This is a genomic window from Nisaea sediminum (assembly GCF_014904705.1).
Taxonomy (GTDB): Bacteria; Pseudomonadota; Alphaproteobacteria; order Thalassobaculales; family Thalassobaculaceae; genus Nisaea; species Nisaea sediminum.
Genome location: NZ_JACZCQ010000004.1, coordinates 226,365 through 283,051, shown reverse-complemented (window position 1 = coordinate 283,051; position 56,687 = coordinate 226,365). Strand labels below are relative to the sequence as shown.

Below are 56,687 nucleotides of genomic sequence, written 5' to 3'. Positions count from 1 at the left end.
GAAGCACGTGGCGCAGCACCTGCCACCAGGTGGCGCCGTCGATGATCGCCGCTTCCTCGAAATCTTTCGGGATCGTGCGGAAGGTCTGCCGCATCAGGAAAGTACCGAAGGCCGAGCCCCAGTAGGGCGCCATGACGCCGATCAGCGTGTCGTAAAGCCCGAGATGCACGAGCGTGGTCAGGTTCGGGACGATCAGCACAGGCGGCGCCAGCATGAGCTGCAGCAGGAAGAGGTAGAACAGCGCTTCCTTGCCTGGGAATGAGATGCGCGCGAAGGCGTAGCCGGCGAGGCTGATGGTGACGAGCTGCACGGCCAGGGTACCGGTCACCAGGATCGCGGAGTTCAGGAACCAGAGCGGCCAGTCGCCGTCCTCGATGGCGTAGCGATAGCTCTTCAGGGTCGGTACGAAATCCGGGAAGAGTGAGGCCATGCCGAGGCCGCCGAAACTGTCGGGCCGGAAACTCGCCACCAGCATCCAGAGGAACGGCGTCGACCAGAGGAAGACCACGGCACACATGGTGGCGGCGAGCAACGCTCCGGGCGCTGCCCATTGCTTGAGCTCAGGTCTCATAATGCACCTTCCGCTCCATGGTCCTGAGCGAGAGGAAGGAAAGGGTGAGCAGAGCCGCCAGCGTGACCACTGTTGCCGCGGTCGCCTTGCCGAGATCGTAGAATTCATGTGCCTGCTGGTAGATGTAATAGAGCAGCAGGTTGGTGGCGTTGTTGGGCCCGCCTTCGGTCATAACGATGACATGGTCGACCTGACTGACGGCGCTGATCAGAGCGATGACCACGACGAAGGCGAAGGTCGGCCCGAGCATGGGAACGATCACGAAATAGAGCCGCTGCAGCCAGTTCGCGCCTTCGATCTTCGCCGCTTCCTCGGCATCCTGCGGCACGCCCTGCAGACCGGCGAGGAAGAACAGCATGTAGTAGCCCGCATTCTTCCAGGTGGTCAGAGCCATCAGCGAGACGAGCGCGAGATCCGGGTTGCCGAGCCAGTTGGTGGCGGAGAGGCCGAGCTTGGCGAGGTAATAGTCGAGCAGGCCGATATCCGGCATGAAGACGAAGATGAAGATCGCCGCGGCCCCGACCAGCGGAACCAGGGTCGGGAAGAACAGCGCGGAACGCAGGATCGCGGAGAGATTCGTCGTCTCGCGCAGCGCCAGCGCGAAGAGAAAACCGAGCAATACGCTCGGAATGACCGTACCGGCGGCGTAGAACGCATTGTTCCAGAGGGCGCCGAGGAAATCCGCCTCGGTGAAGATCGTCAGGTAATTCTCCGCGCCAACAAAGCTTCCATCGTCGCCGACCCGCTTCTTGTTGGTCAGCGAGGCGAGGAAGACCTGCAGCATCGGCCAGTAGGTGAAGGTCGTGAGGCACAGGAAAGCCGGCAGCAGAAGCAGGTATGGCTGCAACCGTATCTTGCGGAAGGTTTTCGTTGCTGACGGCGTATCCACTGGTCCCCGGCGCTCCCCGGCGAAGGAAGCGGCACGGATATCAGGAGCATTCGAACGTTCGTGTCACCGGCGTGTGAAGGTTCCGGGAATGATTGATGGCGAAACGAAGATAAGCGTCTGTTTTCGTTCGAACATCGACCTGTTCGAAATCTAGAAGCGGCGCGGTACGAGCCCGGACTGGAACCAGGTGACGAAGCTCAGCATGGAATAGACCGGCAGGCCGGTCGCCTCGCGGATATCGGCGGCATAGGGCAGCATGTTGGTGCATTCCAGCACGATCGCGCCGAGGTCCGGGTGCTTGCCCTGCAACGCCAGCGCGGCCTCGACATTGTCCAGCCGGGCGGCCTCGACATCGAGTTCCAGCTCGTTGTCCAGCAGGACGCGGGTGAATTCGCGCCCGCCCTCGGTGGTGCCGACCGGCGTGCCTTCGGGCACCCGTGCCTTCCGCAGATGCTCCGCCGTCAGGCTGGAGGCGTTGACGGTGAGGATGCCGGCGCGCTTTCCGGCCGGGAGCAGGCGGTTGACCATGTCGACCTGCATCAGCGATGAGGTCGCGACCGGCACGCCGACCGCGCTCGCCAGCTCTTCCTGGAAGAGCGAGAGAAAGCCGCAGTTGGTGGTGATCCCGTCGACCCCGTCGGCGACCAGGCCCTTCGCCGCCTCGATGAAATTTTCCAGCAGTCCCTCGGCGCCGCGGCGCACGACACGGTCCGGTGAGGCATCGCGGACGACGCGGTAATGTACAGGGAAGGGCCAGGTCAGGGCATTGCCCATGTCGCCCGGAATACGCGGGAAGCGCGCTTCCAGCATGAGGATCCCGACCGAGGCGCCGTAGATCGCCTTGCCGCCCTTTGCTTTCATTGCCGTCACTCCTGTGGGTCGCACTGCCGCTCGAAGAGCTCCTCCGGGCCGGCCATGTAGATGCTGGAGAAGCCTTCCTTCACGGAGGCCACGATCTGGTCCATGCGGCGCCGGATATGGTTGCCCATGACCTCGGCCGCGAGATCCGCGTTGCGTGCGAGCAGGGCGTCCATGACGGCCTTGTGCTCGCCTTTCGTGTTTTTCACCCGGTTCGACATATCGAGCCAGCGGATGAAGCGGATGCGTTCGTTGATCTGGCGGAGATGCCGCGCCAGTTCCTGGTTGCCGGAAAGCTCCGCGATGGCGATGTGGAAGGCCTCGTCCCGCTCCGTCACCTCGCGCACGGTCTTCCCGATATAGGCAAGGCCGGTCGCATACAGCTCGTCGCTCAGCGCCTTCAGCGCGTCGTCGCTCGCCTCCGTGCAGGCTTTTCGCACCGCCGTGAGCTCGAGTATCTCGCGCAGCTCGTAGAGTTCGTAGATCGAGCGCGGGTCGAGATTGCGACAGAAGAAGCCCTGTCCCGGCCGGAAATCGATCAGCTGCTCCGTCACCAGCCGGTTGAGCGCCTCGCGCAGCGGGGTTCGGCTGACCGACAGTTCCTTTGAGAGGCCGATCTCGTTCAGCCGTTCGCCGGGCCGGAACTGGAAATTCACCGCACGCTCCTTCAGGCGCGCATAGGTTTCCTCGACCCGTCCCTCGCTCATTTTCCGCTGCCGACCTGTTTCTGAAGCCGCTTGACACGCATGTCGTGAGTTCTCAACATGCAGCCTTGTATACAATATTGTGTTCCATTCGGCATGCCTAGCGCAATCCGCGCGAGAAGTAGAGAAATATGAGCTGGCCGATCGGCAACCGCATGACCGGCGCGAAAACCTCGGACCGGATTCCCGCGGACCGCGCTATCGACCGCATGTGCGGGCTCGGTTGCGATGCCGAACGCCGCCGTGCTGAATCCATTCCAGAGAGGACAGCCTGAGCCATGTTCGACCCGACGGAGAAGATCGTCTCCCTCGACCTCTGGCAGCTCGCGCTGCCGGTGGTTTCGCGCCGCGACCACGGTATCGGCTCCGTCGAGAATACGATCGAGATCGTCGTTCTCCGCCTGACCTCGGAGAGCGGCGCGGTCGGTTACGGCGAGGCTTCGCCCTGGTCGGTCTTTACCGGATCTCCCGAGGCGAGCTATGCCGCACTCGACCGCTACATCCGGCCGCATGTCGTCGGCAAGCGGGTCGGCGATCTTGCCGCGATCATGGAAGTCGCCGCCAAGTCGGTCGCCCATTGCACCGAGGCCAAGGCGGCGCTTGAAAGCGCGTTGCTCGATCTGCAGGGACGGATCGCCGGCGTGCCGGTCTGGGCATTGCTCGGCGGCAAGGCGCGGGACACGATTCCGCTTTCCGTTTCCATCGCCGATCCGGATTTCGACGCGGATCTGGCCCTGCTCGAGCGGCTGGCCGATGACGGCGTCGGAATCATCAAGCTGAAGACCGGCTTCAAGACCCATGCGTTCGACATCATGCGGCTGGAGCAGATCCGTGCCCGCTGGCCGGAGCTCGACGTCCGCGTGGATTTCAATCAGGGGCTGCCGGTCGAGGGCGCCATCGCCAGGGTGCAGGACATCGCAGCCTTCGAGCCGACCTTCATCGAGCAGCCGGTCGCCTATCATCATTTCGACCTGATGGCCGATATCCGGTCCTCCATCGACGTGCCTCTGCTTGCGGACGAGAGCGTTTTCGGTCCGGAGGACATGAAGCGGGCCATCGAGGAGGGGATCTGCGACGGGGTTTCCGTCAAGATCATGAAGTCCGGTGGACTGCGCCGTGGGCAGACGGTCGCCCGCATGGCCGCCGCCGCCGGTCTCTCGGCCTATGGCGGCGACATGTTCGAGAGCGGTCTCGCCCATCTCGCCGGTGCGCACATGATCGCGGCGACGCCGGAGATCCGGCTCGGCTGCGAGTTCTACCAGGCGCAATACTACCTGAAGGAGGATATCCTCGCCGAGACCTTCCCCAGCGGTGGCGGCGTCGTGACGGTTCCGGACGGACCCGGTCTCGGCATCCTTCCCGATCCCGAAAAGCTGGCGCACTATGCGGTCCGGTCGATCGGCCGGGGGCAGGGGAAATGAGCGTACAGAAGAAGCATGTCATAATCGTGGGGGCCGGGATCGTCGGCGTCTCCACGGCCATCTGGCTGCAGCGCGACGGGCATGACGTGACGCTCGTCGACAAGGTGGGCCCCGCTGGCGGGACGAGCTACGGCAATGCGGGTCTGCTTGCTTCCGCCTCGATCGTGCCAGTGACCGCGCCGGGCCTTCTGAAGAAGGTCCCGAAGATGCTCTTCAATCCGGACCAGCCGCTTTTCCTGCGCTGGTCCTATCTGCCGAAGCTGATGCCCTTCCTTTTCAAGTATCTCGCTCATGCCAACGCCGAGGACGCGAAGCGGATCTCCGACGCGCTCTATGACATCGTCGGGGACAGCGTCGCCGACCACCAGGCGCTGGCGGCGGGTACCGGGGCCGAGCGCTGGATCGTGCCGCAGGAATATGTCTTCGCCTACAGCGACAAGGCGGCCTACGACGGCGACGCCTTCGGCTGGTCGATCCGGCGCGATCGCGGCTTTGTCTGCGAGGAGCTGGATGAAGCGGCGCTCCGGGCGCAGGAGCCGGCCCTGAGCGGCGATTTCCGATACGGTGTGCGCATTCCGAACCACGGCCGGATCACCGATCCCGGCGCCTATGTAAAGGCACTCGCGGCGCATGTGGTCGCCGAGGGCGGCCGGATCGTCGAAGCCGAGGTGAACGACATCGTGCGCGAGAACGGCCGGGCGACGGGCGTGCGCGCCGGCGGCGAGACGATAAGCGGCGATGCCGTGGTGGTGGCGCTCGGCGCCTGGTCGGGCAAGCTCTGCAAGCAGCTCGGTCTCGAGGTTCCGCTGGAGAGCGAGCGCGGCTACCATCTCGAATTCTGGGAACCGTCGGTCATGCCGAAGACGCCGGTCATGATCACGACGGGAAAATTCCTTCTGACGCCGATGGAGGGTCGTCTCCGCGCCGCGGGTGTGGTGGAATTCGGCGGCCTCGAGGCTCCGCCCTCCGAAGCGCCCTTCGCCCTGCTGCGGAAGGCGGTCAGGAAGGCGGTTCCGGGTCTGACCTTCAAGGAGGAAACCACCTGGATGGGCCATCGGCCGGCGACGACGGATTCGATCCCCGTCATCGGCGAGGCGCCGGGTGTGCCGGGAGCCTTCCTCGGCTTCGGGCACCAGCATGTCGGTCTCACGGGGGGGCCGAAAACAGGGCGGATTCTCGCCCAACTGATCGGCGGCAAAACGCCGAACATGGATCTGACGCGTTACTCTCCCTCACGCTTCGGCGCCTGAGGGGAGGTAAGAGTGGCCTAACAGGGTCGCATAACAGGGAGACTGACCATGAACAAACTGATGACTGTCATCGCCGCCGCCGCTTTCGCGGTCACCGGCGTGGCCGCCGCGAAGGCGGAAAAGTGGGATATGCCGATGGCCTATTCCGGCTCCAACTTCCATTCCGTGACCGGAGCCGAATTCGCCAAGTGCGTGACCACCGGGACCGGTGGCGCGATCGAGATCGTGACCCATCCGTCCGGCTCGCTCTTCAAGGGCAATGACATCAAGCGCGCGGTGCAGACCGGCCAGGCGCCGATCGGCGAACGCCTGATGTCCGCGCACCAGAACGAGAACGCGGTGTTCGGTTTCGACTCGATCCCGTTCCTCGCCACCTCCTTCGACGATGCGGCGAAGCTCTGGAAGGCCGCGAAGCCGACCCTGACCAAGATCCTCGAAGACCAGAACCTGGTGCTGCTCTATGCCGTTCCGTGGCCGCCGCAGGGCTTCTATTTCAAGAAGGAAGTGAACTCGGTCGCCGACATGAAGGGCATCAAGTTCCGCGCCTATAATGCCGCGACCGCCCGGATCGCCGAGCTGACCGGCATGCTGCCGGTGCAGATCGAGGCCGCCGAGATCAGCCAGGCCTTCGCCACCGGCGTCGCCGAGTCCATGATCTCCTCGGGCGCGACCGGTTACGACCGCAAGGTCTGGGAAAGCCTGACCCACTTCTACGAGGTCGACGCCTGGCTGCCGCGCAACTACGTGATGGTGAACGGCGATGTCTGGAAAGGCCTGGACGATGCCAAGAAGAACGTCCTGACGGGCTGCGCCGAACTGGCCGAATACGCCGGCACCTGGCGCGCGGTGGAATACACCCAGTTCACGCTGAACGGCCTGAAGTCCAACGGCATGAAGGTCGGTCCGGCCGGCGACACGCTGAAGGAAGAGCTGCGCCAGATCGGTGAGACCATGACCAAGGAATGGCTGGACTCCGCCGGTGCCGAGGGCAAGGCCATCATCGATGCCTACAAGGCGATGAAATAATTCCTGACCGAACGGCCGGGGGCGGACGCAGGTCCGCCCCCGGTCTTTCTTTTTTCCGACGCTCCGCCCGTGCGTTGCGGGAGCGGAAACGCGTCCTTCTCCCGAGGAGTCCTCATGGTCATTCTGGGAAAAATCAGGGTCGGCCTCGACCGGCTGTATCTCTTTTCGGGCGCGGTTGCAGCCCTCTTCCTGATCGCCATCCTGGGCCTGATCGTACTGCAGATGCTGGCCCGCTGGACCGGCGAGGTGTTCCCCGGGGCCGCAGAATATGTCGGCTATTGCATGGCCGCCGCTTCTTTCCTGGCCTTCGCGCACGCGCTGCAGCGCGGCGCCCATATCCGGGTCGGGATGCTGTTCAACGTAGTGCCACCGCTGGTGCGCCGCCTGCTGGAGGTCTGGTGCCTGATCGTCGGCAGCGCGCTCGCCTGGTACTTCGTCTGGTATGCGGGGAAGTTCGTTTACTGGTCCTGGAAGTTCAAGGACGTGAGCCAGGGGCAGGATATGACCCTGCTCTGGATGCCGCAGAGCATCATGGTGGTCGGTGCCGTCATTCTGGCGATCTCCCTGACCGATTTTCTTGTGCATATGGCCTTCGCGGGCCGTGACCGGATCGTCCACGAGACGGTCGAATCCCACGCGGAGTGACGGGCATGGAAGACATCTCTATCATCGCCCTGTTCCTCTTCGTTCTCTTCCTGCTGCTCGGTACCGGCGTCTGGATCGGTCTGGCGCTGCTCGGCGTCGCCTTCGTCGGCATGGAGCTTTTCACCACCCGGCCGGTCGGCGACACCATGATCACGACGGTCTGGACGGCCTCCTCCTCCTGGACGCTGGCGGCCCTGCCGCTCTTCATCTGGATGGGCGAGATCCTCTACCGGACGCGCCTCTCGGAGGACATGTTCAAGGGGCTTGCGCCCTGGATGGCGCGGCTGCCCGGCGGCCTTGTCCACACCAACATCGTCGGCTGCACGGTCTTCGCGGCGGTCTCCGGCTCCTCCGCTGCGACGCTGACAACGGTCGGCAAGATGTCGATCCCGGAGCTGCGCAAGCGGAACTACCCGGAGAAGGTCGTCATCGGCACGCTGGCCGGCGCGGCGACGCTTGGCCTGATGATCCCCCCTTCGCTGACGCTGATCGTCTATGGCGTGACCATCAACGAGTCGATCACCCGCCTCTTCATCGCGGGCATCCTGCCCGGCATCGTGCTGGCGGGAATGTTCATGGCTTATGTCGCGATCTATTCGAAGGTCTCGAAGAACTACAAACCGGACCCCGAGCCGGAGATGAGTTTCCTCGCGAAGGTCAAGAACTCGCGCTTCCTGATCCCGGTGCTCTGCCTGATCGCGGTGGTCATCGGCTCGATGTATCTCGGCCTCGCGACGGCGACCGAGGCGGCCGCCTTCGGCGTGATCGGCTCTCTGACCCTCGCGGCAGGCCAGCGCTCGCTCAACTGGAGGACTTTCCGCGAGAGCCTGATGGGGGCGACCCGGACCTCGGCGATGATCGCGCTGATCCTTGCCGGCGCGGCGTTCCTCTCCCTCGCGATGGGATTCACCGGCCTGCCGCGCGGCCTCGCCAACCTGATCGCGGAGATGAATCTCAGCCGCTTCGAGCTGCTGATGGCGCTGCTGGTCTTCTACATCATTCTCGGCTGCTTCCTCGACGGCATCTCCTCGGTGGTGCTGACCATGGCGGTTGTCGAGCCGATGATCCGGCAGGCCGGGATCGATGTGCTCTGGTTCGGCATCTTCATCGTCGTGGTGGTTGAGATGGCGCAGATCACCCCGCCGATCGGCTTCAACCTCTTCGTGCTGCAGGGCATGACACATCACGAGATGGGCTACATCGCCCGCTGCGCGATCCCGATGTTCCTGATCATGGTGGTGATGGTCTTCGTGCTGATCGCCTTCCCGGATCTCGCCACCTGGCTGCCGGACAACATGCGGCAGGGGCCGGCTTGATCGGGCGGACATAGCTTCGAAGGGGCGGCTCTCGGGCCGCCCTTTCCGTTTCGGCGCCCTGCGGCGATCCTGCCGCTGGACGCGAGGCGTCGAGCGGCTATTCTCGTGCCTCCGGCGGCCCGCGAAGGTCTCCGGCAGGGGAGGAATGGAAATGGAATTCTCGACGCCGCCGCATGTCGCGGACCTCGCGGAAAAGACCCGGAGCTTCATCCGGGAGAAGGTGATCCCGTTCGAGAAGGATCCGCGCTGGACCGAGCACGGGCCGACGGAGGATCTCAGGCGCGAGCTGACCGATCTCGGCCGCGCCTCGGGCGTATTCGCACCGCATGCGCCGAAGGAATTCGGCGGTCTCGGTCTCGGCCACCTGGAGCGGGCCTTCGTTTTCGAGGAGGCGGGCTATTCGCTGCTCGGCCCGACAGCGCTCCATTGCGGCGCGCCGGACGAGGGCAATACGCATCTCCTGGAGGTTGCCGCCAACCCGTCCCAGCGCGAGCAGTTCCTGGCGCCGCTGGCGAAGGGTGCGCGCTCCTGCTTCGCGATGACCGAGCCGGACGGCGCCGGCGCCGATCCCTCGCTGCTGGCGACGACGGCGAAGGTGGATGGCAACGGCTATGTCATCAACGGCCGGAAATGGTTCATCACCGGGGCCGAGGGGGCCGAGTTCGTCATCATCATGGCGAAGATCGAGGGCGGCCCGGAGGACGGCAAGGCCACCATGTTCATCGTCCCGAGCGACCGCGCGGGCATCAAGCTGGTGCGCCAGATGGACACACTCGACACTGCCTTCGCCGGCGGGCACTGGGAGATGGAATTCGAGGACCTGAAGGTCGACCAGTCGGACATTCTCGGCGAGGCCGGCGGCGGCTTCCGCCAGGCCCAGGTCCGGCTCGCCCCGGCGCGGCTGACCCACTGCATGCGCTGGCTCGGCGCCGCCCGCCGGGCGCACGACACCGCGCTCGCCTATGCCAACAGACGCGTCGTCTTCGGCCAGCCGCTCGGCAAGCACGAGGGCGTCGGCTTCATGCTGGCGGACAACGAGATGGACATCCGCACGGCCCGGCTTTCCCTGATGCAGGCCGCCTGGCTGCTGGACCAGGGAGAGACCGCGGCCGAGGAAAGCTCCATGGCCAAGGTCCAGTGCTCGGAAGCGATCTGGCGCATCGTCGACAATGCGGTGCAGATCCTCGGCGGCTCCGGCACCAGCGCCGATTATCCCGTCGAACGGATCTTCCGAGAGGTCCGCGGCTTCCGGATCTATGACGGCCCGTCGGAAGTCCACCGCTGGTCGCTCGCCCGCAAGGCTCTCAAGCGGGTGGCAACCGGCGGCCACTGAGATCTAGCCCTTCAGCTTCGGCGGCGTCAGGCCGCCGAGCTTGCACTGGGCGTGCAGCAGACCGGAGAAGTCCTTCTCGCCCATGCCGAGGCCGGTGGTGGCGATGGTGAGGGCTTCCTTCGCCGCCGCGCCCATCATCATCGGCAGCTTCTTGCTCTTCGCAGCCTCCATGATGAGGGAGAGATCCTTCAGCGCGAGGTCGATCTTGAAGCCCGGCTCGATATCGCCCTTCAGCACCTTGTTCGGCCAGCCGAGGGTAAGGGAGCCGTTGGTGGCGGTGGTGCCGTTCACCACGGTCAGGGTCTGTTCCAGCTCGAGCCCGAGCGCGGTCGCCAGCGCGATCGCCTCGGCGCTGAGCTGGTTCTGCGAGATGGCGAGGAAGTTGTTCACCAGCTTGGTGCGGATCCCGGTGCCTGGGCCGCCGCAATGGTGGATGACCGAGCCCATGCCCTCGAGCGACGGCTTCACCCGGCCGAAATCGTTGCTGCTTGCTCCGACCATGAAAAGCGACTCGCCGCGCTCGGCGAACTCGACGGTGCGGCCGATCGGGGAGTCGACGAAGGCGAGCCCGGCCTCGACCAGTTTCCTCGAAAGCTCGTCCGTGGTCTCGGGGTCGATCGTGCTCATATCCATCACCAGCGTGCCTGGCTTGGCGTTCTCGAGCACGCCGCCCGGACCGAGCACCACTTCGCGGACATGCTGCGAGGCCGGCAGCACGGTGATGACGATATCCGCCGCTTTCGCCACCTCTGCTACGGAGCCGGCGGCGTCTGCGCCCTTGGCCTTCAGCGTCGCGACTGCTTTCGGATTGATGTCATAGACGATCATGTCCGCGCCGGAGGCCTTCAGATTGCGGGCGAGCGGCCCGCCCATGTCGCCGAGGCCGATGAATCCGATCTTTTCCATGTCTGTGAGCGTCCTTCCCTGAATGAAGTGTTCTTGTTGCTGCAAGCCTAACGGCAATCCCCGCCCGGCGGGAAGGTGACCGGGCGGGGATGCAGTATGGCGCGGCGGGCACGGATGCCCGCCACGGATCAGATGGCGAGCCGGTCCGATCCGAAGGAATATGCGGACATGCTGATGGAGCTGTGGCTGAAGCTCCGGTGCAGACGTGCGCCGCAATCCGCCTTGCCGGCACCTGCCGCGACGAAGAAGGGCAGGAAATGCTCCGGTGTCGGATGGGACCGTCTTGCGCTCTCGGGCGCGTCCGGGAAGCGCATGAGGGACTTCCAGTCGCCGACTTCGACGGCCATGGAGACGAAATCGTCGAACCCGGTGGCCCAGTCCGGCGGCGGCGCGCCTTCCGGACCGAGGGCGCGCAGATTGTGCGTCACCGAGCCGGAGCCGACGATCAGAATGCCCTCGTCGCGGAGCGGGGCGAGGGCTTCGCCGATCTCGAAATGCTGCCGGGCAGTGCCGCCCTTCAGCAGCGAGAGCTGGATCACCGGGATGTCGGCCCCGGGGAAGGCGAGCAGCAGCGGCACCCAGGCCCCGTGGTCGAACCCGCGGCCGGCATCCGCCTCGACGGCGTAGCCGAGATCGGCCAGCAGTTCGATGGTCCGGCGGCTGACCGCCGCGTCGGTCTTCGCCGGGTAGCGGAAGTCGTAGAGCTCCCGCGGGAAGCCATAGAAGTCGTGCACGGTCTCGGGCGCGGCGGCCGAGGTCAGCGCGAGTCGCGGGCTTTCCCAGTGCGCCGAGACGACGAGGATCGCCTCCGGGCGGCCGACCCGGCCGCCGAGCTCCGCGAGAAAGCGTTTCGCGGGATGCTCGGTCAGCAGCAGGTCGGGCGCGCCGTGCGGCAGGAAGAGGCTGGGCTGCTTTGCCATTTGCCGACCTTACTCGCTCTGGGTAGCGGGCTGAAGGGCGAGCAGGCGCGGGGTCTTCAGTGCATAGGCGCCGTCGCCGAGCAGGGCCTGCACGACCAGGGTGGCCGCCCAGAAAGCCGGGAATTCCCAGCCGCCGTTCGGATTGGTGTAGAGCCAGCCGTTGGCGCCGTGGACCATGAAGACCGCGCCCAGCAGGATCGGCAGGGTGGCAATGGAGACCAGACGGGTGGCGAAACCGGCGATCAGGGCCGCGCCGCCGCCGAGTTCGGCGAGGATCGTCAGGTAGGCGAAGATCGCGGGCAGGCCGAGGCTCTCGAAGAAGCCGACGGTGCCGGCCGGGGTAAAGACGAAGAGCTTGAGCGCGCCGTGGGCGATGAAGAGTACGCCGAGAGAGACGCGAAGAAGGAGCGCGGCATAATCCGCATTGGATGTGTTGGTCATCGGGTCGTCCTTTCATATCGGTGACGGGCGGAGTGCGCCGTCGATGACCCGAGACTTAATTGCGGCGATATTAGGTTGTAAGTATCACTTTCATTGAATGATTATAAACAATATGTTGTCAGTATGGATTCGATCGGACAGATGCGCTTCTTCGCCGCGGTCGCGGCGACAATGTCCTTTTCCAAGGCCGCGGAGCGCCTCGGGACGAGCGCGCAGAATGTGAGCAAGAACATCCGGGCGCTGGAAGATGAGCTCGGCGTTCTCCTGCTGAACCGGACCACGCGGGTCGTGACCCTGACCGAGAGCGGGCGCGCGTTCCTGCCGCGCTGCAACCGCCTGGTGGAGGATTACGACGAGCTTCGCGCCGTCATGCGGGACGAGGGCGGCAGCCCGGCCGGCAACCTGGTGGTGACCGCGCCCCTGACCTTCGGCGAGACCCATCTCCTCGGCGCGGTGGAAAAATACCTCGCCGCCAATCCGAGGGTGACACTCGACCTGCGCCTCACGGACCAGCATCTTTCCCTGATCGACGAGGGCATCGATCTCTCCATCCGCATCGGAAGGCTGCAGGATTCGACCCTGATCGCGCGGCGGCTGGGGGAAACCCGTTTGATCGCCTGCGCGACACCGTCCTATTTGCAGGCGCGCGGCGTTCCGGAGCATCCGCGCGATCTTGCAGGCCACCGCTGCATCTTCGACACCAACCGTCGCACCCCCGGGCAGTGGATCTTCCGCGATGGGGCCGAGACCCTCACCGTGACCGTCAATCACCGGGTGCGCGTTAACGGTGCGTCGGCCGTCCGTCAGTTGATCCTCTCCGGGGAGGGGATCGGCATCGTCCCGAGCTACATCGTCGACGAGGATATCCGACGCGGCGACCTGAAGCCCGTTCTCGAATCCTATGAGGGAGAGCGCCTGCCGATCTCGGCGCTTTATCTAGCCAACCGCCATCTTTCGCGGAAGGTGCGCGCCTTTATCGAGATCGCCGAGGCCGAGATCAAGGCCTGCCCCGACTGGAATGCGGTCTGACGCCGAATCGGGACGCGGCTGCAACTTAACCGTCATCAAACGGTCAATCTCATCCTGTATGGTGCGAGCCCTCGACAAGGGAACTGGCGCTTCGAAAGCATGCTGGTTCCGAACGGATTGGACAGGGCGATGCGACAGGCATTCAAGCGTGCGATGTCGGCGGCTGCGGCACTCGGTGCGGTTGCCGGACTGATGCTCTCCGGACCGGCGCCGGCCGCCGAAGGTCTGAAGATCGGCATTCTGGGCGGGATGTCCGTGGAAAACGGCTTCAGCGCGCAGAAATGCCTGATGCAGGAGCTCGCCAACGGACTGGGCGTGCCGGTTACCGTCAATGCATTCGCCTCTGGAAAGCAGTTGCAGGATGCGCTGGCCGCTGGAGAAGTCGATCTCGCCTCGCTCTCCCCGCGCGCTTACAGCGCGGTCTGGCGCAGCAGTGCCGCGGCGGTCCAGCCCGTGCTGGCCCCGCTCGGACGCGGCGGGGCGAAAGGCTACCGCGCCGTCATGCTGGCGCGCTCGGGGTCGGATCTGTCCTCGCTCGACGCCGTCAAAGGCAAGGAAATCGGTTTCGCCGGTCAGATCTCGCTGCCCGGATACTTCGTTCCGTCCGTCGCGCTCGCGCGGGACGGCTTCAAGACCGAGAGCGATGTAGCGACAATTCAGTTCAGCGGCGGTCACCAGGCCAATCTGACGGCTCTCGAAAGCGGCGCGATCGACGCCGCGGTGACATGGGTGTCCGACGGCGGTGAGGCCGAAGCAGGACCGCTTGCCCGGTTCGAGCGGCAGGCGGGCGGATCGCTCTCCGAAATATGGCGCTCGAACCTGGTGCCGAACGGACCCCTGGTGTTGCGCAAGGCGCTGTCCGAAGCGGTCAAGCAGAGCATCACCGTCCGGCTTCTCGATCTCGGCAAGCGTGCGCCGGATTGCCTCGCCGCGGCCTTCGGGCGCCCGATCACGGGGCTTTTCCCGGTCGCGCACGCCGATTACGAGACCTTTATCGAGGCCGACCACAAGCGCCTCTCGCTTTCCGTCGCGAGCAACTGAGCGTCGCCGCCGGCTCTGCGGGCTTCACGAAAGTGAAGCAAAAGAGTCACGTGATCGACCCGCTCCATTGATACCAACGCCCGGTCGGTTCTCCCGCGGTGCGGGCTCTTGCGAGCCCCGTTCGGCGCGAGATTCAGGAGTGGGGCATGATCGAATTCAAGAACGTCACCAAGGCTTTCGGAAACATGGTCGCGGTTAATTCCGTGACCTTCAATGTCGACAAGCCGCAGATGATCGGCGTGATCGGACGCTCCGGCGCAGGTAAATCCACCTTCCTCAGGCTGTTCAATCGCCTGACGCCCGCGACGTCGGGACAGATCTTCGTCGAGGGTACCGACGTGCTCGGTCTGAAAGGCAACGCGAAGCGGCGTTGGCAGAAGGACTGCGCGATGATCTTCCAGCAGTTCAACCTGGTGCCGCGCCTCGATGTCGTGACCAACGTCATGCTCGGCCGGCTGAACCAGCACGGCACGCTGCGCTCAATGTTCAAGATTTTCTCCCAGCAGGATATCGACGACGCTCTCGCGGCCCTGGACCGGCTCGGCCTCGCGGAGCGCGCGCTGCAGCGGGTCGAGACCCTTTCGGGCGGCCAGCAGCAGCGTGTCGCTATTGCCCGCGGCCTGATGCAGCAACCGAAGATCATCCTCGCCGACGAGCCGATCGCCTCGCTCGACCCGCTGAGCGCCGAGGTGGTGATGAGCTCGCTGCGCGAAATCCACGATCGTGACGGCATCACCGTGATGTGCAACCTGCACACGCTCGACACCGCGCGCAGCTATTGCGACCGGGTGATCGGCATGGCCGAGGGTCGCGTCGTGTTCGACGGCCCGGCGGATGCGCTGACGCCGGAGGCCGCGCGCGAGATCTACGGTGCCGAGGAAGGCCTCAACGAGGCCGTGACCTCGACCAGCATTTCCACCAGCGGCGCGTCCCGGCGCGCCCGATCCAATCCCTCAGCGGCGGGCCAGGGGGCCCAGGTTGCTGAGGCGAATGCCGCCACGGCGTGAGCCCGGCCCGTCGCCGAGGGCCGTGGGGCAATTGCAACCTAGGGAGTAGTTAGGGATGAAGTTCGTTCGCAATTTCGCGATGGCCGCGGCCGTCGCCATGACCGCGTTCGGCGCCGCCGACGTGCACGCCGAAGACAAGATCTCCGAATTCCGCATCGGTATCCTCGGCGGTGAAAACCAGTCCGACCGCCTGCGCTCGAACGAGTGCGTGCGCTCCAAGGTCGAGGCGCTGCTCGGCGTCCCGACGAAGATCTTCGCGCCGGCCGACTATAACGGCGTGATCGAGGGCCTGATCGGCCGCAACCTGGACATGGCCTGGCTCGGCGCCTCCGGTTACGCGAAGACCTACCTGACCGACCCGGACGCGGTCGAGCCGGTCCTGGTCAAGGTGAACGTGGACGGCTCCATCGGCTATCACTCGATCGGCTTCGCCCGGGTCGACAGCGGCATCAAGTCGCTTGACGACATGAAGGGCAAGAAATTCGGCTTCGGCGATCCGAATTCGACCTCCGGCTACCTGATCCCGTCGATCGAGATCCCGGCCGCCGGCTTCCCGATGAAGAGCGGCGAGTATTTCGGTGAAGTCGTCTTCACCGGCGGTCACGAGCAGACCATTGTCGCGGTCGCCAACGGCGACATCGATGCCGGCGTGACCTGGGCCGACGGTCTCGGCAACTGGGAAGAGGGCTACAACAGCGGTGCGCTGCGCAAGGCCGCCGATGCCGGCCTCGTCGACATGACCCAGCTGGTGCAGATCTGGAAGTCCAAGGTGATCCCGGAAGGCCCGGTCGTGCTGCGCAAGGACCTGCCGTCCGACGTCAAGGTGAAGGTCACCGGCCTGATCGCAGGCCTCGCCTCGCTCGATCCGGAATGCGCCTATAGCTTCATGGCCGGCGAGATCAAAGGCATGATGCCGGTCACGCACGAGACCTACGAAGTCATCATCGCGGCGCGTAAGTCGAAGATGTAAGGCAGGCGTCTCGCCTTCCTGACAGATCAAGGCCGGGACCGCGCTTCGGCGCGGTCCCGGTCCGGTTTCGGGCCCGAGGGGCCTCTCGCATGACAGGGCATTTCCCATGGTCGACGTGATGCGCAACCAGCTTGGGGCGCTCGAGAGCCGGCGCAGGCTCTATACCGGGCTCTCCCTCGCGCTTTTGCTTGCCGTCGTGGTCTCCGGCTACCACGAGGCCTCGCAGCTCAATTCGGGCGGGTTCCTCCAGGGCCTGCTGAAGTTCTTCGACTACCCGGCGCAGATCGTCTCCCAGGCCTGGGATGACGGCTGGGAATTCTGGGCCCTGTTCCCGAGATTTCTGCCGGCGCTGATCGAGACCCTCAATATCGCCGCGGTCGCCACCATCATCGGCGCCGTCTTCGCCACGATCCTGTCGCTCGCCTCGAGCCGCAATCTCGAGGTTCCGCCCGCGCTCATTCCGGTCGTGCGCCGCATCATGGACATCATGCGCGCCTTCCCGGAGCTGATCATCGCTCTCTTTCTGATCTTCGTGCTCGGCGCCAGCCCGGTCCCGGCGGCAATCGCCGTCGCCTTCCACACCTCGGGCGCGCTCGGCAAGCTGTTCTCCGAGGTGAACGAGAATATCGACGTGAAACCGCTGGAAGGCCTGAAGGCGACCGGGAGCAACTGGCTCCAGCGCGTGCGCTTCGGCGTCATCCCGCAGGTCCTGCCGAACTACAGCAGCTATTTCCTGCTGCGCTTCGAGATCAATGTGCGGGCCTCCGCGATCCTCGGCTTCGTCGGCGCCGGCGGCATCGGCACAGAGCTCAGCCGCGCGATCGGCTGGGGTGCCGGCGCCGAGACCGCCGCGCTCTTCCTGATGCTGTTCCTCTCGATCGTCGCGATCGACCAACTGTCCTCGTATCTGCGCCGCCATTTCGTCGGCGCCGAGAACTTCAAATAGGGGAGGGGACCGATGGCCGTCGCCGAACAGAGTTCCGCCTTGCTTGCCGAGACCGTCAGGGTTTCGGTGAAGAAGGCCTCCGCCGTGCCGATGCTGCTGCTGGCCGGCATGGTGCTCTACCTGATCTATGCCTGGAACGCCTTCGACATCACGACCCTGCTCGAGCGCGCGCAGCTCTCCAAGGGCGCGCTCCTGGTGTCCGACTCGATTGCCTACAAGACGCATGTGACCAAATCCTTCCGCGGCAACGAGCTGGAGGTCGCGATCGAGGGCGAGCGCACGGCGACCTACAAGCAGTTCCCGGACTGGGTCCAGGGCACGGTCGACAGTTTCAGCGTCGATCTCGGCGAGGGCTATCTTGTTCGCGTCGAGGGGCAGGGGCTCGAGTTCGATGTGCCGGGTTACGGCACGATCCGCTCGAAACTGGTGGACAAGAAGATCGTGACCGAGCTGCCGGAAGGCCCTGTCCCGTCCTGGCTGAATGCCCGCGACGTGAAGCTCGAGGTGCGGCCGACCTTCTCGCGCCGCGTGCAGTTCACGCGCGCCAAGATCGAGATCCACAAGTTCGACTATGGCTGGGAAAATTTCTGGTTCCCGTTCAACTCGGTGCTTCACGGCAAGAGCTTCGGCGACCTGGCCGGTATCGCCGCTTCGTCCGACCGCATCAAGGCCGACACGCCGAACTGGCTCTTCATCCTGAAGAGCTTCTGGGGCAATCCGGACTGGCAGCACGGCATCGTCGCGGTGGCGCTGTTCGAGACCATCATGATGGCCGTGCTCGGCACGGTGACCGCCGCCGTCTGCGCCCTGCCGCTCGCCTTCGTCGCGGCCTCGAACTTCAATCCGAACGGCGCGATCCGCTTCGTTGTCCGACGTATCTTCGACTTCGTACGCGGCATCGACATGCTGATCTGGTCGCTGATCTTCATCCGCGCCTTCGGTCTCGGCCCGCTGACCGGCTCGCTCGCCATCGCCTTCACCGACACGGGCTCGCTCGGCAAGCTCTTCTCCGAGGCGCTGGAGAATATCGACCGCAAGCAGGTCGAGGGTGTCGAGTCCACCGGCGCCAACCGCTGGCAGCGCTACCGCTTCGGCGTGATCCCGCAGATCCTGCCGGTGTTCACCTCGCAGTTCCTCTATTATGTCGAGTCCAACACCCGCTCGGCGACAGTCATCGGCGCGCTTGGCGCGGGCGGCATCGGCCTCGTGCTGGTGGAGACGATGCGGACCCAGCGGGACTGGGAAAACACCTTCTACATCATCGGCCTGATCATCGTGATGGTGTTCATCATGGACGGCGCCTCGAGCTGGCTTCGGCGCAAGTTGATTGCCGGCGGGGAGAGCCGCTGACCCGGACAGGACAGCGAGAGGGCCACGACAGGCAATTATGCCTTACGCCGTTCGCCGATCCAGGTTTTCAATTCGTCGAGTGGCAGCGGTCGGGATATTTCGAATCCCTGGGCCTCGTCGCATCCGAGCACCCGCAACTCGGACATGGTGGCTGCATCCTCGATGCCTTCCGCGATCACGGTCATGTCCAGCTTGTGGCCAAGGGCGATGGAAACTTCTGCCACGGAGCGGTATTCGCGGCTCTCGAGCAGACTCCGGACAAATTTCTGGTCCACTTTCAATTCGGAAAAAGGAATCCGTACCAATTGCTCCATTGATGAATACCCGATCCCGAAATCGTCGATGGAAAGATGAAAACCTTTCATCCGGAGCCGGGTCAAAACATCGATCGAGGCCGCGACATCTTTCATGACCGCCGTTTCCGTGATTTCGAGCACGACGTGACCGGGGTCGATGCCCGAATCGTCAAATTGGCGGGCCAGTTTCTCCGGAAGCGAGAGATCGTAGATTGAATTCGCGGACAGGTTGATCGAGATCCGGAACAGCAGACGATCTTTCTCCAATTCCGACAAGTCCCGGCAGGCGCGCGAGACAACATAATCGGTCATCGGCCCGATCAGATCGGAACTCTCCACTTGAGGCACGAAGGCTTCCGGCGCCACGACACCCATATCCGGGTGATTCCAGCGGATTAATGCCTCGGCCCCGGTGACAGAGCCGTCTTTCAAGGAGATCTGAGGCTGGTAGAAAAGGCTAAACTCGCCATTCTTCAGACCCTGGCGGATATCGTCTATGTCGATCCTGGACGAGGAACGTTTTGTTACGCTTGGTGCCGGCTCATAGGCGCTCAGAGTTTCAGCAATCGACGCCAGCGTGATCGGCTTTCTCAGAACGCCGAGCACGGTGATGCCGCGCTCATGGGCGATCTCGCGGGCGGCATTGAGGAGAGCGTCGTTGCTGCCGCTCATCAGAACGACTGACGCAGTCGATCGGTTGTCTGAGAGGAACCGCAATATCTCGATGCCGTCCAGGTCCGGCAAGAACAGGTCCAGGAAGATGACCTCGATGTGGGTCGAATATGCCGATGCAAAGGCGCTCGAATTGGTCGCGATACGCGGAATATGTCCGAGTTCGTCGACGGCATCGGCGACGAACTCCGCAAAGTCCGGTTCGTCGTCGACAATGAGGACATTCAGCATCAGGCAGTCCTCTCTTCGTCGAGCTTCGCCCGAACCGCCCGCGCCAGACCGTCATTGCTGTATGGTTTGGCGACGAGAGATTTCGCCCAGTGCTCGGCTTCCTCCGATTTGAGGTGATGGCCGGTGAACCCCGAGGTCAGTAGCGACTTCAATCGGGGGCGCATCAGCTGGGCCGATTCGATCAGCTGGATGCCATTTACACCCCCTGGCATGATGAGATCGGTGAAAAGCAGGTCTACCGTGCGGCCCTCGCTCAGGATCTGTAGTGCCGCCTCGGCTGATTGGGCGGTCACGACCTTATATCCGAGGTCTTCGAGGACGCGCTCCGCCACGTCGAGCAAACCGGGCTCGTCGTCAACCACGAGAATGGTCTCGGAACCGCCACGCACCGGCTCATCATCGGCCGTCCGCGATCGCGAACGGTCGATTTCGGCATCGTCGCTGACAGACGGCAGATAGAGCTTGAAAATGGTCCCGGTGCCTTCTTCGGAATAGACGATGACATGTCCCCCCGAGCGTTTGACAAAGCCGTAGACCATCGGCAGTCCGAGCCCGGTGCCCTTGGTCACGGGCTTGGTGGTGAAGAACGGGTCGAAGATCTTGTCGACGATCTCCTTCGACATCCCCGATCCGTTGTCGCTTACTTCGATCTGCGCATAGGTTCCCGGCGCCAACCCGAGTTGCACGAGGACATCCGCCGAGCCGACGGTGTAGGGCGACACGGCGACCTCGATGCGGCCGCCACCGGGCATTGCATCTCGCGCATTCACGATCAGATTGATGATTGAGTCTTCGAAGTCGGACTTGTCGCATTTCACGCGCGGGATATCGCCTTCGAAGCGTGTCACGAACGATATGCTTGCTGTGAGAGACCGCTCAATCAAGTCTGACAACCCCGAAACGACCTCAATCGTATCGACGATATCCGCCCGCTGCGCGTCGGGACTCTGACGCGAGAAATCGAGCAGCTTGCGGGTGAGACCGGCGCCGCGTTGCGCGGCGGCGATCGCTTTGCCCACCTGGCGGTAAAGTTTGCTCTCCGGCTCCAACTTTCTCTGCATCAGCTCAAGGTTGCCGAGAATGATCCCAAGCAGATTGTTGAAGTCGTGTGCGATCCCTCCGGAGAGCTGACCTATCGCGTCGAGCTTGTTCGAGCGGCGCAGCATCGTCTCGAGGCTTTTCTGTTTTCGCAGGTCGGTAATTGCCGCGATGAAGTGGCGTTCTCGGCCGAGCCTGGTCTCGGCAACGCCCAAATGTATGGGCACTTCCTTGCCGTTTTTCGTCAGTCCGTTCAGTTCCCGGCCAATACCTATGATCTGATGTTCTCCGGTCTTGAGGAAGCGCTCGAGATAGCGATCATGTTCCCGCGCAATCGATTTCGGCATCAGCATCGATACGTTTCGACCCACAACTTCATCGGCCCGATAGCCAAAGATTTCTTCCGCTTTTGGATTGAAGGTCTCGATGACACCTGTGCTGGTAATCTCGACGATCCCCACGGTCATGTTTTGGAAGGCGATGTGAGCGCGTTCCCGGGTTTCCGATAATAGTTGCTCGCGATGCAGGTGTTCGGTGACGTCGCTTGCCGAGCCGCGATAGCCGCGGAAACGCCCGCTGTTGTCGAAGTAAGGAACGCCGCTTGCCGATAGAATGATATGTTTTCCCTCTTCGGAAATGGCCTTGTAGACGAAGTCCTTGAACGGCTCGCGGTTCTGCAGGATTCCGTTCAGGCGCGTCCATTTCTCGGTGGATGTATCCTCGTCGGCGGAATCCTCCCGCCGCTTTCCGAGGACTTGCGAGGCATCTATTTCAGGGTGCGGGCGTTTGCTCTCGCCGACACTGGTATATCGAAGATTTTCGTCCTGAACCCAGAACCAGTCAGAGGCGGAGGATGCAAAATCCTGAAATTTTTGCCGTTCCTCCTGGAGGGCGGCAACGATGGACTCGGCTTCTCTGTGAGCGAAGATTACGCCGACCGTGCCTATTGCCGAGGCGATCATCACGGCGATTGCTATGGCATTTAAAAACGGTGCTTCAAATTCCGATTTCCGGACTTCGGCGAGGACAAGCAGGTCGGTGCCCCGAACCGGCTCATAGGCGATCAAAAAGTCGACGCCGGAAGCATCTGTGAAGTTGGCGCTTCCGTGTGTTCCGTCGAAGCCTTCCGCGATCGCCGTTCCGTAGGCTGTGTACCGTTCGATATCGTTTCGGTCGTGAGGGTTTGGATTCTGGTCGCCCCTGTGAATCAGAACTTCGAAGCGGCCCTCATCCGTCTCCCGGAAGATGATGAGCCCTCCTGCTGTACCGAAGCTGTGTGCTGTATCGAACGCAATGCGAATCTGTTCCAGCGTCGCCCCTAGGGCGCCATCCGGATGATCGTCTGCACTGTTCTCTTGATCGAACGCGGCGACGGATGCGATGAGGCTCGACGCGACATCGACCAATTCTTCCAGATCCACGCGTTGCCGTTCGAGATGCGAGCGGTACAGCAGGTAGATGCTCGAACCGCTGGAAAAGCAGGCGACGGCGATGAGCGTCAGGACAATTTTCCCGACAATCCCGATCTTTGATCCCATTCAGGACGACCCTTTCCTCTCCAGGTCCGGCGACCGGGCGATCTGACCAAAACAGTCTTAAAATTGATTTAAAAACACCAATGTCGTGCAGTTTTTAGTACACTCTGGCCCGCTGACATCGCGCGCAGGTTCGATGTTCTGCCGGAGCAAATGCACCGGAAGACGCGCGCCGCACGGATTTTGCTCGGGCGGGCAGCCGTCTGTTGACAGCCCCGGCAAGCTCGCCTATATGCGTGCTTCCGCGCGGGCAAGAGCCTTTGCGGGCCTCTCTTGGGGCGGAGTAGCTCAGCTGGTTAGAGCAGCGGAATCATAATCCGCGTGTCGGGGGTTCAAGTCCCTCCTCCGCTACCAACCTTCTTCAAGATCCCTCAAGCGTCCTTCCTGAATCACGAGACCGTGAGCGCCGGTTACCGCGTGCTATGATGCTCTTAAATCTTAAGGCGACATTCATTGCGGTAGTTTAGCGACCGACCGGTCCGCGCTCCGAAGCGGAGCCCGGAAGAATGCCGCGTCCGACGGGAGAGTTCCGAATGACCGCCGATCTTTTCACACGTCGTACCCTGCTCGCAGCTGGCGGCGCCGTTGCAGCGAGCTGTATCTCGGGTCTGCTCGTGCCTGCCCGTGCCCAAGGACTCGCACCGACGCGCTCGATGCGGGGCGGGTCGAACAATTACATTCCGAACGCGCCCATCGTCGAGCGGATCGGCGGCGGCGGGTTCTGGATGTCGGGAACCGTGCGCCGCGCGGGCGACGGGGCGCCGCTCGCGGGCCAGCGGATCCAGATCTGGGCCCACACGACGGAAGGTTATGAAAGCGATCCGCACAGCCACGGCGCCACGCTGACCGACGAGAACGGGGTTTTCCGGCTCGAAATGCCGCAGATCGTGCCGGCCTTCGGCCAGCCGCACGGGCATCTCGCCTATGACAGCGGCGATTTCGGGACCGTCTTCCTGCGCCCCGTGATGCGCAGCTCGAGCGACAAGAGCCTGGAGGCGCATTTCGTCCTCACGCCAGCCTGAACCGGGTGACATCCACAACAATGGGACCGGCCCGCAAGATCCTGATCTGGGGCGCGCTCGCGCTTGCCATTGCCGTGCCGGTCGCACTGGCGGCGGCGAGCCCGCTGCTCGCCTGGCGCGGTCCGGTCTATATCGCGGCCGGATTTGCAGGCATCGCCGCGATGGTCTTGCTGCTTCTCCAGCCTCTGCTGGTCGGCGGGTACCTGCCCGGGCTCGCGGGGCTCAACGGACGGCGGGTGCATCGGGCGATCGGAGCCGTCCTCGTCGCGGCGGTCGTGCTGCATGTCGCGGGGCTCTGGATCACCAGTCCTCCGGACATGGTCGACGCTCTCTTCTTCAGGGCGCCGACACCCTTCTCCGCCTGGGGCGTGATCGGCATGTGGACCATCCTCACGGCTGCGCTGCTGGCAGTGTTCCGGGATCGTCTGAAGCTCCGCTCGCGAACCTGGCGTCGCATGCATTCGGGCCTTGCCGTCGTGACGGTTCTTTGCTCCGTCATTCACGCCCTGCTCATCGTGGGCACGATGGAGACCCTGACCAAGGCGATGCTCTGCATCCTTGTCTCCCTCGCCACGGCGAAGGCCTTGGCCGATCTGAAGGTCTGGACGAACCGCCCGCGCCGTCGGGGGTGACGGCCCTCAGCCGGCGGCGGCGATGGCCTCGGCCATGATGTCGAGGCCGAGATCGATTTCCTCGTCCGTCGCCGTCAGAGGCGGGGCTATGCGGAAGACCGCGCCCATGGCCGGGATCTTCACGATGTTCATGCTGAGGCCGCGGTTCATCGCCTCGCCAGCGATCCGGTCGCCACGTTCGAGGTCGGGCACCTTGCTCGCCCGGTCGGTGACGATCTCGAGCCCGAGCAGCAGGCCGCGCCCGCGCACGTCGCCGACGCAGTCGAACCGCTGCTTCAGGGCCTCGAGCCCGCTCCGCAGCCGCGCTCCCGCCTCGCGCGCGCGGCCGATCAGCCCGTCACGCTCCAGCACGTCGAGCACGGTGAGGCCGATGGCGGCCGGCAGTGGGTCCGAGACATGGGTGGTGAGGAAGATGAAGCCCTTGGAATGCGCCGTTTCCTCGATCTCGCGGCTGGTCAGCACGGCCGAGAGCGGCAGGCCGGCGCCGAGCGTCTTCGAAAGAGTGAGGATGTCCGGCGTCACGCCGTCGCGCTGAAAGGCGAACATGTGACCGGTCCTGCCGACCCCGGTCTGCGCTTCGTCCAGGATCAGCAGCATGCCGCGTTCCTCGCATTTGCGCTTGAGGGCGGCGAGGTAGCCCTCGGGCAGCTCGATGATGCCGCCGGAGGAGAGGATCGGTTCCGCGATGAAGGCGGCGAGGCTGCCGGTGGACTGACTGTCGATCAGGGCGAAGGCATCGTCCAGCTCGGTCTGCCAGTCGAGACTGCCGTCGGCATGGGTGAATCGCGGCCGGAAGGCATGGGGCGCCGGGATGGCGAAATTGCCGACCCCGGCCGGGCCGTAGCCCTTGCGGGCCGAGCTGTAGGTCGCCGCCGCCGCGCCGCCGGTCATCCCGTGCCAGCTCTTGGTGAAAGCGACGATCTCGTGCTTTCCGGTCACGCACTTTGCGAGCCGGATCGCCGCCTCGTTGGACTCGCCGCCGGTGGAGAGCAGCATGACCTTCTCGAGTCCGGGCACCAAACTGCCGAGGCGGGTGCAGAGATCGACCACGGGGCGCGAGAGCATGCCGCTGAAGAGGTGGTCGAGCCGGCCGATCTGTCCCTGGACAGTGCGCACGATCTCCGGATGGGAGTGGCCCAGCAGGGCGCTCATCTGTCCGGACGTGAAATCGAGGATGCGGTGCCCGTCCTCGTCATAGACGAAGCTGCCCTCGGCCCGGTCGATCACCCGCCGCTCGAAGACCGGTCCATAGCGCATCACGTGGTTATCCACGTCGGTCCAGAACCCGCTATCCGCCGTGCTCGTGCTCATCTGCGCCTCGTCTGCCTCGTGTTTCGACATCGATGGAGCCTAGCGGTTGCCGGTAGATTGGAAAAATTCATAATCTCAATTTCCGAATCAAGAATTGTTCATATGGCATGACCAATCTCGACATCACCCTGCTGCGCAGTTTCATCGCCGTCGCGCGCGCCGGGTCGATCCGGGCCGCGGCGGACCGTGTCGGGCGCACGCAATCGGCGGTCAGCCTGCAGATGAAACGGCTGGAGGAGATCGCGGGCGAGCGGCTGTTTCACCGCACCGGCTCAGGCGTGACCCTGACGGTTTCGGGCGAGCGTCTGATGGCCGGGGCCGAGCGTGTTCTCTCCGCCCATGACGACACGCTGGCCTCGATCCGTACCGGCGGCCTCCAGGGGGCGATCTCCTTCGGCTGCCCCGACGATTACCTGACCGCCTTCTTCCCCGACCTGCTGCGCCGCTATGGCCGCGACAATCCGGATGTCGAGATCGAGATCGTCTGTGCCCCGACAGTAGAGCTTCGCCCGCTACTGCAGCGTCGGCATATCGATCTCGCCCTCGTCTCGCTCCCGGTCTCGGCTCCGCGCGAGGAGATATTTCGCCGCGAGCCATTCGTCTGGATCGCAAGCACGCCCGACCCTGAACTGCTGGAGGCGCCGTACCTGCCGCTTGCTCTCTCCGGACCGGAAACGCTGGATCATCGCCTGGCGAAGAGCGTGCTCGAGGCGGCGGGGCGGCCCTATCGCATTACCCATGCAAGCAACGGGCTTGCCGGCCTGCTCGCGATCGCGCGCTCGGGCCTTGCGGTCAGCGTCGTGACGAAGGCAGCGGTTCCGCCGGACCTCTTCATTGTCGAGGAAGGGCTTCCGGCCCTGCCCGAAATCGGCATGTCGATCGCCTATGCCTCGACGCGGCCGGCGCCGGTGGTCCGGGCATTCGGCGAGTTCATCTCCACAAGCCTGCAGGGGCCGGATATGTGATCTCGGGGAAAGTCCGACCCTTTACCGAACATTCGATTTGACAGAACGCGCTTGAAGACCGCTAGCTCCACCTGAGCGTGCCTGTCCCAAGCTGCCCGAAAGGGGCCCGAAAGTGTCCGTCGAGAACCTGAACCGCCTGCTGGAGGAAAATCCGGAAATCGAGTCCGTTTTCGCCTGTGTGTGCGACCTGAACGGAACCATGCGGGGCAAGCGTCTGCCGATCGAGCAGGCGTCGAAAATTCTCGAGGCCGGCCTCCGCATGCCGCTCTCGATCCTCAGCCTGGATGTCTGGGGCGAGGATATCGAGGGCAACGAACTGGTCTTCGAGACCGGCGACAGCGACGGCATCTGCGAGTTCACCGGACGTCCGATCGTGCTGATCAACTGGACCAACCGGCCCTCGGCGCTGGCCATGCTGTGGATGCGCGAGGAGGACGGAAGGCCGTTCGCGGGCGACCCCCGCCGCGCCCTTGCAAATGTGGTCGAGCGCTATGCCGAGCGCGGCCTGACGCCGGTGGTCGCCACCGAGCTCGAATTCTATCTCTACGATCCGAGCGGTACGCAGCCGCAGCCACCCCGCTCACCGATCACCGAGAAGCGGCTCGGCTCCGACGGGGCGCTCTCGCTGGACGAATTGCAGCATTTCGACGAGTTTCTGGACGATGTCTACGATGCCTGCGCGGAGCAGGGCATTCCGGCCGACGCCGCGATTTCCGAGAATGGCGCCGGCCAGTTCGAAATCAACATGATGCATGTCGGCGACGCGCTGAAGGCGGCGGACGATGCGGTGTTGTTCAAGCGCCTGGTCCGCGGCATCGCGCGCAAGCACGGCTTCGCCGCGACCTTCATGGCGAAGCCCTATGGCGAGCGGGCTGGCAGCGGCTTCCACGTGCATTTCTCGCTCGAGAACGAGGCCGGAGAGAACCTGTTCGACAATGGCGGGGACGAGGGTTCGCAACTGATGCTGAACGCGGTCGCGGGCCAGCTGGCGACGATGCAGGAAAACACCCTGGTCTTCGCGCCGCACGAGAACTCCTACCGCCGCCTGCTGCCCGGCGCGCACGCGCCGATCAATGTCGCCTGGGGCTACGAGAATCGCACCGCCGCGATCCGCATTCCGGGTGGCAGCCACAAGGCGCGCCGGATCGAGCACCGGGTCGCCGGCGCGGACACCAATCCTTATCTCGTTCTAGCGAGCGTTCTTGGCGGCGCGCTCATCGGCATCGAGAACGGCATGGAACCGGCGGCTCCGATCACCGGCGATGCCTACAGCATGAAACTCGAACACCTGCCGCTCGACTGGGCGACCTCGATCGAGGCCTTCCGCCGTGGGTCTCTGGTCCAGCGCATCTATTCGAAACGGCTCCAGACCATGATGGTCGAAAGCAAGATGCAGGAGTTGAAGCGGTTCGCACGTCAGGTGACCGACTACGAATATGACACCTATCTGGAAGTCGTCTGATGATCCCCTGGGCAAAAGCCGGCCACGGCGCCGTCGCTCACACCACAAGCTATTATGCTGCCAGTGCCAACCCGTCGCCGGAGCGTCCGCCGCTCAAGGGCGATATCGAGATCGATATCCTGATTGTCGGCGCCGGATATAGTGGGCTTTCGACCGCGCTGCACCTGGTCGAGAAGGGCTACAAGGTTGCGATCATCGAGGCCGCCCGGGTCGGCTGGGGTGCCTCCGGGCGGAACGGCGGGCAGATCGTGAACGGGCTGAATGCCAGCCTGCAGACGATCAGGAAGCGCTACGGCGTGGATACCGCCAATTTTGTCGCCGGCCTGGTGCAGGAAGGCGGCGAGATCATCCGCGAGCGGGTCAAGACCTACGACATCCAGTGCGACCTGAAGCACGGCAACGTCTTCACCGCCTATACCAGCGCGCATATGCGCGAGCTGGAAGAGCGGCTGAAGCTCTGGGCCGGCTACGGCATCAGGAACCAGGAGATGCTCGACAAGGCCGCGCTCCGCGAGCACATCAATTCGGACGCCTATGCCGGCGGCATGATCGACCGGTCGGGCGGTCACATGCACCCGCTGAACCTGGCGCTCGGCGAGGCGGCGGCGTTCGAGAAGCTCGGCGGCAAGATCTACGAGCAGACGCCCGCCGTGGATGTCGACACCAACGCGGCGAAACCGGTTGTGAAGACCGAGGGCGGCTCGATCACCTGCAAGACTTTGGTGCTCTGCGGCAACGCCTATCTGGGGCACGTGGTCCCGACGCTGTCGCCGCGGGTCATGCCGGTCTCGACCCAGGTCATGGCGACGGAACCGCTCGGCGAGGAGCGGGCCAACGACCTCATCCCGACCGACGTCTGCGTCGAGGACGTGCGCTACATCCTCGACTATTTCCGGCTCTCGGCCGACAAGCGGATGCTGTTCGGCGGCGGCACGGTCTATGGCGGCACCGATCCGAGCGATATCCGCGCCAAGCTGCAGCCCAACATGGACAAGGTCTTCCCGCAGCTTAAGGGCGTGAAGATCGAATACGCCTGGAGCGGCAATTTCGCGCTCTCGTTCAGCCGCGTGCCGCAAATGGGTAGGATCGGCAACAATACCTATTTCGCGCACGGCTACAGCGGCCACGGCGTCACCGGCTCGCACACCTTCGGCCGCATACTCGCCGAGGCGATCGGCGGCGACCGGTCCCGCTTCGACGTGTTCGAGAACGTGCCCTGGTACCCGTTCCCGGGCGGCCGGCTGTTCCGGGTGCCGTACTCGGTCGCCGGCTCCTGGTGGTACACGCTCAGGGACAAGCTCGGGGTCTGAGCGGGAGTCTTTCGGTCGACGGAGCTCCCGCCCGTTGCCGCCCGATGCTGTTGTTGGCAGCGCCGATCGCGACGTTTCGTCAAAGAGGTTTGACCGATTTATGATCCAATTTCTGGAGAAATGACCGATATATGGGTCGTTTCAGTTGATTTTTCTATTCGAGTCACATAATGGCTTACTTATCGGTCATTTCAGCTCAATTTGACTGATAAAAAGGTCAATTAGATTGGAGGGGGCTATGCCCAGGGTCGCACGCACCTATTCCTCCCCGACCAGCCAGATTCTGAAGCTGGTCGGCAAGCGGATCAAACTCTCGCGCAAGACCGCCGGAATGTCCGAGGCGAATCTGGCGGAGCGCGTGGGGATTGCACGCAGCACGCTTCAGCGCATCGAAGCCGGCGATCCGTCCGTCGAAATCGGGATCGTGCTGGAGGCGGCCCTGATTTCCGGAACCAGGTTGTTTGACCCGGATGTAACCCGGCTTCTGACCGAAACCGAAATGCTCGAGCGCCGCCTCGCGCCGGCGCCGCGCGTCTATTCTTCGCACAAGCGGCAGATAGACGATGACTTCTGACCCCCATGACCGGGGCACCGCCGGCAATCGCCGGCGACGCGGCAACCCGCCGGAAGAAAGGGGGGCGTACGTCTGGGCCTGGCTGCCACGGCAACCCAGCCCGGTCGTTGCCGGGCGCGTCGTCCTGCAAGGCGGCCGCTACAGCTTCGCCTATGGCCGGAGCTATCGCGAGCGTCCCAACGCGATCCCCCTCTATCTGCCGGAACTTCCGATAGCCGAGTTCCTGATCGACCCGCCGGACGGCATGGATATGGCGGGTTGCCTCAGGGATGCTCTGCCGGACGCATGGGGACGGCGGGTCATCCTGAACAGGATCGCCGTCCGGGAGGCGAGGGATACGGGGCAGCTAGACGAAGTCACCTATATGCTCGAATCCGGTTCCGACCGGATCGGCGCGCTCGATTTCCAGCGTTCCGCGACGGACTTCGTTGGCAGAGATCCGGAGAATGCAAGCCTCGAGGAATTGCTCACCGCTGCGGATCGGATCGAACGGGACATCCCGCTGACTCCGGGTCTCGAGCGTGCGCTGCTCCACGGGAGTTCGATCGGCGGTGCCCGGCCGAAAGCCGGTATCGAGGACACACAGAACAAGTACGTCGCCAAATTCTCCGCAAGCAACGACACCTATGCCGTGGTCAAGGCCGAGTTCATCGCAATGCGACTTGCCAGGCTGGCGGGCCTCGGTGTCGCCGATGTCAGACTCGAAACCGCGTTGGGAAAGGACGTTCTCCTCGTCCGGCGCTTCGACCGGGAGCGGCTCGAGGAGGAAGGGGGCGCGCGCTGGGCGCGCCGAATGATGGTCTCGGGCCTGACGATACTCGGACTGGACGAAATGATGGCGCGGTATGCGTCCTACCAGCAACTGACCGACATCGTGCGCCTGCGGTTCGCCGAGCCCAAACGAACGCTCAGGGAGCTATTCGGCCGCCTGGTCTTCAATGTGCTGGTCGGCAATACCGACGATCATGCGCGCAACCATGCGGCGTTCTGGGACGGGCGAATGCTCAATCTGACGCCGGCCTACGACATCTGCCCTCAGCCGCGCACAGGGCGAGAGGCGAGCCAGGCCATGACAATACTCGATATCCGCCGGGAAAGCCGGTTGGAGCTCTGTCTGGAGGCGGCCCCGAAATTCCTGCTGGATCGGGAGCAGGCGATCGCCATCGTCCGGGATCAGATCGCGGCAATCGTGGAGAACTGGCGCGAGATCTGCTCTGCGGCCGGACTTGAGGAAGCCGGCAGACGGTTTTTCTGGCGCCGGCAATTCCTCAACCCGAGCATTTTCTACGGGACAGAGGATCTGTTTGCGCCGGAACTGGACGTCCTCGAACGAGCGTGACCCGTCACGCCCGTTCCGGCTGTTGTCCCGCGCAGCCGGCCGGCCGGCTCACTCCGCCACGCAGTCGGCGAAGTAATGCACCAATCCGTCCTCGCCGACTTCCTGCACGAGGCCGTGGATATCGGTCTCGAAACCCGGGCATTCGCGGGCGAATTCGCGGTTGAACTTCAGATAGTCGACGATCTTCGCGTTGAACACCTCGCCCGGGATCAGCAACGGAATACCCGGCGGGTAGGGCGTGACGAGACTGGTCGTGATACGGCCCTCCAGCTCGTCGATCGGCACGCGCTGGGTGGTGCGGCGGGCGATGTGGGCGAAGGCCTCGGACGGGTTCATCGCCGGCGTCAGGTCGCTCAGATACATGTCGGTCGAAAGGATCGCAACGCCGTACTTGGCATAGAGCGCGTGCACGTGCTGGCAGAGATCGCGCAGCCCCATCTGCTCGTAGCGCGGCTGCGTGGCGCAGAATTCCGGCATGGTGCGCCACATCGGCTGGTTCTTCGCGAAGTCGTCCTTGAACTGCTGCAGCGCGGTCAGCAGCGTGTTCCAGCGGCCCTTGGTGATGCCGATGGTGAACATGATGAAGAAGCTGTAGAGCCCGGTCTTCTCGACCACCACACCGTGTTCGGCCAGGTACTTGGTCACGATCGAGGCCGGGATGCCCCAATCCTCGAAGCGGCCGTCCAGGTTGAGACCGGGCGTGATGATCGTCGCCTTGATCGGGTCGAGCATGTTGAAACCCGGCGCCATGTCGCCGAAGCCGTGCCAGGAATCCTCGCCGTCGGAGGCCTGCACGCCGTCCGCGTCGGTGCGCTTCAGGACCCAGTCCCGGGTACGGCCGACGCCTTCCTCGGCCAGTTCCGCCGGTCCCCAGACCTGGAACCACCAGTCGTCGGCACCGAATTCCTCGTCGACCTTGCGCATGGCGCGGCGGAAATCGAGCGCCTCGACGATGCTTTCCTCGACCAGCGCGGTACCGCCCGGAGGCTCCATCATCGCGGCGGCCACGTCGCAGCTCGCGATGATGCTGTATTGCGGGCTCGTGCTGGTATGCATCAGGTAGGCTTCGTTGAAGAGGTGGCGGTCGAGCTTCACCTCCTGCGAATCCTGCACCAGCACATGGCTCGCCTGGCTGATCCCGGCCAGCAGCTTGTGGATCGACTGCGTGGCATAGGTGACCGAATGCTTCGTCCGGTCCCGTTTCCGGCCCATCGCGTGATAGGTGCCGTAGAACGGGTGGAAGGCCGCGTGCGGCAGCCAGGCCTCGTCGAAATGCAGGTTCTCGACATAACCGTCGAGCAGGTTCTTGATGGTCTCGGTGTTGTAGAGCACGCCGTCATAGGTCGACTGCGTCAGGGTCATGATCCGCGGCTTGACCGAGTCGGCATCGACGCCCTTGAGCAGCGGGTTCGCGCGGATCTTTTCCTTGATCGACTCGATCTCGAACTCGGACTGCGGGATCGGGCCGATGATGCCGTGATGGTTCCGCGTCGGCTTCAGGAAAACCGGGATCGCGCCGGTCATGATGATCGAGTGCAGGATCGACTTGTGGCAGTTGCGGTCCACCACGACCACGTCGCCCGGCGCCACGGTGTGGTGCCAGACCATCTTGTTCGAGGTCGAGGTGCCGTTGGTCACGAAGTAGCAGTGATCGGCATTGAAGATGCGCGCCGCGTTGCGCTCCGACGCGCCGATCGCGCCGTTATGGTCGAGCAGCTGACCCAGTTCCTCGACGGCATTGCAGACGTCGGCCCGCAGCATGTTCTCGCCGTAGAACTGGTGATACATCTGCCCGATCGGGCTCTTCAGGAAGGCGACGCCGCCGGAATGGCCGGGGCAGTGCCAGGAGTAGGAGCCGTCCTCGGCATAGTCGAGCAGCGCCTTGAAGAAAGGCGGCTGGATGCTCTCGAGATACCCCTTCGCCTCGCGGATGATATGCCGGGCAACGAATTCCGGCGTGTCCTCGAACATGTGGATGAAGCCGTGCAGCTCGCGCAGGATGTCGTTCGGGATGTGCCGGCTGGTCTTGGTCTCGCCGTAGATATAGATCGGCACCTCGGCGTTCTTCCAGCGCACTTCCTCGATGAAGTTCCGCAGGTTGAGCACCGCCGGATCGAGATCGGGGCCGGGAGTGAATTCCTCGTCGTCGATCGAGAGCAGGAAGGTGCTGGCCCGGGACTGCTGCTGGGCGAACTTCGAGAGGTCGCCGTAGCTGGTCACGCCGAGGACCTCGAAGCCCTCGCTCTCAATGGCTTGCGCGATCGCGCGAATGCCAGAGCCCGAGATGTTCTCGGAACGGAAGTCTTCATCGATGATGACGATCGGAAAGCGGAACTTCATGGAGCTGTCCTGGCGCGTGGAAAAGCGGATGGGCAGAGTCTGCCTTTTCTATGTCAGTCTCTATCCCGGTCCCTCATATAATGTTTCATAGGCTTTTGCGGCCGCGGTCAACTGGCTGCATTGGAAATTTGCGCGCCGCGGGTAAGTTGCCGGCCGCAGGCACGCTTCGCGCTCTCTCCTTCACGGGTATAGTGAGAAAGCGGTTCCGTACGGGGTGCGACATGCATCGTCAGAACATAGTCCAGAGCAACGCGACAAACACCTTTCCCCTGAAGCGGTTGAGGCTGCATCGCGGGATGAAACAGAGCCATCTCGCGGAACTCCTCGGGGTGACGCAAACCACGGTTTCACGCTGGGAAACAGGTGCGTTCGACATGCCGGAGCCGTATGTCGCGGCAGCGCAGAAGCTGCTGGCGGTGGCACCGGGCCCGTCGCAGGATAGTGCGCTCCGCCGTCTCGTCGAGGCTTCCAGCATGAAGGTCCATCTGGTCTGCGACCGGACGCACCGATTGCTCGCCGCGTCGCGGTCGCGACAGGCGGACTGGCGGGCCGATATGGCCGATCTCATGGGCAAGTCGATGCTGGTCTTCGCGTCGCCGGAAATCCTGGTGGCCGAAAGCGGCCTCGACGCCATGGGTTGGCACGAAGGCGGCCTCGCCTCGCTGGTGGTCGAAACCGGCATCAATGGCAGCGACATCGTGCCGATCGTTCCGAGCCGCATCCTCTGGGAACGCGTCATGCTTGAGGATGGCACCGCCGGTCGCCTCGCGACCACGCTCGACTGACCGGCCGGAGTGCGGGCGCAAAGCAGATGCATATTTTATGCGTGGCCCGGGGCGTTTGCGTCCGCCTAGGGTCTGGTCATGCATCAGAATGGCATTTCCGGGCGGTACTGGCCGCAGATCATTCTTCTCTGGCTGATGGGGCTGCTGGCGGCGGCCCAGCTCGGCAAGATGTCGGCCTTGCTCCCGATTCTCCGGGAGGAATACGGCCTGACGCTCGCCGAGGCCGGGTGGATCGCCTCACTGCTGGAAGCGGGCGGTGCAGTTCTCGGGCTTCTCGCGGGCCTACTGATCGGCCGGCTCGGCAACCGGCAGGGGCTCGGCTTCGGATTGCTGCTGCTCGCGGCCGCCGGGATCGGCGAGGGGTTTGCGCCGGATGCGTCGGCACTGGTCGCGCTGCGTCTTGCGGAAGCGGCGGGATACGTCCTCATCGTCATTGCCGCTCCCAGCATGATCGCGACCGTCGCGCCACCGGCGGCGCGGGGCGCGGCATTCGCGCTCTGGAGCACCTTCGTGCCCGCCGGACTCGCCATCGGGGTGGCTGTAACCGGGGCCATGCTTGCTGTCCTGCCGATGAGCGGGATCTTTCTTGCCTGGGGACTGCTCGCCGTCATTGTCGCCGCGGGATGGTTCGCCCTTCCGGGTGCGCCGCGTCCTGCTGTCGCCCGGCTGGTCTTTCCCGGGCTCCCCGTCTGGCTTCTGACGGCCGGGTTCGGCTGCTTCACCCTCGCCGAGGTCGGCATGCTGGCGATGCTGCCGACCTACCTGATCGAGGAAACCGGACTTGCGTCCGCAGCCGCCGGGATCTTTGCCGGTGTGGCCTCGCTCGCGACCATGGCGGGCAGCTTCGCCGCCGGCTGGGCGCTCTCGCGTCTTTATGGCCGGAACGCGTTTCTTCGCCTTGCGGCGACGGGTCTGTTGGTCGCGGCCATCTTCACCCTCGCTGTTTTCACTTTCTCTGCCGAGATCGGAGGCCTTCATCCGGCCTGGCTCGCGGCCGCTGCCGCCATCCTCGCGAACGCCTTCGTCGGGCTCTATCCGGCAGTCGCCTTCACCCGCCTGCCGGATCTCGTGGCCGGGCCGGAAGGGCTCGCGTCCGCGAACGGGGTGCTCGCCCAGTTCGGAGCGGGCGGTGCAATGGTTGGACCGCCGTTGGCGGGGTTCGTCGCAAGCCTGTGGGGCTGGCCGGCCGTTTCGCCGATGCTGGCGGGCTGCTTTGTCGCGGCACTGGTCCTGAGCATCCTCGCGGAACACGTTTCCGTACCCGCGGTCAAGTAAGCGGCCTGACCGCTTTGCGCCGGGCGCCATCTCGGCTATTTTTGACCGGCCGCCACCTTTCGGGCGGCTCCCAATCCTTTCTCGAACAAGGCAAATCGCCGAATGAAAAACGCGTCCATCTTCGCGGTGCGTGAGGTCGACAGTCCCTACGCCTGGTTCCGCCTCTCCATGTCCCTGTTGATCAGCATGATCGGCGGTGTCGGTCTCTGGTCGGTTGTCGTGACCCTGCCGGCGGTGGAGGCGGATTTCAACGTGGCGCGGGCGGATGCCTCACTCCCCTATACGGTGACGATGATCGGGTTCGCCGTCGGAGGCATCCTGATGGGGCGCCTGGCGGATCGTTTCGGCATCATGATCCCGCTGCGCTTCGGCGCGGTTATGCTCGCGCTCGGATATTTCCTCTCCGCCCAGGCCGCGAGCCTCTGGCAGTTCGCGGCGCTTCAGGGCGTGCTGATCGGGATGCTCGGCAGCTCGGCCAGCTTTGGGCCGGTGATCTCCGACATCACCCACTGGTTCCAGCGCCGCCGGGGCCTCGCGGTCGCTATCGGTGCCAGCGGAAGCTATCTCGCCGGAACGGTCTGGCCGCCTGTGGTGCAATATCTCGTCGACAGTCAGGGCTGGCGCGACACGCATGTCATCATCGCGGGAATCTGCCTGCTGACCCTGTTGCCACTCTCCACGGCACTGCGCCAGCGAAGCCCCGAGGTGGCGCCGCCCGCACCCGGTGTGCAGACGGGGCCTCAGTCCGTTCCGGAGACCGACGAGATCTCCTTGCGCGGGCCGGTGGTGCAGGGGCTGCTGCTCCTCGCCGGGCTGGCCTGCTGTGTCGCCATGGCGATGCCGCAGGTGCATATCGTGGCCTATTGCGGGGATCTGGGCTACGGCACGGCGCGCGGCGCGGAGATGCTGTCCCTGATGTTGTTCGCAGGGATCATCAGCCGGCTCACCTTCGGCTGGATCGCCGACAAGATCGGCGCGCTGCGCACGCTGATGTTGTCGTCGTTCCTGCAGGGGCTGTCGCTGCTGCTCTTCCTGCCTTTCGACGGACTGGTCTCGCTCTATTTCGTCTCCGCCCTGTTCGGACTGGCCCAGGGCGGTATCGTGCCGACCTATGCGTTGGTCGTGCGCCGGGTCTTTCCGGCCGCGGAGGCGGGCACGCGGGTCGGCCTCGTGCTATCGGCGACCCTGCTCGGCATGGCGCTCGGCGGCTGGATGTCGGGCGTGATCTATGATCTGACCCTGTCCTACGACGCGGCCTTCCTCAACGGCGTCGCCTGGAACCTGCTGAACCTCGGAGTCGCGGCCTTCCTCTGGTTCCAACTCGACCGGCGCAGCCCCGCGCGGGCGATGGGTTCGGCCTGATCGTCAGGAGAAATAGGGCAGGTTCTTTGATTTCGCGGCGCGGACCCAGGAGGGGACGAACGGCACGATCTTGTCCTGTGACGGCACCATGATCTCGACGAAGCTGGCGCCGGGATGGGAAATGGCGTCTCGGAGGACCGGCTCGATCTCGCTCTCGGAAGTGATCCGGGCGGTCCGAAAACCGAAGCCTTCTGCGACCTTGATATAGTCGACGGCGCCGAAATCCGTCGACCAGGGCTCGTCGACATCGTCGAGCAGGATGGCCTCGCCGCGGATCCAGCCGTAATTGTCGTTCCGGGTGAGGATCACGGTGTGGTTCTTGCCGCTGCGCTTGATGGTCTCGAAATCGCCGAGCACGAAGGCGAGCGAACCGTCCCCGGTGAAGGAGATCACCGGACCGTCGTTCGCGAAGGAGGCGCCGATCCCGGCAGGGACGGAGTAGCCGAGCGCGCCCATCGAATAGTTCGTGATATAGCCCCGCCCGGCCTGTTTCAGGGAGAGCAAGGCAGAGGGATAAATCGCGCTGACACCGGGTTCCGCCGTCACGATCGCATTCGGCGGGAGGATCGTATCGAGCACCTGGGTCAGCTTCACTGGCGAGACGGTACCTTCCGGCATCGGGATGTTGGAATTGAAGACATTGTCGAGCGCCGTCCGCTTGATCTGGGTGAGGTCGAGCGTCTCGCGCTTCAGGTCGGGATGGCCGGCGCGGATCAGCTCGACCATGTATTCGAGCGTCGCCCGCGCATCGCCGACGAGACCCACCTTCAGCGGGAAGTTGTTCCCGACATGGGCTTCGGCGATGTCGAGATGGAGGAAGGTCTTGGTCTTCGGATCACCGTAGAGTTTCCAGTGGTCGGTCGAGCTGGAGTCGGTATTGGTGCCGACGAAGAAGACCGTATCGGCGCTGTTCACGTAAGCGTTTGAATAGTCCATCCCGCCGCGGGCGCCGATGACGCGCAGTGACAGCGGGTGGGTTTCCGCGATGGTGCCCTTGCCCGGGGTGGTCGTCGCGACCGGGATCTGCAGCAGTTCGGCAAGCTCGACGAGGATCTCCGAGGCCCGCGAGATCAGCGCGCCCTGGCCGCAGACGATGACCGGCTTCTCGGCTGCCAGCAGGATCTCGATCGCCTGGCGGATCTTCGAATGGTCGGCGACCGGACGGTGCGCCGGGTAGTGGCTGTAATCCTGCTCGGCATAGAGATCGTCGATCTCGGCCTCGTCGTGGAAGATGTTGATCGGCACGCGGACATGGACCGGCGCGGGCCGCCCCGAGGTCGCCACGCGGAAGGCGCGGCGGAGCAAGAAGGGAATGTCCTTCACGCTGGTCAGGTGGAAGGATTCCTTGCAGATGCTGTCATAGAGCGCGGTCTGGTCGACCCCCGTCAGCCCGTGCTTCTTGTCCTGGTTCACCGGGATGTCGGAGCTGAAATAGATCACCGGCACCGAGCTCAGATAGGCCTCGGTCAGGCCGGGCGTGCAGTGGGTCACGCCGGGGCTCGGCGCTTCGAGGACGCAGGGTCGTCCGGTGATCTTGGCGTAGGCCTCGGCGGCGAAGGCGGCGGTCCGCTCGTCCCGGGTCAGGACGAATTCGATGTTTGAATGGCGGCGCCATTCCTTGTACCAGCCGATCGTCGTCTCGCCGGGGAGACCGAAGACGTGCGATACGCCATGGAGCTCCAGCATCTTCAGGATGACCTGAGCGCCGTTCATCGTACTTCCCACCGGAGGGGCTCCCTGTTAGGACGTGATTGGATCTTCAGAATTGCGGGTCGAGTGACGCACAGCCCGGAACTCAGATCAATTGTTCTCTTGCAGCATCGTCTCCGGTTTTCACCCGGCAGGAGGCACGCTGCTCCGACAAGCGAAAACGGACGCCGGATATGAAGAGTTTCGATCTCGCCGACCTGTCGGCGGCGGACGCCTACAAGCTGATGCGCAACGTCGTGACGCCGCGGCCGATTGCACTGGTGACGACCGTCGACGAGGAGGGCGTGGTTAACGCGGCGCCGTTTTCCTTTTTCAACGCCATCGCCTTCGATCCCTGCATGGTCGTGCTCGGCCTCGAGGCGCGGCCGGATGGCTCGCCAAAGGACACCTCGGTGAACATCCGAGCGACGCGGGAATTCGTCGTCAACATGGTCGACCGGGCGATGGCGGAGAAAATGAATCTCTGCTCGACGCCGCTGCCGCACGGGGAATCGGAGATCCCGCTGTCCGGGTTCACCACCGCGCCGTCGATACACGTAAAGCCGCCGCGCATCGCGGAGGCGCCGGCCGTTCTCGAATGCACCCGGCACACGACGCTGGAACTCGGCAACCGGCGCGAGATCGTGGTCGGAGAGGTCCGTGCCATCGCCGTCCGCGACGATCTCCTGCTCAACGAGGAGAAGCTCCATATCGACCATGCGGGGCTCGACACGATCGCCCGGCTCGGCGCGAATTTCTACGCGACCAGCCGAGATACTTTCGAGATGGTGCGTCCGGACGGGCGGTAGGACTGGCTACCCCGAGGCGTTTCAGGCCGCGTAGAGATCCTAGGGAGGCCGGCTGGGCGGAAGCAGACCGTGCGCCGGCGACGGGCGCTCGTGTAGGTCATCGCTTATTTACCGGAGACGGGATCTGGGTCGGCAGTCCTTCGCGCCCAGTTTCGTGCCCGGATATGCTGCGCTTCCGGGTCGTCATCCATGAACAGGGGGGCAAAAGGTGGCACTTTTCCGGTTTTGAGGCCGAGCGATTCGCGCACATTCCGAAACTCGTGCCACCAGGAGAAATCGCAGATCTGCGCCTGCTGGTAGAGCTTGGCAGTCCGTGCCGGAGCGTTGTCTGGCTCAAGCATCAGCGCCCTTTCGTAGAGCCGGATCGCGTCCGGGATCTGCCCCCTGTTCTTCAGTCCATTGGCGAGGTTGACATACGGATCCGCGTAGTCCGGGCAGAGCACCTGAGAGCGGCGATAGGCAGTTTCCGACTCGGCGTACCTTCCGAGATCGCGAAGTGCCACGCCGAGATTGTTGTGGCCGGAAGGAAGCTCGGGCTTTAGCTCCAGGGTCCTTTCGAAGCCGCGGGCCGCGTCCTCGAGTTTAACCAATGCCTGATCGGCGGCGGCGACGACATTCCATAGCGCGGCGGAATTGGGAAGGACTTCCTTTAGCGCGTTCCCCTGCAGAACGACATCCTCGAACCGGCCGTTCTCATAAAGCGCGACCACGCCGTTGAGAATTGTCGAGACCGCCCTCAAAGCCTCGCGATTCTTTGGATCGTCCCGAAGAATGTCGCGGTAGATCCGGCAGGCGTCCGCGCCTTGGCCCCGTGCTTCGAGGTCCGCAGCGCGGGCAAATGCCTGATCGAGGGAAAGCGACGACATCCGTTTGTTTTCTCTAGCTGCTTTCGGCTGGCGCGGTGGGTCTGCCGACGTTAACGTCGGCGCAGCCTTCAAGATACCGTCACGGTGTCGATGAAACCCCGTGCCGATACCGCCGCGGGAACGCGATAATGAGAGATGCTGGTCCGAAACGCAACCGGGCCCATATGGGCTTACGGAGGACCGATGATGACCGATACACGCGTTGAAATGGATACCATGGGCGAGATGTCCGTGCCCGCGGACCGTTACTGGGGCGCCCAGACCCAGCGCTCGCTGCAGAACTTCAAGATAGGCGGCGAGCGGATGCCGACGGCTTTGATCCGCGCCTTCGCGATCCAGAAGAAGGCGGCGGCGCTGGCCAACATGGCGCTCGGCAAGCTTGATCCTGAGCTCGGCAGGGCCATGGCGGCGGCGGCGGACGAGATCGTCGAGGGCAAGCTCGACGATCATTTCCCGCTCGTCGTCTGGCAGACCGGCTCCGGCACCCAGACCAACATGAACCTGAACGAGGTGATCTCGAACCGGGCCATCGAGATGCTCGGCGGGACGGTCGGCAGCAAGGCGCCGGTCCATCCGAACGATCACGTCAATATGGGGCAGAGCTCGAACGACAGTTTCCCGACCGCGATGTCGATCGCGGCGGTGCTGGAAATCGAGCGCGAGCTGCTCCCGGCACTGGCGGAGTTCCATGCGGCGCTGAAGGCGAAGCGGGAGGAGTTCGCCACCATCGTGAAGATCGGTCGGACGCATCTGCAGGACGCGACGCCGGTCACGCTCGGTCAGGAATTCTCCGGCTACGCTCGGCAGATTGAGCTCGGCATCGAACGGGTAAGAGGCGCGCTGCCCAGGCTTCGCGAGCTGGCGCAGGGCGGCACCGCCGTCGGCACCGGGCTGAACGCCGCGCCGGGCTTCGCGGACGCGTTCGTCGAGCAGGTGCGGGAGATCACCGGCATTCCCTTCACCAGTGCGGTGAACAAGTTCGAGGCGCTGGCCGCGCACGACGCGCTGGTCGAGATGTCCGGTTGCCTCAACGTGCTGGCGGCGAGCTGCATGAAGATCGCCAACGACATCCGGATGCTCGGCAGCGGTCCCCGGAGCGGGCTCGGCGAGCTGCAGCTTCCGGCGAACGAGCCCGGCTCCTCCATCATGCCGGGCAAGGTGAACCCGACCCAGTCGGAGTCGCTGACCCAGGTCGCGGCCCAGGTGATCGGCAACCACGTCACCATCACCACGGCCGGCGCGACCGGGCATTTCGAGCTCAATGTCTTCAAGCCGGTGATGATCTACAACCTGCTGCAGTCGATCCGGCTGCTGGCGGACGGCACCCGGAGCTTCTCGGACAATTGCGTCAGAGGCATCGAGGCGAACGAGGGCCGGATCAGGCAGCTGATGGAGCAGTCCCTGATGCTGGTGACCGCCCTCAATCCCCATATCGGCTACGACAAGGCGGCGCAGATCGCGAAGAAGGCCTTCGCCGAGGGCAGCAGCCTGAAGGAAGCGGCTCTTGCGCTTGGCTACCTGACGGAAGCGCAATATGACGAATGGGTGCGCCCAGAGACCATGGTCGGAGAATAGTGATGCGGCTGTCGGACTGTCACAATTTTCAGGACTTCCGGAAGCTGGCGAAGCGGAGGCTTCCCGGGCCGATCTTCAACTACATCGACGGCGCCGCCGACGACGAGGTGACCTACCGCCGCAATACGGAGAGTTTCGAGCGCTGCGACCTGGTGCCGAACGTCCTGCGCGGCGTCGCCGATGTCGACATGTCGGTGACTGTGATGGGGCAGAAGCTGGCGATGCCGATCTACTGCTCGCCGACCGCGTTGCAGCGGCTCTTCCACCATGACGGCGAGCGCGCGGTGGCGGCGGCGGCGGCGAAGTTCGGCACCATGTTCGGGGTCTCGTCCCTCGGCACGGTCAGCCTCGAGGAACTGCGGCGCCGCCATGACAATCCGCAATGCTACCAGTTCTATTTCCACAAGGACCGGGGCCTGAACAGGGCGATGATGGAGCGCGCCAAGGAGGCGGGCGTCCAGGTGATGATGCTGACCGTCGACAGCATCACCGGCGGCAACCGGGAGCGCGACCTGCGCACCGGCTTCTCCATCCCCTTCCGCCTGACGCTCGGCGGCATGCTGCAATTCGCGATCAAGCCGCTCTGGGGTATCAACTACGTCACCCACGAGAAGTTCGCCCTGCCGCAGCTCGACGAGCATGTCGACATGAGCGGCGGCGCGATGTCGATCGGCCGCTATTTCACCGAGATGCTCGATCCGTCCATGACATGGGACGATGTCGCCAAGATGGTCGAGCTCTGGGATGGGCAGTTCTGCCTGAAGGGCGTGATGTCGGTCGAGGATGCGAAGCGGGCGGTCGAGATCGGCTGCACCGGCATCGTGATCTCCAACCATGGCGGCCGCCAGCTCGACGGCTCGCGCTCCTCCTTTGACCAACTCGCGGAAATCGTCGACGCGGTGGGGGACAAGATCGACGTCATCATGGACAGCGGCATCCAGCGTGGGACCCATGTCCTCAAGGCGCTTTCGATGGGTGCCAAGGCTGTCGGTGGTGGACGCTTCTATCTCTATCCGCTGGCGGCAGCCGGGCAGGCCGGAGTGGAACGCGCGCTGACCCTGATGCGGACGGAAATCGAGCGCGACATGCGCCTGATGGGGGTCAGCAGCGTGGCGGAGCTGTCGCGGAAGAACCTCGCCTTCCGCTGAGGCAAATCGTCAGTCCGGAATAACCGCGGTCGCCTCGATCTCGATCTTGGCTTCGTCCTCGACCAGCGCCGTCACCACCACCATCGCCATCGCTGGGAAATGGTAGCCGAGGACCCGGCGATAGGCCTCACCGACGGCGCGCTGGTTGGCGAGATATTCCTGCTTGTCGGTCACGTACCAGGTGAGCCGGACCAGATGTTCCGGCTTGCCGCCGGCGGCTTCGAGCACGGCGCGAATGTTGAGCAGCGCCTGCTCCATCTGGCCGATGAAATCCTTCGCCTCGAAGATCTGGTCCGCGTTCCAGCCGATCTGCCCGCCGATATGGAGCGAAGCCCCGCGCGCGAGGATGCCGTTGGCATAGCCCTTGGGCTGAACCCAGCCTTCCGGCTGCACGTTGATATGGCTCATCGGATTTCCTCCGGGCGGGCGCGTTGCGTCTCGTTGCGTTTCTGCCCTGCATCATAAGGGCAGGGCGCGTTGCGCTCCAGATATATTTCAAGTTTGAAATTTAAAGCTTGAAACATTTATGGCGGAGTGAAATCCTTTCTCGGGTCGACCGAACTCGGCGGAGCCAAATCCATGAAGATCGCATGTCTCGGCGGCGGGCCCGCGGGCCTCTATTTCGCCATCTCGATGAAGCTGAAGGATCCGGCGCACGAGATCACCGTGATCGAGCGCAACCGCGCCGACGACACGTTCGGCTGGGGCGTCGTGCTGTCGGACGAGACGCTCGACAATCTGAAGGCCAACGATCCGGTCAGCGCCGAGGCGATCCGCGCCCATTTCGCCTATTGGGACGATATCGCCGTGCATTACCGCGGCACCTGCACGACCTCCTCGGGTCACGGTTTCTGCGGCATCGGCCGGATGAAGTTGCTGCTCTTGCTGCAGGAGCGCGCGCACGAGCTCGGCATCGAAATGCGGTTCGAGACTGAGATCGAGAGCGCCGCCGCCTACATGGAGGACTACGATCTCGTCGTCGCCGCCGACGGGCTGAATTCCAGGACCCGGAACGAGTTCGCCGGGAGCTTCCGGCCGGAGATCGAGACCCGGGCCTGCAAGTTCGTCTGGCTCGGCACGCACCAGAAGTTCGATGACGCCTTCACCTTCATCTTCGAGGAGACGGCGAAGGGCTGGGTCTGGGCGCACGCCTATCAGTTCGACGAGGACACCGCGACCTTCATCGTCGAATGCTCCGAAGAAACCTGGAATGCCTGGGGTTTCGGCGGGATGACCCAGGACGAGAGCATCGCGACCTGCGAGGAGATCTTCCGCGATCATCTCGGTGGCCACGCCCTGATGTCGAACGCCCGGCATCTCCGCGGATCGGCCTGGCTGAATTTCCCGCGCGTGCTCTGCCAGAGATGGTTCCACGAGAATGTCGTCCTGCTTGGCGACGCCTCGGCGACGGCGCATTTCTCCATCGGCTCCGGCACCAAGCTCGCCTTCGAGAGCGCCATCGCGCTCGCCAACTACCTGCACTCCGAACCGACTCTTGAGGGCGCCTTCACCCGATATCAGGAGGAGCGCCGCGTCGAGGTGCTGCGCCTGCAATCGGCGGCGCGGAACTCGACCGAATGGTTCGAGGAGGTGGAGCGCTACCTGACGCTCGATCCGGTGCAGTTCAACTACGCGCTGCTGACCCGTTCCCAGCGCATCAGCCACGAGAATCTGAGGCTGCGGGATCCGGACTGGCTGAAATCGGCCGAGATCTGGTTTCAGCGCCAGGCGGGCGCGGGCGCCAACGCGCCGCACCGGGCGCCGATGTTCGCGCCGTTCGAACTCCGCGACATGAGTCTCGCCAACCGCGTCGTGGTCTCGCCGATGGCGCAGTACAAGGCGGTCGACGGCTGCCCGACGGACTGGCATTTCGCGCATTACGCCGAGCGGGCAAAGGGCGGTGCGGGCCTCGTCTATATCGAGATGACCTGCGTCTCGCCGGAAGGGCGGATCACGCCCGGCTGTCCCGGTCTCTACGCGCCGGAGCATGAGGCGGCCTGGCGGCGTCTGACCGATTTCGTCCATACCGAGACCAAGGCGAAGATCTGCGCCCAGATCGGCCATTCCGGCCGCAAGGGCTCGACCCAGCTCGGCTGGGAGGAGATGGACGCACCGCTGAAGGACGGCAACTGGACGCTGCTTTCCGCCTCCGCCATTCCCTGGTCGCCGAAGAACGCGACGCCGAGGGAAATGGACCGGGCCGACATGGACCGGGTGCGCGACGAATTCATCGCCGCAACCGAAATGGCAGCGAGAGCCGGTTTCGACATGGTCGAGCTGCATGCTGCCCACGGCTACCTGATCTCCTCCTTCATCTCGCCGCTCTCCAACCGGCGGACCGACGCATATGGCGGCGATCTCGGCAACCGGATGCGGTATCCACTGGAGATCTTCACTGCGATGCGCGCCGTCTGGCCGGCCGAGAAGCCGATGTCGGTGCGCATCTCGGCGAACGACTGGGCGGGCGACGACGGGGTGACGCCGGAAGAGGCGGTGGAGATCGCCCGGCTCTTCGCCGCCGCCGGGGTCGACATCGTCGACGTCTCTGCGGGCCAGACCTCGGTCGAGGCGAAGCCAGTCTATGGCCGCATGTTCCAGACGCCGTTCTCCGACCGGATCCGCAACGAGGCGGGGGTCGCGACCATGGCGGTCGGCAATATCTACGAGCCGGACCATGTGAACTCGATCCTGCTCGCGGGGCGGGCGGATCTCGTTTGCCTCGCCCGCGCGCATCTCGCCGATCCCTACTGGACCCTGCACGCGGCGGCGGCGCATGGCGACCGCGGGACCGCGTGGCCGGCGCCGTACCTTGCGGGACGCGACCAGCTTTACCGGCTGGCGGAGCGGGCCCAGGCGGCGGAGATCCGGGTATGAGCCTCGACGGCAAAACCGCGCTCATTACAGGTGGCGGCAGCGGTGTCGGCGCCGACATGGCGCTCCGTTTTGCCGAGGCTGGGGCGCGTGTCGTTATCGCAGGGCGGCGGATCGATGCGCTGGAGACGGTTGCGGGACGGCATAGCGCGATCTCGCCTTGCGCGGCGGATGTGACGGACGAGGCCGCCGTCGCGGCACTCTTCAAGGCGGCGGGACCGGTCGACATCGTGATCGCCAATGCCGGGATGGCCGAGAGTGCGCCTTTCGCCAAGACGGGCCTCGCGGACTGGAACCGTCATATCGCGGTCAACCTGACCGGCACCTTCCTCACCCTGCGCGCCGGACTGCAGCAGATGAAGGGACGCGACTGGGGCCGGCTGATCGCCGTCGCCTCGACCGCAGGCCTGAAGGGCTATCCCTATGTCGCGGCCTATACGGCGGCCAAGCATGGGGTCGTCGGCCTCGTCCGCTCCGTCGCCCTTGAGGTCGCACGCAGCGGCGTCACCGCGAACGCGCTCTGCCCCGGCTTCCTCGATACCGAGATGACCGAGCGCAGCATCGCCAACATCGTCGAGAAAACCGGCACCACTCCGGACGAAGCGCGGGCAAAGCTGGCGGCGAACAATCCGCAGGGCCGCCTGATCGCGCCCGTCGAAGTCAGTGCGGCCGCGCTCTGGCTGTGTGGTCCGGGCTCGGAGGGAGTGAACGGCGAGGCGGTCTCGATCAGCGGAGGCGAGATATGAGCGAGGCGGACAGCGCCCGCAAAGCGCGGCTTCGGCTCTGGCTGGGGCTGCTGCGCACCACGCGCTACGTCGAGAACGCGCTGCGCGAGGAGATGCGGCTCGCCTACGGCCATACCCTGCCGCGCTTCGACGTTCTTTCGGTGCTGGAGCACAGCGGCACGGGCCTCCAGATGAGCGAGCTGTCGCAGCAGCTCATGGTCTCCAACGGCAACGTGACCGTGATCGTCGAGCGGCTGGTGCAGGACGGCCTGGTGGAGCGGGTGCCGGTCGCGGGCGACAAGCGCGCCACGCTGGTGCGACTGACCCCTCTTGGCCGCGAGACATTTACCCAGGTGGCCGCCGCCCACGAGGGCTGGGTCGACGGGCTCCTGGAATCCATCCCGCCGGAGGATGCGGAACTGATCGCGGCCCGGCTCAAGAACATTCGCAGACAGGGAGACGGCCGATGACCGCGATGGCAGGGCTGCAGCCGAAACATTTCCTCTGGCAGGTCGAGGAAAGGATCGCGACGGTGCGGCTCGACCGGCCGGACCGGAAGAACCCGCTCACCTTCGAGAGCTATGCCGAGCTGCGCGATACCTTCCGCGCTCTGCCCTATGCCGACGACGTGGACGCCGTGGTCTTCGCCTCGAACGGCGGGAACTTCTGCTCTGGCGGTGACGTTCACGACATCATCGGCCCGCTGATCGATATGGACATGAAGGGACTGCTTGCTTTCACCCGGATGACCGGCGATCTCGTCAAGGCGATGATCGGCTGTGGCAAGCCGGTGATCGCCGCGGTCGACGGAATCTCGGTCGGCGCCGGCGCGATCGTCGCCATGGCGTCCGACATCCGCCTCGGCACGCCGGAGGCGAAGACCGCCTTCCTCTTCACCCGGGTCGGGCTGGCCGGCTGCGACATGGGAGCCTGCGCCATCCTGCCCCGCATCATCGGCCAGGGTAGGGCGGCGGAGCTGCTCTATACCGGCCGCTCCATGAGCGCCGAGGAAGGCCTCGCCTGGGGGTACTTCAATGCGCTGCATGACGCGGAGAAGCTTGAGGAGGAGGCGATGGCCTTCGCCCGCCGCCTCGTTGCTGGACCGGTCTTCGCCCATGGCATCACCAAGACCCAGCTGAACCAGGAATGGAGCATGTCGCTCGAACAGGCGATCGAGGCGGAAGCGCAGGCCCAGGCCATCTGCATGCAGACGAAGGACTTCGAGCGCGCCTATAAAGCCTTTGTCGCAAAGGAAAAACCTGTTTTCGAGGGCAACTGATGGCGGATACGAGCTTCCTTTCCTGGCCGTTCTTCGAGGCGAAGCACCGGGAACTCGCGGAAAAACTGGAGAGCTGGTGCGCGGAGCACCTGCCGGCGGATCACGGCGATGTCGACGAGGCCTGCCTCGGGCTGGTCGCCGACCTCGGCGCTGCAGGGTTCCTGAAATTGAGCGGTGCCGACGAGGGCGAGAAGCTCGACGTGCGGTCTCTCTGCATTCTCCGAGAGACGCTGGCGCGGCATGACGGGCTCGCCGATTTCGCCTTCGCCATGCAGGGTCTCGGCATGGGCGCCGTCTCGCTCTTCGGGACGCCGGAGCAGCGGGAATGGTTGGCACGGACCCGCGCCGGCAAGGCGATCTCCGCCTTCGCGCTGACTGAGCCTGCCTCGGGGTCCGACGTCGCCAATATCACCGCTTCGGCGCGACGCGATGGCAACCATTTCGTCCTTTCCGGCGAGAAGACCTGGATCTCGAACGGCGGCATTGCCGACATCTATGTCGTTTTCGCCCGTACCGGCGAGGGGCCCGGCGCTAAAGGCCTCTCCGCTTTCCTGGTGCCGGCTGACATGCCCGGCTTCGAGATCGCGGAGCGGCTGGAAGTGATCGCGCCGCATCCGCTGGCGCGGCTGAAGTTCAACGATGTGCGCCTTCCGGCGGACGCGATGATCGGAGAGCCGGGGGCGGGCTTCCGCATCGCCATGTCCGTGCTCGACATCTTCCGCGCGACCGTCGGCGCCGCCGCGCTCGGTTTCGCGCGCCGGGCGCTGGACGAAAGCCTGAAGCGGGCGAAGGAGCGCGAGCTCTTTGGCGCGCCGCTCGCCGAGCTGCAGATGGTGCAGGGGCATCTCGCCGACATGGCGCTCGGCGTCGACGCGGCGGCCCTGCTGATCTACCGCGCCGCCTGGACCAAGGACATGGGCGCCGCGCGCGTCACCCGCGAAGCCTCCATGGCCAAGCTCTATGCGACCGAGACGGCGCAGCAGGTTATCGACCAGGCCGTCCAGCTGCATGGCGGCGACGGGGTGCGCAAGGGAACAATCGTGGAGAGCCTTTATCGAGAGATCCGGGCGCTCCGCATCTACGAGGGGGCGAGCGACGTGCAGAAGATCGTCATCGCCCGGCAGGTACTGGGGAGCTGAGATCATGCTGGGACCGAGCGGGCATATCGACACCTTCACGCGGGACAATCTCCCGCCCGGTTCCATGCAGCCGCACTACCTGCTCGAGGGCTTTCCCTATCCCGAATATCTGAATGTCGGCAAGGTGCTGACCGACGACATGGTCGCCAAGGGCTTCGGCGACAATGTGGCGCTGATCGGCAACGGCCGCCAGCGCACCTACAAGGAACTGACCGACTGGACCAACCGCCTCGCCCATGCGCTGGTCGAGGATTACGGCGTGAAGCCGGGCAATCGGGTGCTGATCCGTTCCGCCAACAATCCGGCGTTGGTCGCCTGCTGGCTCGCCGCGACCAAGGCGGGCGCGGTGGTGGTCAACACCATGCCGATGCTGCGGGCGGGCGAGCTGTCGAAAATCGTCGACAAGGCGGAGATCGGCCTCGCGCTCTGCGACACGCGGCTGATGGACGAACTGGTCGCCTGCGGCAAGGACAGCAAATACTTGAAGGCGGTGGTCGGCTTCGACGGTACCGCCAACCACGACGCCGAGCTCGACCGTATCGCCCTCGGCAAGCCGGTGCGTTTCGAGGCGGTGAGGACCGGGCGCGACGATGTCGCCCTGCTCGGCTTCACCTCCGGCACCACGGGCGCGCCGAAGGCGACCATGCATTTCCACCGCGACCTTCTGATGATCGCGGACGGCTATGCGCGCGAGGTGCTGAACGTGACGCCGGACGACGTTTTCGTCGGATCTCCGCCGCTTGCCTTCACCTTCGGGCTCGGCGGGCTCGCCATCTTCCCGCTCCGCTTCGGTGCGACGGCGACGCTGCTGGAGACCGCCTCGCCGCCGAACATGATCGAGATCATCGAGACCTACAAGGCGACCGTTTGCTTCACCGCGCCGACCGCCTACCGGGTCATGCTCCGGGCGATGGAGGAGGGGGCGGATCTCTCATCCCTGCGCTGCGCGGTCTCCGCCGGAGAGACGCTTCCGGCTCCGGTCTTCGAGGAGTGGATGAAGAAGACCGGCAAGCCAATGCTCGACGGCATCGGCTCGACCGAGCTGCTGCATATCTTCATCACCAACCGCTTCGGTGACGCGCACCCTGCCTGCACCGGAAAGCCGGTTTCCGGCTACGAGGCGAAGGTGGTGGACGGGGACATGAACGAGGTGCCGCGCGGCACGCCCGGCCGGCTCGCGGTCAAGGGCCCGACCGGCTGCCGCTATCTCGCCGACGAGCGCCAGGCGAACTACGTGCAGGACGGCTGGAACATCACCGGCGACACCTTCGTGCAGGACGAGGACGGATATTTCCACTTCGCTGCTCGCAATGACGACATGATCGTCTCTGCCGGCTACAACATCGCCGGCCCCGAGGTCGAGGCGGCGCTGCTGGCCCACGCCCATGTCGCGGAATGCGCGGTGGTCGGCGCCACGGACGCGGAGCGCGGGCAGATCGTCGAGGCGCATGTCGTTCTGGCGGAAGGGATCGAGCCGTCGGACGCCGAGGCGGAACTGCTCAAGGGTCACGTGAAGGCGACGATCGCGCCCTACAAGTATCCGCGCTCGGTGGTCTTCACCAAGGCTCTGCCGAAGACGCAGACCGGCAAGATCCAGCGTTTTCGGCTGAAGCACTGATACCGGTCTGGGCTGCCGTTGGAATGGCGGCCCTGAATCGCGGTGATTGCGCGCTCAGAGGAATGGGCGCTGGATCCGTTCCTCGATCTCGGTCCGGCTGATTCCAATGTCCCTGAGCAGATAATCCGGCAGGTCCTGCAGGTGCTCGTATTCCTTCCGGTGACGGATCCGTCGGCTAAGGCATCGCAACAGGTGAAGCGGAAGCCACCAGCCCTGGATGCCAGCGGCCCGCAATAGACGCGCGCCAAGTCCACCCGCGGCGGCGAACTGATGTCTGGTCATTCTCTTTTCCCTCTTTGGTCGTTCCGGTCGGGGCCGCGACTTCGCAAACGGGGACCCAACCGCTGATTTCACATCTCGAATACTGAACCCGCTCCGATAGGGGGCGGACTTGGGCGGAGCTATGAAGCCTGATCAGGGGGGCGTCCGTGCGAGAACGCACATTCTGAGCGGCCGGAATTCCGGTTTCCGACGTGCTGCTCTCCATGAGGTGGGATTTGCCACTGGAGGAAGGGGACGAGGGAATCCGGAGGGCCGCGGCTCACACCGCGACCTGCGGCGTCTCGGCTTGTGCGACACGCCTTTCTTATTGTCCAACCAAGAATATTTAGTTGCGCCAATATGATCTGGAATTCACCTGTTTAAGCGCTCATGAGGCGATTGACTCCGGAAATTTGCTGTCGTTAATTAAATCTGGTCCAACAAATAAAAGATCACGGTCGGGACGCCGTGATGTAGGGAAACCGGCACTCGTCATGATCACAGCGCTACCAGCTGATCGTCCGTCGGGGACAGTGGGGTCGCACCTGCAGAATTCCGCGGTCGAGGACCTTGCCACAGGGATACGCGGCCTCATCGACGAGCGCGGTCTCGGGGTGGGCGACAAGCTTCCGTCCGAGCGCGAGCTCAGCGAACTGTTCGCGACAAGCCGGAACACGGTGCGCGAGGCCATGCGCATGCTGAAGGCATATGGCGTCGTCGATGTGCGGCCGAAGATCGGGGCGGTGATCATCGACCGCCGGATGGAACGGGTGTTCGACCTGTTCTCGTTCCAGACCATCGGGGTCTCGCGCGAGACCTTTGCCGATGTGCAGGGGTTTCGCAGCCTGCTCGAAGTCATGTCCGCCGACAGGCTGATCGACCGCATCACCGACGAGGACATTGCGGAGATGGCGGGAATTAACGAGGAGATGCGCGCGGCCGCCGACCGCGACGAAGCCTGCGAATACGACTTCCGGTTTCATCTCGGCCTGCTGGCGGCGCTGGGCAACCGGTCGGCGCTGGACGTTTACCGCACGATGAAGCCGGTCATCCTGAAAATCATGGTCCTCGGCAAGCAGACGGACGAAAGCCGGGGACAGACCTATGAGCAGCACGAAGCGATCCTCGGCGCCCTCCGGGGCCGCAACCGTATCGCCTACCAGTATCTCGCCCAGTCGCATCTCGATTTTGGGCTGGAAAATTTCAGCACTCTTTTCGCCGAACAGGAAGGGGGCTGAAGGGGCTCCCGGAATGGGTGCCGTAACCGGATGACGGCTGCAGAAAAAAGCCGCGTCAGCGCGCCACGAGCGCAAAATGGGAGGAAGACATGAAGAGAATTCGCATTGCGTCACTCGCGCTCGCGGGGCTGTTGCTGGCCGCTCCGCTGGCTCATGCCGGGCCGAAGGTGGTTTCCGGTCCGGGAGCGGAACCGGAATGTTTCGCCCCCTGGAACAGCAGCACCAAGTATCTGCAGTGGGAGGCCCGCAAGGGTCCGTTCAAGGTTGCCGTGGTCAACGGTTTCGTCGGCAACACCTGGCGCATCCAGATGATCAAGACCGCCAAGGCCTTCGCCGAGGATCCGGCGATCAAGGGCAAGATCTCCGAGTTCAAGGTCGTCTCGACCGGAACCGACGCGCCGGCGCAGCTCGGGGCCATCGAGGACTTCATCAACCAGGGCTTCGACGCCATCGTCACCATCGCGGTCTCGCCGGACGGGTTCGACCGGGTGATCCGTCTCGCCGACCGCAACAATGTCGTGCTGGTGCCGTTCGACAACGTGCTCGACACCGACAAGGTGATGCAGGTCAACGAGAACCAGCTCGAGATGGGGCTGATGTTCGGCCAGTGGGTCGTCGACCAGCTCGCCAAGCAGGGCAAGACCTCGGGCAAGATCCTTGAGGTCCGCGGCCTTCCGGGCAATTCCGTGGACCGCGACCGCTCGATCGGCATCAACGAGGCGCTCGACAAGTCCGGCGGCAAGTGGGAACGAGTCTCCGTGGTCGGCAACTGGGATGACGGCACCGCACAGAAGGTCGTCGCAGACGCCATCGCCGTGCACGGTCATTTCGACGCGGTCGCCGCCCAAGGCGGCACCACGGGCGTGGTCCAGGCGCTGCTCGACAGCGGCCATCCGATGGTCCCGATCGCCGGCGAGGCGGAGAACGGATACCGCAAGCTGGTCGCCAAGCATTCCGCCAAAGGTCTGCACGGGATCTCCATCGGCCAGTCTCCGGGCCTCGTCGCGATCGCGATGAAGGCGGCGGTTTCCGCGCTGGAAGGCAATGCGATGCCGCAGCTGATTTCGGTGCCGCTGCCGGTCGCGACCTACGATACGCTGAAGGACGGCGTGAATTACTGGACGGACCTGCCGGACAACTTCTTCACCGTGAATGAGTTCCCGCCCTGCGGCGTGAACATCACCGGACCGGCGATCATGGCGCAATCCGAGAAGGACGTGAAATAGCTCATCCCTGGCGAGCTATCACTCGGGTGTCCGCCATCCCGGCGGGCACCCGCTTTCTTCTTCTGTTAGATTTCAGCAGTACGGAATCGGGGGAAACATGATCCCGAAGGCGCAGGACGCCGCCCTGAACGGGCAGGGGAGCCCGCATCTCGAACTCGCGGGTGTCTCGAAATATTTCGCCGGTGCGCGGGCGCTCGAGAATGTCGATTTCGCCTGCCGGCTCGGCTCGATCCACGCGATCCTGGGTGAGAACGGGGCGGGCAAGTCCACCCTCATCAAGATCATGTCCGGCGTGCACCAGGCGGACACGGGCAGGATGCATGTCGATGGTCGAGCCGTTCGCTTCGCCAGTCCGGCGGAAGCCGCGGCTGCGGGGATCGTCTGCGTCTTCCAGGAACTCTCTCTCGTCCCCGATCTCTCCGTCGCGGACAATATCTCGCTCGCCGATCCGCCGCGCCGCTTCGGCCTGATCGATGGGAAGGCCCAGCGGGAGAAAGCGGAGGACCTGCTGGCCCGCATTCACTGCGAGGATGTCGATCCGCGCGCGCTGGTCCGGGAGCTCAGCCTCTCGCGCCGGCAGATGGTCGAGATCGCGAAGGCTCTCGGCAAGGCGCCGCAGGTGCTGATCCTCGACGAGGCGACCTCCGCGCTAACCCGCCATGACGTCGAGACGGTTTACGGACTTCTTGAGGAACTGAAAGCGCAGGGAACCTCGATCCTTTTCATTTCCCATCGCATGCACGAGGTGGAGAAGCTCTGCGACACGCTCTCGGTCTTCCGCAACGGCAGCCATGTCGAGACTTTCCCCAAAGGGTCACGGACGGACAGCGAGATCGTGCGCTTGATGATCGGCCGCGAGGTCAGCAGCTACTATCCCCCGAAACCCGAGAAGGCGTCCCGGGCGCCGCATCTGGTGGTGGAGGGGCTTTCCTGGGAGAACCGCCTGAAGGGCGTCGATCTCACGGTCCGCAAGGGCGAGATCGTCGGCCTTGGCGGTCTCGACGGCCAGGGACAGAAAGAGCTCCTGCTGGCGCTCTTCGGCGTGCTTCGCGATGTGCGCGGGGCGGCCCGCGTCGGCGATGTGTCCGCCTTGTCGGGCTCGCCGGCCGAGGCGAAATCCGAAAAACGCCGGATCGCGCTGGTGCCGGAAGATCGCAAGACCGAGGGGCTGATGCTGCCGATGTCGATCGCGGACAACCTGCTCGCGGCTTCCTTCGACAAGGTCTCAAAGGGCGGCTTCATCGACCCGCAGCTCGAACGGGACGCGGTCGAACAGGGCATCCGGACCCTGCAGATCAAGATCGGACGCCAGGAGGACGCGGTCGCAACCCTCTCCGGCGGCAACCAGCAGAAGGTTGTGATCGCGAAATGGCTGATGACCGATCCGGACGTGATCCTGCTGAACGATCCGACGCGGGGCATCGATGTCGGCACCAAGCAGGAGATCTACCGGCTCCTGCGGGACCTCGCGGACGCGGACAAGGCGATCCTGTTCTATTCGACGGATTACGACGAGCTGATCGGCTGCTGCGACCGGGTGGCGATCATGTATGACGGCGCGATCGTGGCCGAACTCGAGGACGAGGCGGTCACCGAGGAGGCGATCGTCGCCGCCTCGCTCAATATCGGATTGCCGGGAAGCGGGGAGGGCGCGCGATGAGCGGGCGTTCGGGAGCTCTTGTCACCCTGTTCCGGCAGAACCGCGCCTTCATCGGAGCGGTCACCATGCTGATCGTGCTCTATGCGATCTACAATGTGATGCATCCGAGGGGCTTTTCCTCGGCCATCCTGATCCAGAACTCGAACGAGTCCGCGGCGATCATCTTCGTCGCCATGGCGCAGACCGCGCCGGTTCTGCTCGGCGGACTCGATCTCAGTGTCGGCGCGGTGATGACGCTGGCCAACTGCATCGCCTCGGAGCTGCTCCACGGTTCGCCCTGGCAGATCTTTCTCGGTGCGCTGATCACGCTCGCCTGCGGTTCCGCCTTCGGGCTGCTGAACGGGCTGATCGTGGTCTATGGCCGGCTGCAGCCGATCATCGCGACGCTGGCCACTGGGGCCGTCGCCATGGGCTTCGCCCTGTTCATCCGGCCGAAGCCGGGCGGCAATGTCGACGACGACATGAGCTGGGCGCTGACCAACGCGCTCTGGGACTTCGTCGACACCTACCGGCTCTTCGATCCGGATGCGGGCTGGTTCCAGGCGATTGCCTGGATCCCGGTGCCGGTCATTCTGGTGGTGCTGATTGCCTTCGGGGTCTGGCTTCCCTTCCGGCGGACGGTTACCGGACGGGCGATCTACGCGATCGGCTCGGCGGAGGGCGCGGCCTTCATGTCCGGGCTGCCGCTCGCGCGGGCCAAGATCGCGGCTTTCACGCTGGCGGGCTTCTTCGCCGCATGCGGCGGGCTCTATCTCGCGATCCAGACATCCTCGGGCAACGCGGATATCAGCCAGGCCGGAGCCTATACGCTGAATTCGATCGCCGCGGTGGTGCTCGGCGGTACCTCGCTGCTCGGCGGCGTCGGCGGCGCCATCGCGTCGCTCGTCGGAGCGCTGATCCTCAGGGTGATCTCGTTCTATTTCCGCATCCTCTCGATAGACCCGCTGCTGCAGCCCCTGATCCAGGGATTCGTCCTGCTTGCTGCGGTCAGTCTCGGCGCGTTCCGGACCCTCCGGGTCAAGAACCGTCTCGAGCTGTTCCGTTAGGAGACCCGTGATGAAAAACTGGCTCGCCCGCATGAAACCGGAAGACAAGCCGATCTGGATCTCGCTCGGATTCGTCGCCGTGATCCTCGCGATCGGCACGGGATACACGCTCTCCACGCAGGGCAGTGCGCCGCTGCTCTCGCCCACCTATCTCCTGCAGCAGCTGCAGACCGGATCCTTCCTCGGCATCGTCGCGGCGGGGATGATGGTGGTCATCCTGCTCGGCAATATCGATCTCTCGGTGCCCTGGACGCTGACCGCCGCGGCGATGATGGCCGCCGCCGTGGGCGGGCCGATGGCCCTGCCGACCGCGCTTGCGGTGGGCATTCTGGTCGGCCTCGTGAACGGCATCGGGGTCGCCTATCTGCGCATTCCCTCCATGATCTTCACGCTCGGAGTCGATTCCGTCCTGCGCGGGCTCATGGTCGCGCATACAGGTGGCTTCGCCCCGCAGGATCAGGCGACGCCGCTGATGCGGTTCCTTGCCGCGGATCACGTGCTGGGCATTCCCTCGGCGATCTATGTCTGGGCGGCGGTCTCGATCCTGGTCGCGGTGATGCTCCGGCGGACGTCATTCGGTCGCTCGATCTACGCGACCGGCAATAGGGAGGCGGCGGCCTATCTCTCCGGTATCCGGACCCGCCTTGTCGTGGTCGGCGCCTTCGTCACCTCCGGAGCCTGCGCCGGTATCGCAGGCGCCTTGCTCGCCGGCTATTCGAACAAGGCCTATCAGGGGATGGGCAACGAGTTCCTTCTGCCCGCCAT

Annotated in this window: 51 protein-coding genes and 1 tRNA gene (2 of these 52 cut by a window edge); 37 read left to right on the top strand and 15 right to left on the bottom strand. The window is 64.4% G+C overall.

Features of this window, described 5'->3' with window-relative positions; all coding sequences use genetic code 11:
- From IG122_RS10395 to IG122_RS10380, 4 genes are all read right to left on the bottom strand, one after another.
- Positions 1 to 571: the 5' portion of a carbohydrate ABC transporter permease gene (locus IG122_RS10395; RefSeq protein ID WP_193183181.1), read on the bottom strand. 272 nt of this gene lie to the left of the window's left edge; the window shows 571 of its 843 coding nt (coding positions 1–571); it begins with the start codon at positions 569 to 571; the stop codon falls past the left edge of the window.
- Positions 561 to 1,460, bottom strand: coding sequence for a carbohydrate ABC transporter permease (locus tag IG122_RS10390; RefSeq protein WP_319024858.1), 900 nt, complete (start codon positions 1,458 to 1,460; stop codon positions 561 to 563). The genes IG122_RS10395 and IG122_RS10390 overlap by 11 nt, the downstream gene beginning before the upstream one ends.
- Before the next feature lie 150 nt (positions 1,461 to 1,610).
- A complete protein-coding gene (locus IG122_RS10385; RefSeq protein ID WP_193183179.1) occupies positions 1,611 to 2,321 on the bottom strand; it encodes an aspartate/glutamate racemase family protein in 711 nt (236 codons plus the stop codon).
- Between the two features lie 5 nt (positions 2,322 to 2,326).
- The gene (locus IG122_RS10380; protein ID WP_193183177.1) at positions 2,327 to 3,025 is read right to left on the bottom strand and encodes a GntR family transcriptional regulator; all 699 of its coding nucleotides are present in this window, start codon (positions 3,023 to 3,025) and stop codon (positions 2,327 to 2,329) included.
- A gap of 275 nt (positions 3,026 to 3,300) precedes the next feature.
- On the opposite strand from IG122_RS10380, the gene IG122_RS10375 reads away from it, so the two are divergent.
- The 6 genes from IG122_RS10375 to IG122_RS10350 all read left to right on the top strand — a co-directional run bounded on the left by IG122_RS10375 (position 3,301) and on the right by IG122_RS10350 (position 10,013).
- Positions 3,301 to 4,443 carry an enolase C-terminal domain-like protein gene (locus tag IG122_RS10375; protein ID WP_193183175.1) on the top strand — a complete coding sequence of 381 codons (1,143 nt, stop codon included), beginning with the start codon at positions 3,301 to 3,303 and terminating at the stop codon, positions 4,441 to 4,443.
- On the top strand, positions 4,440 to 5,693 hold the full coding sequence (locus IG122_RS10370; RefSeq protein ID WP_193183173.1) for an NAD(P)/FAD-dependent oxidoreductase: 1,254 nt from the start codon (positions 4,440 to 4,442) through the stop codon (positions 5,691 to 5,693). Before IG122_RS10375 ends, IG122_RS10370 begins: the two co-directional genes overlap by 4 nt.
- Before the next feature lie 48 nt (positions 5,694 to 5,741).
- The gene (locus tag IG122_RS10365) at positions 5,742 to 6,719 is read left to right on the top strand and encodes a TRAP transporter substrate-binding protein (RefSeq protein WP_193183171.1); all 978 of its coding nucleotides are present in this window, start codon (positions 5,742 to 5,744) and stop codon (positions 6,717 to 6,719) included.
- A 114-nt stretch (positions 6,720 to 6,833) separates the two neighbouring features.
- A complete protein-coding gene (locus tag IG122_RS10360) occupies positions 6,834 to 7,364 on the top strand; it encodes a TRAP transporter small permease (protein WP_193183169.1) in 531 nt (176 codons plus the stop codon).
- A gap of 5 nt (positions 7,365 to 7,369) precedes the next feature.
- The gene (locus tag IG122_RS10355; protein WP_193183167.1) at positions 7,370 to 8,680 is read left to right on the top strand and encodes a TRAP transporter large permease; all 1,311 of its coding nucleotides are present in this window, start codon (positions 7,370 to 7,372) and stop codon (positions 8,678 to 8,680) included.
- 151 nt (positions 8,681 to 8,831) lie between these two features.
- A complete protein-coding gene (locus IG122_RS10350) occupies positions 8,832 to 10,013 on the top strand; it encodes an acyl-CoA dehydrogenase family protein (protein WP_193183165.1) in 1,182 nt (393 codons plus the stop codon).
- A gap of 3 nt (positions 10,014 to 10,016) precedes the next feature.
- Here IG122_RS10350 and IG122_RS10345 read toward each other — a convergent pair whose 3' ends face one another.
- The 3 genes from IG122_RS10345 to IG122_RS10335 form a co-directional block, all read right to left on the bottom strand.
- Positions 10,017 to 10,964, bottom strand: coding sequence for an NAD(P)-dependent oxidoreductase (locus tag IG122_RS10345; RefSeq protein WP_226893474.1), 948 nt, complete (start codon positions 10,962 to 10,964; stop codon positions 10,017 to 10,019).
- An 83-nt stretch (positions 10,965 to 11,047) separates the two neighbouring features.
- Positions 11,048 to 11,839, bottom strand: a complete 792-nt coding sequence (locus tag IG122_RS10340) for a DODA-type extradiol aromatic ring-opening family dioxygenase (RefSeq protein ID WP_193183160.1) — start codon at positions 11,837 to 11,839, stop codon at positions 11,048 to 11,050.
- A gap of 9 nt (positions 11,840 to 11,848) precedes the next feature.
- Positions 11,849 to 12,280, bottom strand: coding sequence for a DoxX family protein (locus IG122_RS10335; protein WP_193183158.1), 432 nt, complete (start codon positions 12,278 to 12,280; stop codon positions 11,849 to 11,851).
- A gap of 123 nt (positions 12,281 to 12,403) precedes the next feature.
- Here IG122_RS10335 and IG122_RS10330 point away from each other — a divergent pair, with 123 nt between their 5' ends.
- The 6 genes from IG122_RS10330 to phnE (IG122_RS10305) all read left to right on the top strand — a co-directional run bounded on the left by IG122_RS10330 (position 12,404) and on the right by phnE (IG122_RS10305) (position 18,623).
- Positions 12,404 to 13,309, top strand: a complete 906-nt coding sequence (locus IG122_RS10330; RefSeq protein ID WP_193183156.1) for a LysR family transcriptional regulator — start codon at positions 12,404 to 12,406, stop codon at positions 13,307 to 13,309.
- Between the two features lie 129 nt (positions 13,310 to 13,438).
- Complete coding sequence (locus tag IG122_RS10325) at positions 13,439 to 14,350, top strand: phosphate/phosphite/phosphonate ABC transporter substrate-binding protein (protein ID WP_193183154.1); 912 nt, start codon at positions 13,439 to 13,441, stop codon at positions 14,348 to 14,350.
- A gap of 146 nt (positions 14,351 to 14,496) precedes the next feature.
- Positions 14,497 to 15,357, top strand: coding sequence for a phosphonate ABC transporter ATP-binding protein (gene phnC / locus IG122_RS10320; protein ID WP_193183152.1), 861 nt, complete (start codon positions 14,497 to 14,499; stop codon positions 15,355 to 15,357).
- Positions 15,358 to 15,412: 55 nt separating this feature from the next.
- Positions 15,413 to 16,327 carry a phosphonate ABC transporter substrate-binding protein gene (gene phnD, locus IG122_RS10315; RefSeq protein ID WP_193183150.1) on the top strand — a complete coding sequence of 305 codons (915 nt, stop codon included), beginning with the start codon at positions 15,413 to 15,415 and terminating at the stop codon, positions 16,325 to 16,327.
- A gap of 106 nt (positions 16,328 to 16,433) precedes the next feature.
- Positions 16,434 to 17,273 (top strand): phosphonate ABC transporter, permease protein PhnE, encoded by an 840-nt coding sequence (gene phnE, locus IG122_RS10310; RefSeq protein WP_193183147.1) that lies wholly within the window; start codon positions 16,434 to 16,436, stop codon positions 17,271 to 17,273.
- A gap of 12 nt (positions 17,274 to 17,285) precedes the next feature.
- The gene (phnE, locus tag IG122_RS10305) at positions 17,286 to 18,623 is read left to right on the top strand and encodes a phosphonate ABC transporter, permease protein PhnE (protein WP_193183145.1); all 1,338 of its coding nucleotides are present in this window, start codon (positions 17,286 to 17,288) and stop codon (positions 18,621 to 18,623) included.
- A 35-nt stretch (positions 18,624 to 18,658) separates the two neighbouring features.
- Here phnE (IG122_RS10305) and IG122_RS10300 read toward each other — a convergent pair whose 3' ends face one another.
- Together IG122_RS10300 and IG122_RS10295 are read right to left on the bottom strand one after the other, a co-directional pair.
- Complete coding sequence (locus IG122_RS10300; protein ID WP_193183143.1) at positions 18,659 to 19,822, bottom strand: EAL domain-containing response regulator; 1,164 nt, start codon at positions 19,820 to 19,822, stop codon at positions 18,659 to 18,661.
- Entirely contained in the window at positions 19,822 to 22,398 is a 2,577-nt protein-coding gene (locus tag IG122_RS10295) for a hybrid sensor histidine kinase/response regulator (RefSeq protein ID WP_193183141.1), read from the bottom strand. Before IG122_RS10295 ends, IG122_RS10300 begins: the two co-directional genes overlap by 1 nt.
- Before the next feature lie 274 nt (positions 22,399 to 22,672).
- Here IG122_RS10295 and IG122_RS10290 point away from each other — a divergent pair.
- The 3 genes from IG122_RS10290 to IG122_RS10280 all read left to right on the top strand — a co-directional run bounded on the left by IG122_RS10290 (position 22,673) and on the right by IG122_RS10280 (position 24,049).
- Positions 22,673 to 22,749 (top strand) — tRNA-Met (locus tag IG122_RS10290).
- Between the two features lie 179 nt (positions 22,750 to 22,928).
- Positions 22,929 to 23,417 (top strand): peptidase associated/transthyretin-like domain-containing protein, encoded by a 489-nt coding sequence (locus IG122_RS10285; RefSeq protein ID WP_193183139.1) that lies wholly within the window; start codon positions 22,929 to 22,931, stop codon positions 23,415 to 23,417.
- A 20-nt stretch (positions 23,418 to 23,437) separates the two neighbouring features.
- On the top strand, positions 23,438 to 24,049 hold the full coding sequence (locus IG122_RS10280) for a ferric reductase-like transmembrane domain-containing protein (protein WP_193183137.1): 612 nt from the start codon (positions 23,438 to 23,440) through the stop codon (positions 24,047 to 24,049).
- 6 nt (positions 24,050 to 24,055) lie between these two features.
- Here the strand turns inward: IG122_RS10280 and IG122_RS10275 are convergent, their stop codons facing one another.
- Positions 24,056 to 25,390, bottom strand: coding sequence for an aspartate aminotransferase family protein (locus tag IG122_RS10275; protein WP_226893473.1), 1,335 nt, complete (start codon positions 25,388 to 25,390; stop codon positions 24,056 to 24,058).
- A 77-nt stretch (positions 25,391 to 25,467) separates the two neighbouring features.
- Between IG122_RS10275 and IG122_RS10270 the strand changes: the two genes are divergently transcribed.
- The 5 genes from IG122_RS10270 to IG122_RS10250 all read left to right on the top strand — a co-directional run bounded on the left by IG122_RS10270 (position 25,468) and on the right by IG122_RS10250 (position 31,010).
- Positions 25,468 to 26,325: a LysR family transcriptional regulator gene (locus tag IG122_RS10270; RefSeq protein WP_193183135.1), complete on the top strand. Its 858-nt coding sequence runs from the start codon at positions 25,468 to 25,470 to the stop codon at positions 26,323 to 26,325.
- Between the two features lie 112 nt (positions 26,326 to 26,437).
- A complete protein-coding gene (locus tag IG122_RS10265) occupies positions 26,438 to 27,787 on the top strand; it encodes a glutamine synthetase family protein (protein WP_319024857.1) in 1,350 nt (449 codons plus the stop codon).
- The gene (locus tag IG122_RS10260; RefSeq protein ID WP_193183133.1) at positions 27,787 to 29,097 is read left to right on the top strand and encodes an NAD(P)/FAD-dependent oxidoreductase; all 1,311 of its coding nucleotides are present in this window, start codon (positions 27,787 to 27,789) and stop codon (positions 29,095 to 29,097) included. The genes IG122_RS10265 and IG122_RS10260 overlap by 1 nt, the downstream gene beginning before the upstream one ends.
- Before the next feature lie 238 nt (positions 29,098 to 29,335).
- Positions 29,336 to 29,671, top strand: a complete 336-nt coding sequence (locus IG122_RS10255; RefSeq protein WP_193183131.1) for a helix-turn-helix transcriptional regulator — start codon at positions 29,336 to 29,338, stop codon at positions 29,669 to 29,671.
- Positions 29,661 to 31,010 (top strand): type II toxin-antitoxin system HipA family toxin, encoded by a 1,350-nt coding sequence (locus IG122_RS10250; protein ID WP_193183129.1) that lies wholly within the window; start codon positions 29,661 to 29,663, stop codon positions 31,008 to 31,010. The genes IG122_RS10255 and IG122_RS10250 overlap by 11 nt, the downstream gene beginning before the upstream one ends.
- Positions 31,011 to 31,058: 48 nt before the next feature.
- On the opposite strand, the gene IG122_RS10245 is transcribed toward IG122_RS10250, so the two are convergent.
- Positions 31,059 to 33,350, bottom strand: a complete 2,292-nt coding sequence (locus IG122_RS10245) for an arginine/lysine/ornithine decarboxylase (protein ID WP_193183127.1) — start codon at positions 33,348 to 33,350, stop codon at positions 31,059 to 31,061.
- A gap of 221 nt (positions 33,351 to 33,571) precedes the next feature.
- Here IG122_RS10245 and IG122_RS10240 point away from each other — a divergent pair, with 221 nt between their 5' ends.
- The 3 genes from IG122_RS10240 (at position 33,572) to IG122_RS10230 (ending at position 36,772) form a co-directional block, all read left to right on the top strand.
- Complete coding sequence (locus tag IG122_RS10240; RefSeq protein WP_193183125.1) at positions 33,572 to 34,135, top strand: helix-turn-helix transcriptional regulator; 564 nt, start codon at positions 33,572 to 33,574, stop codon at positions 34,133 to 34,135.
- A 78-nt stretch (positions 34,136 to 34,213) separates the two neighbouring features.
- The gene (locus IG122_RS10235) at positions 34,214 to 35,410 is read left to right on the top strand and encodes an MFS transporter (protein WP_193183124.1); all 1,197 of its coding nucleotides are present in this window, start codon (positions 34,214 to 34,216) and stop codon (positions 35,408 to 35,410) included.
- A 102-nt stretch (positions 35,411 to 35,512) separates the two neighbouring features.
- On the top strand, positions 35,513 to 36,772 hold the full coding sequence (locus IG122_RS10230; RefSeq protein ID WP_193183122.1) for an MFS transporter: 1,260 nt from the start codon (positions 35,513 to 35,515) through the stop codon (positions 36,770 to 36,772).
- A gap of 3 nt (positions 36,773 to 36,775) precedes the next feature.
- On the opposite strand, the gene IG122_RS10225 is transcribed toward IG122_RS10230, so the two are convergent.
- The gene (locus IG122_RS10225) at positions 36,776 to 38,497 is read right to left on the bottom strand and encodes a thiamine pyrophosphate-binding protein (protein ID WP_193183120.1); all 1,722 of its coding nucleotides are present in this window, start codon (positions 38,495 to 38,497) and stop codon (positions 36,776 to 36,778) included.
- A 158-nt stretch (positions 38,498 to 38,655) separates the two neighbouring features.
- On the opposite strand from IG122_RS10225, the gene IG122_RS10220 reads away from it, so the two are divergent.
- Entirely contained in the window at positions 38,656 to 39,270 is a 615-nt protein-coding gene (locus IG122_RS10220) for a flavin reductase family protein (RefSeq protein ID WP_193183119.1), read from the top strand.
- Between the two features lie 104 nt (positions 39,271 to 39,374).
- On the opposite strand, the gene IG122_RS10215 is transcribed toward IG122_RS10220, so the two are convergent.
- Positions 39,375 to 40,208: a tetratricopeptide repeat protein gene (locus IG122_RS10215; RefSeq protein ID WP_193183118.1), complete on the bottom strand. Its 834-nt coding sequence runs from the start codon at positions 40,206 to 40,208 to the stop codon at positions 39,375 to 39,377.
- A gap of 114 nt (positions 40,209 to 40,322) precedes the next feature.
- Here IG122_RS10215 and fumC point away from each other — a divergent pair, with 114 nt between their 5' ends.
- Both fumC and IG122_RS10205 read left to right on the top strand, forming a co-directional pair.
- Positions 40,323 to 41,711, top strand: a complete 1,389-nt coding sequence (fumC, locus tag IG122_RS10210; protein WP_193183117.1) for a class II fumarate hydratase — start codon at positions 40,323 to 40,325, stop codon at positions 41,709 to 41,711.
- A gap of 2 nt (positions 41,712 to 41,713) precedes the next feature.
- A complete protein-coding gene (locus tag IG122_RS10205; protein WP_193183116.1) occupies positions 41,714 to 42,859 on the top strand; it encodes an alpha-hydroxy acid oxidase in 1,146 nt (381 codons plus the stop codon).
- 9 nt (positions 42,860 to 42,868) lie between these two features.
- On the opposite strand, the gene IG122_RS10200 is transcribed toward IG122_RS10205, so the two are convergent.
- Entirely contained in the window at positions 42,869 to 43,267 is a 399-nt protein-coding gene (locus IG122_RS10200; protein ID WP_193183115.1) for a RidA family protein, read from the bottom strand.
- Positions 43,268 to 43,438: 171 nt separating this feature from the next.
- Between IG122_RS10200 and IG122_RS10195 the strand changes: the two genes are divergently transcribed.
- From IG122_RS10195 to IG122_RS10170, 6 genes are read left to right on the top strand one after another with little or no spacing between them, the layout of a single operon-like run.
- Complete coding sequence (locus IG122_RS10195) at positions 43,439 to 45,733, top strand: bifunctional salicylyl-CoA 5-hydroxylase/oxidoreductase (protein WP_193183114.1); 2,295 nt, start codon at positions 43,439 to 43,441, stop codon at positions 45,731 to 45,733.
- Positions 45,730 to 46,476 (top strand): SDR family NAD(P)-dependent oxidoreductase, encoded by a 747-nt coding sequence (locus IG122_RS10190; protein ID WP_193183112.1) that lies wholly within the window; start codon positions 45,730 to 45,732, stop codon positions 46,474 to 46,476. Before IG122_RS10195 ends, IG122_RS10190 begins: the two co-directional genes overlap by 4 nt.
- On the top strand, positions 46,473 to 46,925 hold the full coding sequence (locus IG122_RS10185; RefSeq protein WP_193183110.1) for a MarR family winged helix-turn-helix transcriptional regulator: 453 nt from the start codon (positions 46,473 to 46,475) through the stop codon (positions 46,923 to 46,925). Before IG122_RS10190 ends, IG122_RS10185 begins: the two co-directional genes overlap by 4 nt.
- Complete coding sequence (locus tag IG122_RS10180; protein WP_193183108.1) at positions 46,922 to 47,734, top strand: enoyl-CoA hydratase family protein; 813 nt, start codon at positions 46,922 to 46,924, stop codon at positions 47,732 to 47,734. Before IG122_RS10185 ends, IG122_RS10180 begins: the two co-directional genes overlap by 4 nt.
- Positions 47,734 to 48,873 (top strand): acyl-CoA dehydrogenase family protein, encoded by a 1,140-nt coding sequence (locus IG122_RS10175; RefSeq protein ID WP_193183106.1) that lies wholly within the window; start codon positions 47,734 to 47,736, stop codon positions 48,871 to 48,873. Before IG122_RS10180 ends, IG122_RS10175 begins: the two co-directional genes overlap by 1 nt.
- Positions 48,874 to 48,877: 4 nt before the next feature.
- Complete coding sequence (locus IG122_RS10170; protein WP_193183104.1) at positions 48,878 to 50,491, top strand: AMP-binding protein; 1,614 nt, start codon at positions 48,878 to 48,880, stop codon at positions 50,489 to 50,491.
- Positions 50,492 to 50,545: 54 nt separating this feature from the next.
- On the opposite strand, the gene IG122_RS10165 is transcribed toward IG122_RS10170, so the two are convergent.
- Entirely contained in the window at positions 50,546 to 50,773 is a 228-nt protein-coding gene (locus IG122_RS10165) for a DUF1127 domain-containing protein (RefSeq protein WP_193183102.1), read from the bottom strand.
- A 512-nt stretch (positions 50,774 to 51,285) separates the two neighbouring features.
- On the opposite strand from IG122_RS10165, the gene IG122_RS10160 reads away from it, so the two are divergent.
- From IG122_RS10160 to IG122_RS10140, 5 genes are all read left to right on the top strand, one after another.
- Positions 51,286 to 51,990, top strand: coding sequence for a FadR/GntR family transcriptional regulator (locus tag IG122_RS10160; protein ID WP_193183100.1), 705 nt, complete (start codon positions 51,286 to 51,288; stop codon positions 51,988 to 51,990).
- Positions 51,991 to 52,079: 89 nt separating this feature from the next.
- Positions 52,080 to 53,216 (top strand): sugar ABC transporter substrate-binding protein, encoded by a 1,137-nt coding sequence (locus IG122_RS10155; protein WP_193183098.1) that lies wholly within the window; start codon positions 52,080 to 52,082, stop codon positions 53,214 to 53,216.
- Positions 53,217 to 53,313: 97 nt separating this feature from the next.
- A complete protein-coding gene (locus IG122_RS10150; RefSeq protein WP_193183096.1) occupies positions 53,314 to 54,876 on the top strand; it encodes a sugar ABC transporter ATP-binding protein in 1,563 nt (520 codons plus the stop codon).
- Positions 54,873 to 55,922, top strand: a complete 1,050-nt coding sequence (locus IG122_RS10145; RefSeq protein WP_193183094.1) for an ABC transporter permease — start codon at positions 54,873 to 54,875, stop codon at positions 55,920 to 55,922. Before IG122_RS10150 ends, IG122_RS10145 begins: the two co-directional genes overlap by 4 nt.
- A 10-nt stretch (positions 55,923 to 55,932) precedes the next feature.
- Positions 55,933 to 56,687, top strand: partial view of an ABC transporter permease gene (locus IG122_RS10140; protein WP_193183093.1) — the 5' portion only. It continues 205 nt past the right edge of the window; 755 of the gene's 960 nt are visible here — the first part of the coding sequence; its start codon is at positions 55,933 to 55,935; its stop codon lies off the right edge, out of view.

Bases quoted from the DNA above. Each gene is read 5' to 3' on its own strand.
- IG122_RS10385 (WP_193183179.1), bottom strand. From the start codon at position 2,321: ATGAAAGCAAAGGGCGGCAAGGCGATCTACGGCGCCTCGGTCGGGATC.
- IG122_RS10380 (WP_193183177.1), bottom strand. From the start codon at position 3,025: ATGAGCGAGGGACGGGTCGAGGAAACCTATGCGCGCCTGAAGGAGCGT.
- IG122_RS10375 (WP_193183175.1), top strand. From the start codon at position 3,301: ATGTTCGACCCGACGGAGAAGATCGTCTCCCTCGACCTCTGGCAGCTC.
- IG122_RS10370 (WP_193183173.1), top strand. From the start codon at position 4,440: ATGAGCGTACAGAAGAAGCATGTCATAATCGTGGGGGCCGGGATCGTC.
- IG122_RS10365 (WP_193183171.1), top strand. From the start codon at position 5,742: ATGAACAAACTGATGACTGTCATCGCCGCCGCCGCTTTCGCGGTCACC.
- IG122_RS10360 (WP_193183169.1), top strand. From the start codon at position 6,834: ATGGTCATTCTGGGAAAAATCAGGGTCGGCCTCGACCGGCTGTATCTC.
- IG122_RS10355 (WP_193183167.1), top strand. From the start codon at position 7,370: ATGGAAGACATCTCTATCATCGCCCTGTTCCTCTTCGTTCTCTTCCTG.
- IG122_RS10350 (WP_193183165.1), top strand. From the start codon at position 8,832: ATGGAATTCTCGACGCCGCCGCATGTCGCGGACCTCGCGGAAAAGACC.
- IG122_RS10340 (WP_193183160.1), bottom strand. From the start codon at position 11,839: ATGGCAAAGCAGCCCAGCCTCTTCCTGCCGCACGGCGCGCCCGACCTG.
- IG122_RS10335 (WP_193183158.1), bottom strand. From the start codon at position 12,280: ATGACCAACACATCCAATGCGGATTATGCCGCGCTCCTTCTTCGCGTC.
- IG122_RS10330 (WP_193183156.1), top strand. From the start codon at position 12,404: ATGGATTCGATCGGACAGATGCGCTTCTTCGCCGCGGTCGCGGCGACA.
- IG122_RS10325 (WP_193183154.1), top strand. From the start codon at position 13,439: ATGCGACAGGCATTCAAGCGTGCGATGTCGGCGGCTGCGGCACTCGGT.
- phnC (WP_193183152.1), top strand. From the start codon at position 14,497: ATGATCGAATTCAAGAACGTCACCAAGGCTTTCGGAAACATGGTCGCG.
- phnD (WP_193183150.1), top strand. From the start codon at position 15,413: ATGAAGTTCGTTCGCAATTTCGCGATGGCCGCGGCCGTCGCCATGACC.
- phnE (WP_193183147.1), top strand. From the start codon at position 16,434: ATGGTCGACGTGATGCGCAACCAGCTTGGGGCGCTCGAGAGCCGGCGC.
- phnE (WP_193183145.1), top strand. From the start codon at position 17,286: ATGGCCGTCGCCGAACAGAGTTCCGCCTTGCTTGCCGAGACCGTCAGG.
- IG122_RS10300 (WP_193183143.1), bottom strand. From the start codon at position 19,822: ATGCTGAATGTCCTCATTGTCGACGACGAACCGGACTTTGCGGAGTTC.
- IG122_RS10295 (WP_193183141.1), bottom strand. From the start codon at position 22,398: ATGGGATCAAAGATCGGGATTGTCGGGAAAATTGTCCTGACGCTCATC.
- IG122_RS10285 (WP_193183139.1), top strand. From the start codon at position 22,929: ATGACCGCCGATCTTTTCACACGTCGTACCCTGCTCGCAGCTGGCGGC.
- IG122_RS10280 (WP_193183137.1), top strand. From the start codon at position 23,438: ATGGGACCGGCCCGCAAGATCCTGATCTGGGGCGCGCTCGCGCTTGCC.
- IG122_RS10275 (WP_226893473.1), bottom strand. From the start codon at position 25,390: ATGTCGAAACACGAGGCAGACGAGGCGCAGATGAGCACGAGCACGGCG.
- IG122_RS10270 (WP_193183135.1), top strand. From the start codon at position 25,468: ATGACCAATCTCGACATCACCCTGCTGCGCAGTTTCATCGCCGTCGCG.
- IG122_RS10260 (WP_193183133.1), top strand. From the start codon at position 27,787: ATGATCCCCTGGGCAAAAGCCGGCCACGGCGCCGTCGCTCACACCACA.
- IG122_RS10255 (WP_193183131.1), top strand. From the start codon at position 29,336: ATGCCCAGGGTCGCACGCACCTATTCCTCCCCGACCAGCCAGATTCTG.
- IG122_RS10250 (WP_193183129.1), top strand. From the start codon at position 29,661: ATGACTTCTGACCCCCATGACCGGGGCACCGCCGGCAATCGCCGGCGA.
- IG122_RS10245 (WP_193183127.1), bottom strand. From the start codon at position 33,350: ATGAAGTTCCGCTTTCCGATCGTCATCATCGATGAAGACTTCCGTTCC.
- IG122_RS10240 (WP_193183125.1), top strand. From the start codon at position 33,572: ATGCATCGTCAGAACATAGTCCAGAGCAACGCGACAAACACCTTTCCC.
- IG122_RS10235 (WP_193183124.1), top strand. From the start codon at position 34,214: ATGCATCAGAATGGCATTTCCGGGCGGTACTGGCCGCAGATCATTCTT.
- IG122_RS10230 (WP_193183122.1), top strand. From the start codon at position 35,513: ATGAAAAACGCGTCCATCTTCGCGGTGCGTGAGGTCGACAGTCCCTAC.
- IG122_RS10220 (WP_193183119.1), top strand. From the start codon at position 38,656: ATGAAGAGTTTCGATCTCGCCGACCTGTCGGCGGCGGACGCCTACAAG.
- fumC (WP_193183117.1), top strand. From the start codon at position 40,323: ATGACCGATACACGCGTTGAAATGGATACCATGGGCGAGATGTCCGTG.
- IG122_RS10205 (WP_193183116.1), top strand. From the start codon at position 41,714: ATGCGGCTGTCGGACTGTCACAATTTTCAGGACTTCCGGAAGCTGGCG.
- IG122_RS10200 (WP_193183115.1), bottom strand. From the start codon at position 43,267: ATGAGCCATATCAACGTGCAGCCGGAAGGCTGGGTTCAGCCCAAGGGC.
- IG122_RS10195 (WP_193183114.1), top strand. From the start codon at position 43,439: ATGAAGATCGCATGTCTCGGCGGCGGGCCCGCGGGCCTCTATTTCGCC.
- IG122_RS10190 (WP_193183112.1), top strand. From the start codon at position 45,730: ATGAGCCTCGACGGCAAAACCGCGCTCATTACAGGTGGCGGCAGCGGT.
- IG122_RS10185 (WP_193183110.1), top strand. From the start codon at position 46,473: ATGAGCGAGGCGGACAGCGCCCGCAAAGCGCGGCTTCGGCTCTGGCTG.
- IG122_RS10180 (WP_193183108.1), top strand. From the start codon at position 46,922: ATGACCGCGATGGCAGGGCTGCAGCCGAAACATTTCCTCTGGCAGGTC.
- IG122_RS10175 (WP_193183106.1), top strand. From the start codon at position 47,734: ATGGCGGATACGAGCTTCCTTTCCTGGCCGTTCTTCGAGGCGAAGCAC.
- IG122_RS10170 (WP_193183104.1), top strand. From the start codon at position 48,878: ATGCTGGGACCGAGCGGGCATATCGACACCTTCACGCGGGACAATCTC.
- IG122_RS10165 (WP_193183102.1), bottom strand. From the start codon at position 50,773: ATGACCAGACATCAGTTCGCCGCCGCGGGTGGACTTGGCGCGCGTCTA.
- IG122_RS10155 (WP_193183098.1), top strand. From the start codon at position 52,080: ATGAAGAGAATTCGCATTGCGTCACTCGCGCTCGCGGGGCTGTTGCTG.
- IG122_RS10150 (WP_193183096.1), top strand. From the start codon at position 53,314: ATGATCCCGAAGGCGCAGGACGCCGCCCTGAACGGGCAGGGGAGCCCG.
- IG122_RS10145 (WP_193183094.1), top strand. From the start codon at position 54,873: ATGAGCGGGCGTTCGGGAGCTCTTGTCACCCTGTTCCGGCAGAACCGC.